The organism is Actinokineospora xionganensis (assembly GCF_014323725.1).
GTDB lineage: Bacteria > Actinomycetota > Actinomycetes > Mycobacteriales > Pseudonocardiaceae > Actinokineospora > Actinokineospora xionganensis.
This window is the reverse complement of sequence record NZ_JABVED010000002.1, coordinates 57,672-114,273: the sequence shown is the minus strand read 5'-3', so window position 1 is coordinate 114,273 and position 56,602 is coordinate 57,672. Positions and strand designations below refer to the sequence as shown.

General features: G+C 69.6%; 56 protein-coding genes (2 of these 56 only partly in view). 43 read left to right on the top strand and 13 right to left on the bottom strand.

The window, feature by feature from the left end; genetic code table 11:
- The 11 genes from secY to truA form a co-directional block, all read left to right on the top strand.
- Positions 1–629 carry the end of a preprotein translocase subunit SecY gene (secY, locus tag GPZ80_RS04030; protein WP_187218411.1) on the top strand. The gene continues 676 nt to the left of window position 1, outside the view, so 629 of the gene's 1,305 nt are visible here — the last part of the coding sequence; the start codon falls outside the window, past its left edge; it ends in the stop codon at positions 627–629.
- The gene (locus GPZ80_RS04025) at positions 626–1,180 is read left to right on the top strand and encodes an adenylate kinase (protein ID WP_187218410.1); all 555 of its coding nucleotides are present in this window, start codon (positions 626–628) and stop codon (positions 1,178–1,180) included. Before secY ends, GPZ80_RS04025 begins: the two co-directional genes overlap by 4 nt.
- A 56-nt stretch (positions 1,181–1,236) precedes the next feature.
- On the top strand, positions 1,237–2,007 hold the full coding sequence (map, locus tag GPZ80_RS04020; protein ID WP_187218953.1) for a type I methionyl aminopeptidase: 771 nt from the start codon (positions 1,237–1,239) through the stop codon (positions 2,005–2,007).
- Positions 2,008–2,176: 169 nt separating this feature from the next.
- Complete coding sequence (gene infA / locus GPZ80_RS04015; RefSeq protein WP_005166804.1) at positions 2,177–2,398, top strand: translation initiation factor IF-1; 222 nt, start codon at positions 2,177–2,179, stop codon at positions 2,396–2,398.
- Positions 2,399–2,481: 83 nt separating this feature from the next.
- The gene (gene rpmJ / locus GPZ80_RS32435; protein WP_018682809.1) at positions 2,482–2,595 is read left to right on the top strand and encodes a 50S ribosomal protein L36; all 114 of its coding nucleotides are present in this window, start codon (positions 2,482–2,484) and stop codon (positions 2,593–2,595) included.
- 176 nt (positions 2,596–2,771) lie between these two features.
- A complete protein-coding gene (gene rpsM / locus GPZ80_RS04005; RefSeq protein WP_091382611.1) occupies positions 2,772–3,152 on the top strand; it encodes a 30S ribosomal protein S13 in 381 nt (126 codons plus the stop codon).
- A 194-nt stretch (positions 3,153–3,346) separates the two neighbouring features.
- Positions 3,347–3,754: a 30S ribosomal protein S11 gene (gene rpsK / locus GPZ80_RS04000; protein WP_054052188.1), complete on the top strand. Its 408-nt coding sequence runs from the start codon at positions 3,347–3,349 to the stop codon at positions 3,752–3,754.
- 23 nt (positions 3,755–3,777) lie between these two features.
- Positions 3,778–4,383, top strand: coding sequence for a 30S ribosomal protein S4 (gene rpsD / locus GPZ80_RS03995; RefSeq protein ID WP_091382609.1), 606 nt, complete (start codon positions 3,778–3,780; stop codon positions 4,381–4,383).
- Positions 4,384–4,501: 118 nt separating this feature from the next.
- Complete coding sequence (locus GPZ80_RS03990; protein WP_091382607.1) at positions 4,502–5,551, top strand: DNA-directed RNA polymerase subunit alpha; 1,050 nt, start codon at positions 4,502–4,504, stop codon at positions 5,549–5,551.
- A 51-nt stretch (positions 5,552–5,602) separates the two neighbouring features.
- Positions 5,603–6,322, top strand: coding sequence for a 50S ribosomal protein L17, sunset domain variant (rplQ, locus tag GPZ80_RS03985; protein WP_187218409.1), 720 nt, complete (start codon positions 5,603–5,605; stop codon positions 6,320–6,322).
- A 59-nt stretch (positions 6,323–6,381) separates the two neighbouring features.
- Positions 6,382–7,167, top strand: a complete 786-nt coding sequence (gene truA, locus GPZ80_RS03980; RefSeq protein WP_312880146.1) for a tRNA pseudouridine(38-40) synthase TruA — start codon at positions 6,382–6,384, stop codon at positions 7,165–7,167.
- 1 nt (position 7,168) lies between these two features.
- On the opposite strand, the gene GPZ80_RS03975 is transcribed toward truA, so the two are convergent.
- From GPZ80_RS03975 to eccE, 4 genes are all read right to left on the bottom strand, one after another.
- Complete coding sequence (locus GPZ80_RS03975) at positions 7,169–8,686, bottom strand: S8 family peptidase (protein WP_187218408.1); 1,518 nt, start codon at positions 8,684–8,686, stop codon at positions 7,169–7,171.
- 266 nt (positions 8,687–8,952) lie between these two features.
- The gene (locus tag GPZ80_RS03970; protein ID WP_187218407.1) at positions 8,953–10,524 is read right to left on the bottom strand and encodes a S8 family peptidase; all 1,572 of its coding nucleotides are present in this window, start codon (positions 10,522–10,524) and stop codon (positions 8,953–8,955) included.
- A 664-nt stretch (positions 10,525–11,188) separates the two neighbouring features.
- A complete protein-coding gene (locus GPZ80_RS03965; protein WP_091382921.1) occupies positions 11,189–11,857 on the bottom strand; it encodes a hypothetical protein in 669 nt (222 codons plus the stop codon).
- Between the two features lie 133 nt (positions 11,858–11,990).
- Positions 11,991–13,175, bottom strand: a complete 1,185-nt coding sequence (gene eccE / locus GPZ80_RS03960; RefSeq protein WP_187218949.1) for a type VII secretion protein EccE — start codon at positions 13,173–13,175, stop codon at positions 11,991–11,993.
- A gap of 444 nt (positions 13,176–13,619) precedes the next feature.
- On the opposite strand from eccE, the gene eccB reads away from it, so the two are divergent.
- From eccB to GPZ80_RS33275, 3 genes are all read left to right on the top strand, one after another.
- Positions 13,620–15,182, top strand: coding sequence for a type VII secretion protein EccB (gene eccB, locus GPZ80_RS03955; protein ID WP_246476761.1), 1,563 nt, complete (start codon positions 13,620–13,622; stop codon positions 15,180–15,182).
- A 71-nt stretch (positions 15,183–15,253) separates the two neighbouring features.
- The gene (locus GPZ80_RS03950) at positions 15,254–15,568 is read left to right on the top strand and encodes a hypothetical protein (protein ID WP_187218405.1); all 315 of its coding nucleotides are present in this window, start codon (positions 15,254–15,256) and stop codon (positions 15,566–15,568) included.
- Positions 15,569–15,577: 9 nt separating this feature from the next.
- Positions 15,578–16,792 carry a WXG100 family type VII secretion target gene (locus GPZ80_RS33275; protein ID WP_281401157.1) on the top strand — a complete coding sequence of 405 codons (1,215 nt, stop codon included), beginning with the start codon at positions 15,578–15,580 and terminating at the stop codon, positions 16,790–16,792.
- 180 nt (positions 16,793–16,972) lie between these two features.
- Here the strand turns inward: GPZ80_RS33275 and mycP are convergent, their stop codons facing one another.
- Positions 16,973–18,397, bottom strand: a complete 1,425-nt coding sequence (gene mycP, locus GPZ80_RS03940) for a type VII secretion-associated serine protease mycosin (protein WP_246476760.1) — start codon at positions 18,395–18,397, stop codon at positions 16,973–16,975.
- Between the two features lie 8 nt (positions 18,398–18,405).
- Positions 18,406–19,797 carry a type VII secretion integral membrane protein EccD gene (eccD, locus tag GPZ80_RS03935; RefSeq protein WP_312880106.1) on the bottom strand — a complete coding sequence of 464 codons (1,392 nt, stop codon included), beginning with the start codon at positions 19,795–19,797 and terminating at the stop codon, positions 18,406–18,408.
- Between the two features lie 175 nt (positions 19,798–19,972).
- Between eccD and GPZ80_RS03930 the strand changes: the two genes are divergently transcribed.
- The 6 genes from GPZ80_RS03930 to GPZ80_RS03905 all read left to right on the top strand — a co-directional run bounded on the left by GPZ80_RS03930 (position 19,973) and on the right by GPZ80_RS03905 (position 28,002).
- Complete coding sequence (locus tag GPZ80_RS03930; protein WP_187218404.1) at positions 19,973–20,623, top strand: hypothetical protein; 651 nt, start codon at positions 19,973–19,975, stop codon at positions 20,621–20,623.
- Between the two features lie 58 nt (positions 20,624–20,681).
- Positions 20,682–24,674, top strand: coding sequence for a type VII secretion protein EccCa (gene eccCa, locus GPZ80_RS03925; protein ID WP_187218403.1), 3,993 nt, complete (start codon positions 20,682–20,684; stop codon positions 24,672–24,674).
- A gap of 217 nt (positions 24,675–24,891) precedes the next feature.
- Entirely contained in the window at positions 24,892–26,685 is a 1,794-nt protein-coding gene (locus GPZ80_RS03920) for a type VII secretion-associated protein (protein ID WP_187218402.1), read from the top strand.
- 7 nt (positions 26,686–26,692) lie between these two features.
- Complete coding sequence (locus GPZ80_RS03915; RefSeq protein WP_187218401.1) at positions 26,693–27,070, top strand: hypothetical protein; 378 nt, start codon at positions 26,693–26,695, stop codon at positions 27,068–27,070.
- 258 nt (positions 27,071–27,328) lie between these two features.
- Complete coding sequence (locus GPZ80_RS03910; RefSeq protein WP_281401156.1) at positions 27,329–27,640, top strand: WXG100 family type VII secretion target; 312 nt, start codon at positions 27,329–27,331, stop codon at positions 27,638–27,640.
- A gap of 68 nt (positions 27,641–27,708) precedes the next feature.
- Complete coding sequence (locus GPZ80_RS03905) at positions 27,709–28,002, top strand: WXG100 family type VII secretion target (protein ID WP_187218399.1); 294 nt, start codon at positions 27,709–27,711, stop codon at positions 28,000–28,002.
- A 76-nt stretch (positions 28,003–28,078) separates the two neighbouring features.
- Here the strand turns inward: GPZ80_RS03905 and GPZ80_RS03900 are convergent, their stop codons facing one another.
- Positions 28,079–31,126 carry an AfsR/SARP family transcriptional regulator gene (locus GPZ80_RS03900; RefSeq protein ID WP_187218398.1) on the bottom strand — a complete coding sequence of 1,016 codons (3,048 nt, stop codon included), beginning with the start codon at positions 31,124–31,126 and terminating at the stop codon, positions 28,079–28,081.
- A gap of 367 nt (positions 31,127–31,493) precedes the next feature.
- On the opposite strand from GPZ80_RS03900, the gene rplM reads away from it, so the two are divergent.
- The 10 genes from rplM (at position 31,494) to GPZ80_RS03850 (ending at position 39,838) form a co-directional block, all read left to right on the top strand.
- Entirely contained in the window at positions 31,494–31,937 is a 444-nt protein-coding gene (rplM, locus tag GPZ80_RS03895) for a 50S ribosomal protein L13 (protein ID WP_187218397.1), read from the top strand.
- 11 nt (positions 31,938–31,948) lie between these two features.
- On the top strand, positions 31,949–32,542 hold the full coding sequence (rpsI, locus tag GPZ80_RS03890; RefSeq protein ID WP_312880144.1) for a 30S ribosomal protein S9: 594 nt from the start codon (positions 31,949–31,951) through the stop codon (positions 32,540–32,542).
- A 113-nt stretch (positions 32,543–32,655) separates the two neighbouring features.
- Positions 32,656–33,990: a phosphoglucosamine mutase gene (glmM, locus tag GPZ80_RS03885; RefSeq protein WP_187218396.1), complete on the top strand. Its 1,335-nt coding sequence runs from the start codon at positions 32,656–32,658 to the stop codon at positions 33,988–33,990.
- Positions 33,991–34,110: 120 nt separating this feature from the next.
- Positions 34,111–34,401: a hypothetical protein gene (locus GPZ80_RS03880; RefSeq protein ID WP_187218395.1), complete on the top strand. Its 291-nt coding sequence runs from the start codon at positions 34,111–34,113 to the stop codon at positions 34,399–34,401.
- A 134-nt stretch (positions 34,402–34,535) separates the two neighbouring features.
- Positions 34,536–34,859, top strand: coding sequence for a hypothetical protein (locus GPZ80_RS03875; protein ID WP_187218394.1), 324 nt, complete (start codon positions 34,536–34,538; stop codon positions 34,857–34,859).
- A 1-nt stretch (position 34,860) separates the two neighbouring features.
- A complete protein-coding gene (locus tag GPZ80_RS03870) occupies positions 34,861–37,293 on the top strand; it encodes a hypothetical protein (protein WP_187218393.1) in 2,433 nt (810 codons plus the stop codon).
- A gap of 8 nt (positions 37,294–37,301) precedes the next feature.
- Positions 37,302–37,727 (top strand): hypothetical protein, encoded by a 426-nt coding sequence (locus tag GPZ80_RS03865; RefSeq protein WP_187218392.1) that lies wholly within the window; start codon positions 37,302–37,304, stop codon positions 37,725–37,727.
- 11 nt (positions 37,728–37,738) lie between these two features.
- Positions 37,739–38,062 (top strand): hypothetical protein, encoded by a 324-nt coding sequence (locus GPZ80_RS03860; protein ID WP_187218391.1) that lies wholly within the window; start codon positions 37,739–37,741, stop codon positions 38,060–38,062.
- Positions 38,059–39,483 carry a hypothetical protein gene (locus GPZ80_RS03855; protein ID WP_187219033.1) on the top strand — a complete coding sequence of 475 codons (1,425 nt, stop codon included), beginning with the start codon at positions 38,059–38,061 and terminating at the stop codon, positions 39,481–39,483. The genes GPZ80_RS03860 and GPZ80_RS03855 overlap by 4 nt, the downstream gene beginning before the upstream one ends.
- 10 nt (positions 39,484–39,493) lie before the next feature.
- Complete coding sequence (locus GPZ80_RS03850; RefSeq protein ID WP_187218390.1) at positions 39,494–39,838, top strand: hypothetical protein; 345 nt, start codon at positions 39,494–39,496, stop codon at positions 39,836–39,838.
- 561 nt (positions 39,839–40,399) lie between these two features.
- Here GPZ80_RS03850 and GPZ80_RS03845 read toward each other — a convergent pair.
- The 3 genes from GPZ80_RS03845 to GPZ80_RS03835 form a co-directional block, all read right to left on the bottom strand.
- Complete coding sequence (locus tag GPZ80_RS03845) at positions 40,400–40,825, bottom strand: hypothetical protein (RefSeq protein WP_187218389.1); 426 nt, start codon at positions 40,823–40,825, stop codon at positions 40,400–40,402.
- Positions 40,826–41,041: 216 nt separating this feature from the next.
- A complete protein-coding gene (locus tag GPZ80_RS03840) occupies positions 41,042–41,401 on the bottom strand; it encodes a hypothetical protein (RefSeq protein ID WP_187218388.1) in 360 nt (119 codons plus the stop codon).
- Positions 41,376–42,194 carry a dienelactone hydrolase family protein gene (locus GPZ80_RS03835; RefSeq protein ID WP_187218387.1) on the bottom strand — a complete coding sequence of 273 codons (819 nt, stop codon included), beginning with the start codon at positions 42,192–42,194 and terminating at the stop codon, positions 41,376–41,378. Before GPZ80_RS03835 ends, GPZ80_RS03840 begins: the two co-directional genes overlap by 26 nt.
- Before the next feature lie 60 nt (positions 42,195–42,254).
- Between GPZ80_RS03835 and glmS the strand changes: the two genes are divergently transcribed.
- From glmS to GPZ80_RS03795, 8 genes are all read left to right on the top strand, one after another.
- On the top strand, positions 42,255–44,114 hold the full coding sequence (glmS, locus tag GPZ80_RS03830) for a glutamine--fructose-6-phosphate transaminase (isomerizing) (protein ID WP_187218386.1): 1,860 nt from the start codon (positions 42,255–42,257) through the stop codon (positions 44,112–44,114).
- 2 nt (positions 44,115–44,116) lie between these two features.
- Positions 44,117–45,553, top strand: coding sequence for an NAD(P)H-hydrate dehydratase (locus GPZ80_RS03825; RefSeq protein ID WP_187218385.1), 1,437 nt, complete (start codon positions 44,117–44,119; stop codon positions 45,551–45,553).
- Positions 45,546–46,622, top strand: a complete 1,077-nt coding sequence (gene alr, locus GPZ80_RS03820; protein ID WP_187218384.1) for an alanine racemase — start codon at positions 45,546–45,548, stop codon at positions 46,620–46,622. Before GPZ80_RS03825 ends, alr begins: the two co-directional genes overlap by 8 nt.
- A gap of 32 nt (positions 46,623–46,654) precedes the next feature.
- The gene (locus GPZ80_RS03815; protein ID WP_187218941.1) at positions 46,655–47,695 is read left to right on the top strand and encodes an alpha/beta fold hydrolase; all 1,041 of its coding nucleotides are present in this window, start codon (positions 46,655–46,657) and stop codon (positions 47,693–47,695) included.
- On the top strand, positions 47,688–48,143 hold the full coding sequence (gene tsaE, locus GPZ80_RS03810) for a tRNA (adenosine(37)-N6)-threonylcarbamoyltransferase complex ATPase subunit type 1 TsaE (protein WP_187218383.1): 456 nt from the start codon (positions 47,688–47,690) through the stop codon (positions 48,141–48,143). The genes GPZ80_RS03815 and tsaE overlap by 8 nt, the downstream gene beginning before the upstream one ends.
- A 5-nt stretch (positions 48,144–48,148) precedes the next feature.
- On the top strand, positions 48,149–48,847 hold the full coding sequence (locus tag GPZ80_RS03805) for an HAD family hydrolase (protein WP_187218382.1): 699 nt from the start codon (positions 48,149–48,151) through the stop codon (positions 48,845–48,847).
- 62 nt (positions 48,848–48,909) lie between these two features.
- Entirely contained in the window at positions 48,910–49,158 is a 249-nt protein-coding gene (locus tag GPZ80_RS03800; RefSeq protein WP_312880103.1) for a type II toxin-antitoxin system prevent-host-death family antitoxin, read from the top strand.
- Complete coding sequence (locus GPZ80_RS03795; protein WP_187218380.1) at positions 49,155–49,418, top strand: type II toxin-antitoxin system RelE family toxin; 264 nt, start codon at positions 49,155–49,157, stop codon at positions 49,416–49,418. Before GPZ80_RS03800 ends, GPZ80_RS03795 begins: the two co-directional genes overlap by 4 nt.
- On the opposite strand, the gene GPZ80_RS03790 is transcribed toward GPZ80_RS03795, so the two are convergent.
- Both GPZ80_RS03790 and GPZ80_RS03785 read right to left on the bottom strand, forming a co-directional pair.
- Positions 49,415–50,731, bottom strand: a complete 1,317-nt coding sequence (locus tag GPZ80_RS03790) for a carboxyl transferase domain-containing protein (protein WP_187218938.1) — start codon at positions 50,729–50,731, stop codon at positions 49,415–49,417. The two genes, GPZ80_RS03795 and GPZ80_RS03790, sit on opposite strands and share 4 nt — an antisense overlap.
- Positions 50,724–52,103 carry an acyl-CoA synthetase gene (locus tag GPZ80_RS03785; RefSeq protein ID WP_187218935.1) on the bottom strand — a complete coding sequence of 460 codons (1,380 nt, stop codon included), beginning with the start codon at positions 52,101–52,103 and terminating at the stop codon, positions 50,724–50,726. Before GPZ80_RS03785 ends, GPZ80_RS03790 begins: the two co-directional genes overlap by 8 nt.
- A 116-nt stretch (positions 52,104–52,219) precedes the next feature.
- On the opposite strand from GPZ80_RS03785, the gene tsaB reads away from it, so the two are divergent.
- The 3 genes from tsaB to tsaD are packed head-to-tail and all read left to right on the top strand — an operon-like array spanning position 52,220 to position 54,395.
- Entirely contained in the window at positions 52,220–52,876 is a 657-nt protein-coding gene (tsaB, locus tag GPZ80_RS03780; protein ID WP_187218379.1) for a tRNA (adenosine(37)-N6)-threonylcarbamoyltransferase complex dimerization subunit type 1 TsaB, read from the top strand.
- A 2-nt stretch (positions 52,877–52,878) separates the two neighbouring features.
- On the top strand, positions 52,879–53,355 hold the full coding sequence (gene rimI / locus GPZ80_RS03775) for a ribosomal protein S18-alanine N-acetyltransferase (protein ID WP_187218932.1): 477 nt from the start codon (positions 52,879–52,881) through the stop codon (positions 53,353–53,355).
- Positions 53,352–54,395: a tRNA (adenosine(37)-N6)-threonylcarbamoyltransferase complex transferase subunit TsaD gene (gene tsaD, locus GPZ80_RS03770; RefSeq protein ID WP_187218378.1), complete on the top strand. Its 1,044-nt coding sequence runs from the start codon at positions 53,352–53,354 to the stop codon at positions 54,393–54,395. The genes rimI and tsaD overlap by 4 nt, the downstream gene beginning before the upstream one ends.
- Positions 54,396–54,704: 309 nt before the next feature.
- Here the strand turns inward: tsaD and GPZ80_RS03765 are convergent, their stop codons facing one another.
- Complete coding sequence (locus GPZ80_RS03765; protein WP_312880102.1) at positions 54,705–55,190, bottom strand: GNAT family N-acetyltransferase; 486 nt, start codon at positions 55,188–55,190, stop codon at positions 54,705–54,707.
- Positions 55,191–55,514: 324 nt separating this feature from the next.
- Here GPZ80_RS03765 and GPZ80_RS03760 point away from each other — a divergent pair, with 324 nt between their 5' ends.
- Positions 55,515–56,225 (top strand): hypothetical protein, encoded by a 711-nt coding sequence (locus GPZ80_RS03760; RefSeq protein WP_187218377.1) that lies wholly within the window; start codon positions 55,515–55,517, stop codon positions 56,223–56,225.
- Positions 56,201–56,602, top strand: partial view of a hypothetical protein gene (locus GPZ80_RS03755; protein WP_187218376.1) — the 5' portion only. Its footprint extends 621 nt past the window's final position; the window shows 402 of its 1,023 coding nt (coding positions 1–402); the start codon lies at positions 56,201–56,203; its stop codon lies beyond the right edge, outside the window. Before GPZ80_RS03760 ends, GPZ80_RS03755 begins: the two co-directional genes overlap by 25 nt.

The window sequence follows — 56,602 nt, the reverse complement described above, 5'->3', positions numbered from 1 at the left end:
TCGCCAGCGTCGTGTTCGTCGAGCAGGGCCAGCGCCGGATCCCGGTCCAGTACGCCAAGCGCATGATCGGTCGCCGCATGTACGGCGGCACCTCGACCTACCTGCCGCTGAAGGTCAACCAGGCGGGCGTCATCCCGGTCATCTTCGCCTCGTCGCTGCTGTACCTGCCGGACCTGATCACCAAGCTCGTCGGCACCGACAGCGCCAGCTGGTGGAACCAGTTCGTCGCCAACCACCTGACGAAGCAGTCCAGCTGGGTGCACATCGGCGTGTACTTCGGCCTGATCATCTTCTTCACGTACTTCTACATCACGATCACGTTCAACGTGACCGAGCGTGCGGACGAGATGAAGAAGTTCGGCGGCTTCATTCCGGGTATCCGCCCGGGCCGCTCCACCTCCGACTACCTGAGCTTCGTGCTGAGCCGGATCACCCTGCCCGGCTCGCTCTACCTCGGCACCATCGCCGTTCTGCCGAACTTCTTCCTCGACATCACCGCCGAGGGGCAGAACCAGAACTTCCCGTTCGGCGGCACCGCGGTGCTGATCATGGTCGGCGTCGGTCTGGACACGGTGAAGCAGATCGAGAGCCAGCTCATGCAGCGAAACTACGAAGGGTTCCTCAAGTGACTCGTGTTGTTCTCGTTGGCCCGCCCGGAGCGGGAAAAGGCACCCAGGCGACCGCTTTGAGCCACAAGCTCGGCGTACCGCACATCTCCACCGGTGACCTCTTCCGGGCGCACATCGCGAACAACACCGAACTCGGCCAGGACGTCAAGCGGTACCTCGACTCGGGACAGCTCGTGCCCGATGAGGTCACCAACGAGATGGTCCGCGAGCGGCTCGCCCAGCCGGACGCCACTGACGGCTTCCTGCTCGACGGGTTCCCGCGCAATGTCGGTCAGGCCGCGGTGCTGGGAGAGATCCTCAGCGCCTCGGACACCAAGATCGACGCTGTGGTCGAGTTCCGGATCGACGAAGAGGTCGTGGTCGAGCGTCTGCTCGCCCGCGGCCGCGACGACGACAACGAGGCCGTCATCCGGCACCGCCAGCAGGTGTACCGCTCGGAGACGGCCCCGCTGCTCGACTACTACGCCGACGTGCTGATCACGATCGACGCGGTCGGCGATGTCGACGAGATCACCGGCCGCGTGCTGGACTCGCTGCGCGCTCGGACGTGACCGGCGGTGGCATGTTCGGCGGTCTCCGCATGGCTCTCGCGACCTGGCGTTCCCGCATGATCGAGATCAAGTCGCCGGGCGAGCTCGACGCGATGCGCGCCGCGGGCCTGGTGGTGGCCAAGTCGTTGGCCGCCGTCGCGGCCGCGGCGCGCGCGGGCGTCAGCACCGCGGAGCTCGACGAGATCGCCGAGCAGACCATCCGCGACGCCGGGGCCGTGCCGTCCTTCAAGGGCTACCACGGCTTCCCGGCGAGCATCTGCGCCTCGGTCAACGAGCAGATCGTCCACGGCATCCCCAGCAAGTCCCAGGTGCTCGCCGACGGCGACCTCATCTCGGTCGACTGCGGTGCCATCCTCGACGACTGGCACGGCGACTCGGCCGTGACCCTGTTCGTCGGCACCATCAGCGACGCCGACCAGGCGCTCTCCGACGCCACGAAGGCGTCCATGCTGGCGGGCATCGAAGCCATCCGCCCCGGCAACCGGCTGACCGACATCTCCCACGCCGTGGAGACCTCGGTCCACTCCTCGGAGCGCGCCGACGGCCGCACGTACGGCATCGTCCGCGAATACGGCGGCCACGGCATCGGCAGCTCCATGCACATGGACCCGTTCCTGCCGAACTACGGCAAGCCCGGCAAGGGCCCGCGCCTGCGTGTCGGCATGGCCATCGCCATCGAGCCGATGCTCACCCTCGGCGCCGAGGAGACGGTGGAACTGGAGGACGGCTGGACCGTCGTCACCGCCGACGGCTCCCGTGCCGCCCACTGGGAGCACACTGTCGCCGTGACCGACGACGGCCCCTGGGTCCTGACCGCCCCGGAGTAGTTCACCCGCTGGTGGACCCCGATTTGGGCGTCAAGTGACCGGCGCGTACACTTGACCGCTGGCACTATTCGAGTGCCGGTTTCGCCGTGCGTGTCACTCAGTGGTGCAGGTCGTCGCCGTGTGGCATGCCCGTCGTTGCAAAGTCAACACGTCACGAAACGCGGAGGACATGGGCAAGAAGGACGGGGCCATCGAGGTCGAAGGCCGCGTGGTCGAGCCACTCCCCAACGCGATGTTCCGCGTCGAGTTGGAGAACGGCCACAAGGTTCTCGCGCACATCAGCGGCAAGATGCGGCAGCACTACATCCGCATTCTGCCTGAGGACCGGGTCGTCGTAGAGCTTTCGCCCTACGACCTGTCCCGCGGCCGCATCGTCTACCGCTACAAGTGACTCCCCAGTCGCTCTGACTGGGATGCCACTATCGGTGCCCTCGGCTTCTCGGGGGCACGCGGCCGAAGCAGGAGAAAGCAGACGTGAAGGTCAACCCGAGCGTCAAGAAGATCTGCGACAAGTGCAAGGTGATCCGCCGTCACGGCCGGGTCATGGTGATCTGCGAGAACCTGCGCCACAAGCAGCGTCAGGGCTGAGCAGTTCCCAGTCGTAGTTCGGACGACGACAGCTACACAGACGAACTTCCCGCACCTGCCAGGTCAGACGGACCTGGTTCACGCCCGGACTTCAGGCCGGGTCTTGAGACCATCGAGTCGGTCTCAGGGCGGTAGGGGAGCAGACCTGAAGACGAAACAGAGGAGACACCGCCGACATGGCACGACTCGCCGGCGTAGACCTCCCCCGCGAAAAGCGGATGGAGATCGCGCTGACCTACATCTTCGGTATCGGCCGGACCCGCTCCAAGGAGCTCCTGGTCGCCACCGAGATCAGCCCGGACCTGCGCGTCAAGGACTTGTCCGACGACGAGCTCGTCAAACTTCGTGAGTACATCGAAGAGAACTTCAAGGTCGAGGGTGACCTGCGCCGTGAGGTTCAGGCCGACATCCGCCGGAAGATCGAAATCGGCTGCTACGAGGGCCTGCGGTGGCGCCGCGGTCTGCCCGTCCGCGGTCAGCGGACCAAGACCAACGCCCGTACCCGCAAGGGCCCGAAGAAGACGGTCGCCGGCAAGAAGAAGGCCGGAAAGAAGTGAGCAAGAGCTGCGAGACCGTGGTCGCCGTTGTTCCACAGAGGCGACGCAACAGGCCATTCGTGGCCCTCATGGTCGCGCCCAAGTGCGCCCGTCCGGCTGCACTGCGCGACCTCTACACGGACGCCGGAACTCGAATCCGGCACGCAGCTCCAGTCATCACCACCTCGCGAAGCAGCTAGGAGAAACCCAGAGACATGCCACCGAAGTCGCGTACCGGCGCCGGAGTCAAAAAGGTCCGGCGCAAGGAAAAGAAGAACATCACGCACGGCCACGCTCACATCAAGAGCACCTTCAACAACACCATCGTGTCCATCACGGACCCGACCGGTGCTGTCATCGCGTGGGCCTCGTCCGGCCACGTCGGTTTCAAGGGCTCTCGTAAGTCGACGCCGTTCGCCGCCCAGATGGCCGCCGAGAACGCTGCCCGCAAGGCTGCCGAGCACGGCGTCAAGAAGGTCGACGTGTTCGTCAAGGGCCCCGGCTCCGGCCGGGAGACCGCGATCCGCTCGCTGCAGGCGGCGGGCCTCGAGGTCGGCACCATTCAGGACGTGACCCCGCAGCCTCACAACGGCTGCCGCCCGCCCAAGCGGCGCCGGGTCTGAGGAACGGGGAGGAGTAAGAAGAGATGGCACGCTACACCGGCCCCGCGACCCGCATCTCGCGTCGGCTCAAGGTCGACCTTGTCGGCGGAGACCAGGCATTCGAGCGTCGTCCTTACCCGCCCGGCCAGCACGGCCGCGGTCGGATCAAGGAGAGCGAGTACCTGCTCCAGCTGCAGGAGAAGCAGAAGGCGCGCTACACCTACGGCGTCCTCGAGCGTCAGTTCCGCAAGTACTACGAAGAGGCGGTTCGCCGCGAGGGCAAGACCGGTGAGGTCCTGCTCCAGCTGCTCGAATCGCGTCTGGACAACGTGGTCTACCGTGCGGGCCTCGCCCGCACGCGCCGCCAGGCCCGCCAGCTCGTGAGCCACGCTCACTTCCTGGTGAACGGCAAGAAGGTGAACATCCCCAGCTACCAGGTGTCGAAGTTCGACATCATCGACGTCAAGCCGAAGTCGCTGGGCACCCTCCCGTTCGTGGCCGCCAAGGAGTCCTTCGGTGACCGCCCGATCCCGGGTTGGCTGCAGGTCGTGCAGTCCAACCTCCGGATCCTGGTGCACCAGCTCCCCGAGCGCGCGCAGATCGACGTTCCGGTGACCGAACAGCTCATCGTCGAGTACTACTCGAAGTAATCGTGACCGGGCCGGCGGCCTGTTGAAATTCAAGAGGTCGCCGGCACTGTCGCTATACCTGTCATCCCATTTCAGTGACGTCAAATAGCGGGCGTCCTCGGGAAGGAAGAACCAAGAAGTGCTCATCTCACAGCGACCCACCCTGGCTGAGGAGCCGGTCAACGAGACCCGCTCCCGCTTCGTCATCGAGCCCCTCGAGCCTGGCTTCGGCTACACGCTCGGCAACTCGATCCGGCGCACGCTGCTCTCCTCGATCCCCGGCGCCTCGGTGACCAGCATCCGCATCGACGGTGTGCTGCACGAGTTCACCACGGTTCCGGGCGTCAAAGAGGACGTCACCGACGTCATCCTCAACCTCAAGGAGCTTGTCGTCTCCTCGGAGGAGGACGAGCCGGTGACGATGTACCTGCGCAAGCAGGGACCCGGTGAGGTCACCGCGGGGGACATCGTTCCTCCCGCCGGTGTCACGGTGCACAACCCCGACCTGCACATCGCCACGCTGAACGGCAAGGGCAAGCTGGAGATCGAGCTCGTTGTCGAGCGCGGTCGCGGCTACGTCCCGGCCGTGCAGAACAAGCAGGCAGGCGCCGAGATCGGCCGGATTCCGGTCGACTCGATCTACTCGCCGGTCCTCAAGGTGACGTACAAGGTCGAGGCCACCCGTGTCGAGCAGCGGACCGACTTCGACAAGCTCGTTCTCGACGTCGAGACCAAGCCGTCGATCACCCCGCGCGACGCCGTGGCGTCCGCGGGCAAGACGCTGGTCGAGCTGTTCGGTCTCGCCCGCGAGCTGAACATCGACGCCGAGGGCATCGAGATCGGCCCGTCGCCGCAGGAGGCCGACACCATCGCCGCCTACGCGATGCCGATCGAGGACCTCGACCTGACGGTGCGTTCCTACAACTGCCTCAAGCGCGAGGGCATCCACACCGTGGGTGAGCTTGTCTCGCGCAGCGAGGCGGACCTGCTGGACATCCGCAACTTCGGTGCGAAGTCGATCGACGAGGTCAAGATGAAGCTCGTCGGCCTCGGTCTCGCGCTCAAGGACAGCCCCCCCGGGTTCGACCCGACGGCTGCCGCGGCGGACTACGCCTCCGACGGCTGGTCGGAAGGCGCGGACACCGGCAACGACGACGGCCAGGACTACGCAGAGACGGAGCAGCTCTGATCCAGTCCATTCCGGACTGGCTGAGCAGCGGAATTCCACAAGGAGCAAGGAATGCCCACCCCAACCAAGGGCGCCCGTCTCGGCGGGGGCCCGGCCCACGAGCGGCTGATTCTGGCCAACCTGGCCACCGCGCTGTTCCAGCACGGCCGGATCAAGACCACTGAGGCCAAGGCTCGTCGGCTGCGTCCGTTCGCGGAGAAGCTGATCACCAAGGCCAAGCGCGGTGACCTGCACAACCGTCGCGAGATCATGAAGGTGATCCGCGACAAGGACGTCGTGCAGCGTCTCTGTGTCGAGATCGGCCCGTTCTTCAGCGACCGCGCGGGTGGCTACCTGCGCATCACGAAGACCATGCCGCGCAAGGGCGACAACGCCAGCATGGCGGTCATCGAGCTGATCAGCGAGAAGACGGTCACCGCGGAGGCCGAGGCCGCCCGCAAGACCAAGTTCGCTGACAAGCCGAAGAAGGCCGACAAGGCCGCTGACGTCGAGGCCACTGAGTCGGCCGAGGCGTCGGAGGCGTCGGAGGAGACCAAGTCGTACGGCGAGGGCAGCCACCTGCCGCTCGAGGACGGTTCGCAGCCGGAGGGTTTCCCGATCAAGGGCAACGCCGACTCGATGCTGTACCACGTGCCGGACAGCGCCTTCTACGACCGCACGGTCGCCGAGGTGTGGTTCGCCACCGCCGAGGCCGCGGAGGCCGCTGGTTTCCAGCTGCCCCCGTCGCAGCGGGAAGAGGAGTCGGACGAGTCCGCCAAGGACGAGTCCTGACCCCGCAGAACACCACGGACGAGCCCGTCACCCCCGCTGGGGGCGGCGGGCTCGTCCGCATTCGCCTGGACATCGCCTACGACGGCACCGACTTCTCGGGCTGGGCCCGCCAACCCGAGCGGCGAACGGTGTGCGGTGTCCTGGAGGACACGCTGTCCCTGGTCCTGCGCCACGACGTCCGCCTCACGGTCGCGGGCCGCACCGACGCAGGCGTCCACGCCACCGGCCAGGTAGCCCACGCCGACCTGCCTGCGGAAACCGACCCGGACGCCTTGGTCCTGAGGCTTGCCCGGGCGTTGCCCGCCGACGTCCGCGTCACCGCGATGCGCCGCGTCCCCGCGGAGTTCGACGCCCGCTTCGGCGCCCTCCGCAGGCACTACGTCTACCGAATCTGCGACGCGGCCTGGTCGGCTGACCCGCTGCGCCGAGGCCATGTGGTCGCCTGGCCGCGAAAGCTGGACCTGGACGCCCTCAACGAGGCTTCCCGCAAACTCCTGGGCGAACACAACTTCGTCGCCTTCTGCAAACGCCGCGAAGGCGCCACGACCATCCGCGAATTGCAGCGGCTCGACTGGACCCGCGAATCCGACGGCCTGCTGGCCGCCCGGGTGTCCGCGGACGCCTTCTGCCATTCGATGGTCCGCAGCCTCGTCGGCGCGCTTCTCGCGGTCGGTGAGGGCCGCAAGCCGGCTGACTGGCCCGCCTCCATGCTCAGCGCCACCGAACGCCCCAGCGCCATCACAGTGGCCCCCGCGCACGGCTTGGCCCTCATCGGCGTCGACTATCCCGCCGATGAGGACCTGGCCACGCGCGCGACGCTGACCCGCAACGTCCGCACCCTCTGAGCTAGAGAGTCAGGCTCCAGCTGTTCAGCGTCCCGACATCAGCCCGGTAGATGTCCTGCACCTTGAGCTTCCAAACACCGTTGCGGGCTTCCGACGAGACATTCACGGTGAACGTCTGCACCACGTTGTCCCCGGAATCATTCGACGCGGCCTTGAGCCGGTAGTTGCCGCCGTCCGGCGCCACCAGGTCGATGACCAGGTCGCCGCGGTACGGGTGGGTGATGTCGACGGCGATCTTGCTGGTCGACGACGCCGTCCCCGAGCAACCGGACACGGTGATCGGGCTGGTCACCGCCGCTCCGGCGTCCGGGATGGCGAGATCGTCGGAATTGGTGACCGTCGCGCAGCCGGTGGGCGGCGGAGTGGTCCCGCCAGACCCGACGTAGAGCAGCTTGTTCGGCGACCCAGTCCCGATCGAGCTCAACGCGTTGGGCGTAGTGGCCCCGACCAACGCATCCCGAACCTGCTGGTTCGTCGCCGAAGGGTTCGCACTCAGATGCAGCGCCGCCGCGCCCGCGACCTGCGGGGCGGCCATGGAAGTTCCGCTGGTCGAGAACGAACCGCTGGTCGTGCCGAATTTCGCCGACACGATGTCCTGCCCAGGTGCGAACAGGTCCAGGCAGGTGCCCCAGTTCGAGTGCTGCCACCGCGCGTCGTTGATGTTGGAGGCGCCGACGGTGATGGCGGTCGCCAGGCTGGCGGGGGAGTTTCCGCAGGCGTCCTCGTTGGAGTTACCCGCCGACACGACCGCTGTCACCCCGGAATCGATGAGCCGCTGCACGGCGTCGTTCATGGCCTGCGACTTGGGTCCGCCGAGGCTCAGGTTCGCCACCGCGGGCTTGACCGCGTTCGCCGTCACCCAGTCGATCCCGGCGATGATGGCGGAGTTCGTGCTCCCCGAATCGCAGCCGAACACCTTCACGCCGACCAGTTTCACGCCCTTGGCGATGCCGTACTTGGCGCCGCCGACGGTCCCGGCGACGTGCGTGCCGTGGCCGTTGCAGTCGCTGGAGTCGTTGTCGTTGTCCACCGTGTCGCGGCCGTGGACGGCCCGGCCGCCGAAGTCGGAGTGGGTGATGGTGATGCCGGTGTCGAGCACGTACGCGGTCACGTTCGACGCGGTGGTCGAGTAGGTGTACTTCGAGTCCAGCGGCAGGGCCCGCTGGTCGACCCGGTCGGTGCCCCACGAGGGCGGGTTGAGCTGGTCGGTCGTCACGTGCACGACCTGGTCGGCCTCGACGTAGGCGACCGCGGGGTCGGCGGCGAGCCGTCGGGCCTGCTGGTCGGTCATCGCCGCGGCGAACCCGCGCAGGGCCGCGGAGTAGGTGCGTTCGACCTTTCCGCCGTGCCGGGCGGTCAGCGCCGCCGCGGCGGCGGACGACTGGCGGGCGCCGTCGGCCTTGAGGACGACGATGTAGTGGCCGTCGATGGCCGGTTCGGCCTGCGCGGTCAAGGCCGCGGCCGAGGCGGCGATGGCGGTGCAGGCCGCCACCGCCCCCATCTTCACGAGCAGGTTCATGAAAGCTCCCTCACTGGTGCGCCTGCTTTGCAGGGGACAGGCGTCGAGCGCGGACGCTAGAGCCGTGTTCAGCGAGGGGTAACCGACGATCGTCCGGGGCCATTCAGGGTGACCGGGTGTGACCTGGAGGGATGGTCACTGGCTGGGAAAGGGTAAAAACCGGGCGCGGCTGATTGCCGCGCCCGGCGTGTGAAACTGGCCGAACCGGACTCAGGCCCCCGGTCGGCCCCCAGCAGGGAGGAGCCGACCGGAGCCCGTCGCCGGGTTTAGAGGTCGAGCGTCCAGCTGTTGATGTAGCCGGTGTCGTAGGTGTAGACGTCCTGCACCCGCAGGTTCCAGGTGCCGTTCGCCACCTCCGACGACAGGTTGGCGGTGTAGGTGGTGATCACGTTGTCGGCCGAGTCGCTCGAGCTCGAGTTCTTCAGCCGGTACGCGGTGCCGTCCGGGGCGACGAGGTCGATGACCAGGTCACCGCGCCAGGTGTGCCGGATGTCGACCGCGATGGTGGACGCCGTGGACGGGGTGCTGCTGCAGCCCGAGATGGTGATCGGGCTGCTCACCGTCGAGTTGTCCCGGATGGTGACGTCGGTTCCGTTGGTGACGGCCGCGCAACCGGTGGGCGGCGGGGGCTCGGTGGTGCCGGAGCCGGTGTACAGCAGCTTGTTCGGCGATCCGGTGCCGGGGTTGGTGATCTTGTTCGCGGTGGCCGCGTTCACGATGGCGCTGTGCACGGTCGCCGGGCTGGCCGACGGGTTGGCCGCCAGGTACAGCGCGATGGCGCCCGCGACGTGCGGGGAGGCCATCGAGGTGCCGCTGATCGTGTTGGTGGCCGTGCTGCCGCCGATCCACGCCGACTTGATGTTCACGCCGGGCGCGAACAGGTCGGTGCAGGTGCCGTAGTTGGAGAACGAGGCGCGCGCGTCGTTGATGTCGCTCGCGTTGACCGACAGGGCCTCGGCGACCCGGGCGGGCGAGTAGTTGCACGCGTTCGCGTTGGAGTTGCCCGACGCGACCGCGTAGCTGACACCCGCGGCGACCGAGCGGCGCACCGCGTCGTCGAGGGTGGTGGACGCGCCGCCGCCGAGGCTCATGTTGGCGACGGCGGGCTTGACGTGGTTGGCCGTGACCCAGTCGATGCCCGCGATGACGCCCGCGTTGGTGCCGGAGCCCTGGCAGTTCAGCACCCGCACGGCGATCAGCTTGACGCCCTTGGCCAGGCCGTAGGCACTACCGCCGACGGTGCCCGCCACGTGCGTGCCGTGGCCCTGACAGTCGGTGGCGTCGGCGTCGTTGTCGACCGTGTCCCGGCCGCTGACCGCGCGGCCGCCGAAGTCGGTGTGCGTCAGGTTGATGCCGGTGTCGATGATGTACGCGTTGACGTTCGAGGCCGTGGTCGCGTACGAGTACTTCTGGTTCAGCGGCAGCGACTGCTGGTCGACCCGGTCCAGGCCCCACGACGGCGGGTTGAGCTGGTCCACCGCGATGCTCATGGTCTGGTCGGCCTCGACGTAGGCGACCTGATCGTCGGCCGCCACGCGTTTGGCCTGCTGCTCGGTCATCGTCGCGGCGTAGCCGGAGATGGCGGCCGAGTACCGGTGGTTGACCTTGCCGCCGTATCGGGCGGACAGGCTGTCGGCGGTGGCGCCGCGAGCCTGCGCTCCGTCCTTCAACACGACGATGTAGCTGTCCTTGACCACGTTTGCCGCGTCGGCGCCCAGGATCTGGGCCTCGGCCGCTACCGCGGGGGTCGCCAGCGTGATCGCGGTCGCCATGCCGGCGACGGTCGCGATGCCCGCGGCGGTCAGCCGCCGCAGCGCTTTGGCGCGAGACATACCCATTGCACGTTCTCCTTCGGGCAGGGGCACTTCGGCCTGCCTCACAACAGGCCGTGTGCTGCTTGAGAGGTGCTGAACGTGTTCGCGCGAACGCTGATAACATTGGGACAGCGGCAATCAGTCACGCAAGGCAATTGCAGCGTTTATGAATCAGGTCTTTTCGCCAGTTGAGCAGCCCTGGCAATGAGTTGGGCCATCCGGCGGATTTACTGCTGCCGAACAGCCCCATCTGAAGTCTCCAACAGGGGTGTTGTGACCCCCTTGGCGAGCCCGTGCGGGTTACCCCGCATGTGTCCATTCAGTGCCAGAATCCATTCACACGTCGATTCCGCTCATTCTTCGGACAGTGGAATGAGATTTCGCGGGGCGGTTACCGAATTCGAACGAACGGGTAAAACCCTTGGGGTGGGCCGCTATCGGACCGGATGTGCGGTCGCGGTCGCTTGGCGCGGTACCCCGCGACGACTCCTGAGTAGATATCGCGTTTCAGGTTGTTTGTTGTGCTGTCCGGCCGTAGGCACTGGGCCGAAATGTCCAGCGTGTCCGCCACCGAACGGCCCACATATGCCGGAATGGCGGAGCGCCCAATCCGGACAGCGCACCCCGCGGACGACTCCGCCCCCGACGTCGCGCGGTGTCAGGGGCGGAAAGTCGTGCCGTGGGGGTGTCAGTCGCCGCGGCGGACCGGACCCAGGATCTGCTGTTCCTTCGCCGTGGTGACCAGTCGCAGCGGCCGCCAGAGGTTGCGGCCCAGCGCGACGACCTGATCGTCGGCCAGCGTCGTCAGCTGCTGCACCATCGGCGGCGGCAGCCGCCAGATCCGGGCCGCGAGCTGCGCCTGGCCAACGGGGAGCCGCTGCAGCAGCACGAGGTCGGCGGCGTTGGCCGTCGCCCCGGCCTGCGGGTGCATGTAGGGCAGCACGTACACCGTGGTCTGCCAGGGCGAGCGCGGCGGGAAGAGCTCCTGCGGCGTCGGACCGCCATCGTGCACGACGAGCAGCGGACCGTCCTCCGACGGCCGCGGCAGCTCGACCGGGCTGAGCCTGCGGATCTGCACCAGCGGGGCCGGGCGTCCGTCCGGACCGTTGCCCGCCGCCTTCTGCAGCACCTGCCATGCGCCGGGGCGACCGGTGGCCACGACCACCCACGCGCCGACCGCCATCGCCCGCAGCGCCACCTGGCGGGCCAGGTAGAGCCCGCCGACGAGCACGATCCTCGTCGGCGCCGGACGCAGCGCCGAGATGGTCAGCGGCTCGCCCTGCAGGCCGGAGCCCAGGACCATGCCGCCGCGGTCGCCGGATGGGCTGACCGCGTCGAGCATCTCGGGCGAGACCATGAACTCCGGCGCGATCCCGCCCGCGCCGCCCTGCGTGTCGAGAAGCCTGCTGGACCCACTCACGACGCCCCCTCGCAGGCTCGGTGCCGCCGCTCGCGGTCGCCCTGTGTCGATGATTCGCTCGCAAGCTCGCTCATGCCTGTCCCCCCAGCGGCAGTGTGGCGGCCAGCCCGGCGACCTGGAGCCCGCGCAGCGGGGTCAGGGTGATGCCGAGCCGGTCGGAGATCGCCGACAGCCGGTCGTCGGCGTCGCTGAGCTCGTCGGGGTTGCGGGCGCTGACCCGGACCAGGCCGCGCAGGCCCACCTTGCCCTCGTCGCTGCCGGGCGAGATCGACATCGCGACCGTCGCCGACATGGCGCGCACACCGGTGAGCGAGTTCAGGCTCGTCGCCAGCTTGCCCTGTGGCCAGCCGGTGATCGCGTAGCTGGCGTGGCCGATGCCCGCCGCCGTGACGCCGGTCCACCGCTCGCGCAGCGACACCCGGGTGTTGGAGCCCGCGACGGAGGTGAGTTCGGCCGCGGAGATGCCTGCCTTGAGCAACTCGTCCGGGTCCAGCGGCCGGGTCGGCACACCGCGCGACTCGAGGGCGTTGCGCACCCGGGACAACGCGCCGATGAGCGCGCGGTGGGCGCCGACGACGCCGCCGCCACGCTCGCGGACCGCGGCCGGGCAGCGGCGCGGGTCGAGCCGGACCGCGACCCACGTGGTGCGCCGGGCCGCCGCGGGCAGCGGGCCGAGCACCTCCAGGTAGGACGCCAGCGCGGGCGAACTCGGTGGCAGCGCGACACTTCCGGGGTAGCAGTGCCAGATGACCTGGATGGCGTCGAGCACCACACCGCGGTCTTCCAGGCAGGGCGCCAGCGCGCCCAGCGGCAGGCTCGGGGTGGACCCGACCTGGCTGACCAGCGCGGGGGCCGGGTCGACCAGCAGGACCGCGGTCCAGGTGCCCTCGTGCCAGGCCAGGCCCAGCGGGCGCTGCTCGTGGTCGACCGCGTGTGCCACGACCAGGTCGGGCACCGCCAGCCGCAGCAGGTTGACCCGCGGGTCGTCCGGACCGGTCACCGCGGCTTCGTCCTGCGCCGCGACCGCCTCCATGGTCACCGGGCTCGGCGGCTTCGTGACCCGTGCGTGCGACCGCACGGAATAGCGCGCGGTCAGGCCGATCCACTGGGTGAACCAGCGGCCGCGCCAGCGCAGGAACGCGAGAACCAGCGCGGCCACGGCGATGCCGATCGACACGTAGACGAGGCCGAGGTCGATGGCGAGCAGGACAAGGCCGAGGGCCAGGCCGACTTCGAGCACGACAAGGTTGGACACCGGCAGGCTGCCGAGGCTCGACCCGCGGTGGCGCCTGCGCGCCGACACGCGGACCCGCGGTCCGGCAGGCGGCTGCGCCGCGGCGGCGGGTCCCGGTCCCGCGGGCGGGGGTCCGCCAGGTCCGCCAGGACCTCCTGGGCCGCCAGGTCCCCCTGGTCCGGGAGGTCCGCCGGGGCCACCGGGTCCGCCTGGTCTGCCGGGTCCGCCTGGGCCGGGAGGTCGACCCGGGCCACCGGGAGGTGGCGTCCGGCCCTGTCGCGGAGGAGTGGTCACGGACATCCGCTAGATCTCTTCCCCTCGGTTGGTGGAGAACCCCACATACGGCGACGGCCGTACGGCTATCCTCCGGAACCGTACCGCGACGGGGAGAGCAGCAGGCCGAGAATGCCATCAACACCGACTACCAAGTCTCAGGTTCAGGCATACCGCTTCGTACTGCGCAGAATGCAGTCGGCGTTGGTCCGCAAGGACGCGGTGATGCTCCATGACCCGATGCGCACGCACTCCAGAGCCACGATCGTGGGTGTGTGCATCGCCGCCATCGGCATGATCGGCGTGCTGATCTTCGGGCTGCTCAAGCCCGCGCCGAAGGCCCCGGGCCAAGACGGCATCGTCATCGCCCAGCCGTCGGGGGCGATCTATGTGCTGTTGACGAACACGGATCGGGGCAAGGTCCTAGTCCCGACGTTCAACCTGGCCTCCGCGAGGCTGTTGCTGCTGGCCCGCAGCAACAACGGCGGTGATCAGCCCGGCAGCCAGACCGACGACGGCAGCGGCGCCGCGGGCGGTCCCGCCAAGGTCGAGGTCGTTCCGGACTCGAAGCTCGTCGACATCACCCGCGAGCGGCTGACCGGCATCCCGGACGGGCCGCAGATGCTGCCCGGCGACGACCAGCGGATCAACAGCGACTGGGCGGTGTGCGACGAGTACCAACTCGACCGCAGCCTGAACAAGCCCGCGAGCGAGAACAAGATCGAGACCACGGTCGCGGCGGGCCACACCGACTTCGGACCCGAACTCGCGGTCAACGAGGCTCTGCTGGTCCAGGCCGAAAACAAGAAGGTCTACCTCGTCTATCGCACGCCTGAGACGGCGGTCAAGAAGAACGCCAACACGGTCCGCGCCGAGGTGGATATGGCCGACAGTCGAGTGACGACCGCGCTGAACCTGCGGACCGAGAACATCCGACAGATCACCACGGGACTGCTCAACGCGATTCCCGAGGCGCCGAAGCTTGAGTCGCCGCCGATCCCGGGCCTTGGCGGCGCCAGCCAGGTCGACATCAAAGGTCTGCCGGTGGGCTCGATCGTGTCCATCCAGCGTGCGGGCGCATCGGCGATCGAGAACGACTACTACGTGATCCTGCGCGACGGTGTGCAGAAGATCAAGAAGACCACCGCCGACCTCATCCGGTTCAAGTCCACCGCGGGCGGCGACAAGATCACGGAGGTGCGCCCGGACCAGATCCCCGGCGCGTCGCCGTCGAACGAGATCGACGAGAGCACCTTCCCGAAGGTCGTGCCGGAAGCACTCGATCCGGTGAACTTCCCGGTCGCCTGCCTGCGTTGGTACGTGGTGGGCGAGGGCCCGGACGCCGACGAGCACACGCAGGTCCACGTCGGCACCCAGCTGCCGCTGCCGCGCACCCCGCGTGGCGAGCCCGCCACGGTGCCGATCAGCACCCCGAGCGCCGACGGCCAGCGTCTCGACCACTTCTACATGCCGCCGGGCCGCGCCGCGGTCGTGCGCGGCGCGACATCCAAGGTGGACTTCGCGACCGGCCCGATCTACCTGGTCTCCGACCGGGGCGTGAAGTTCGGTGTGCCGGACGCGAAGACCGCGACGGCACTCGGCCTGGCGAACCAGCGCCCGGCGCCGGACGCGATCATGCGGCTGCTGCCCAACGGGGCGTCGCTCAACACCCGCGACGTCCGGCAGACCTTCGACTCGGTGGCCGTGCAACCGGGGCAGTTCCCGTCCACGGCCCCGAAAGCTCCAGGCGGCTGAGCACTTCGGGAACCGGCTCGCGCGCATTACCGTCAGAAGGTGACAAGGGCGTGCGAGGAGGTCGGTAGTCGATGACTGCCATCAAGGTCGATCCCGACTGGGTCAGTGGTTACGCGAAGAAGGTCGCCGAGAACGCGGAAGCGCTCGGCGCGGGAGCCGAGGTGCTCAACACCGCGCCGCTGGCCGCGGAGGCCTTCGGCTCGCTGGGCCGGACGGTGCGCATCGCCGAGTCGTACGGGCGCGCCGCCGAGGTGCTGCGCGGTCAGCTCACGCGGGCCGTCGAGGCGTTGGAGTCGGCGGCGGACAGCCTCGGGCAGGTCGCCGAGCACTACGCCGTCTCCGAGGGCGACAGCGTGCGCGAGATCAACCGCAGCGGCCAGGCGTAGGGGGCTGGGATGGACAAGCGCGGCGCGGCCGAACGACCGGAGCGGGTCGACCAGGACGGGGTCGCCGCCGAGCGGCCGGTCGCCGACCGGTTGGTGGCGGAGCGGTCCGGTGTCGAGCGGTTCGACCAGGACCGGCCCGGCAGGCCGGTGGCCGAGCCGGACCACCTGGTGGACCCGGCCGGACCCGAGCGGGGCGGCCCGAACGGCGCCGACATCGAGGCCGACGTCAGCGGCTACCTCGACTACCTGAGCAGGCTCTGCGGCGAACTCGGCGTGCCCGACCCGGTCGAGGAGTACTTCGCGCCGGTCGTCGGCCGCTGGAGCGACATGCACGACGAGGCGGTGCGCTGGCGCATGGTCGGCCTGCGGGCGGACAAGGTCGCCGACAACCTCACCAAACCCCTGGGCGGGCTCGACGCCGCATGGGAAGGCGCCGACGCGGACTCCTTCATCGAGTACATGAATGGCATCGGGCTCGCGGGCCACGACATGTCCGACGCGATGGTCGGGATGTCGGAGATCCTCGACGACACGGCCGACGGCCTGCGCCAGATCGTCACGGACATGGCGGGCCTGCTTGCCGACGTGGCCGATACCGCGTCCACGGCCATGGCGATGCCGATGCAGGGCGAGGACCGCACCCGGCTCTACCTCGACCACATGAAGCGCCCCACCAAGGAGCTGTTCGAGTCGGTCCGCCAGGTCCTTGAGGCGCTCGTGGGCCTGTGCGAGGGGATCGACGGCTCCCAGGTCTTCGACAAGATCACCATGGCGCACCCGATGCCCGCCGACAACTGGGCGTTCACCCAGGAACTGCCCGCCATCCCGGCGCAGGCGGGCGCGGCAGAAGAGCCCGCGCCCGCGCAGGTGGACGCGATCAAGGGCGGCGGAGGTGGCGGTGGCGGTGCCGCGATCAGTGGTGGCGGTGGTGGCGGTGGCGCCGCGACTCCGCCCACCCCACAGCCAGGCGGCTATGTCACGGCGGGCGAGGCACTCCCGGGCCCCGCGGCAGGCACGCCGTTGGCCGCGGCGGCAAGCGCGGGCGGCGGCGGTGACGGCCGCACGGGCGGCGGCATGATGGGCGGCATGCCGATGATGGGCGGAATGGGCGGCCAGCAGGGCGGCGACTCCGAACACAAGACCCGAAACCGCGTGATGGCCGACCCGGTCGACATCTTCGGCAAGCCCACCAAGACCTCCCCCTCCGTAATCGGCGAGGACTAACCGCCCCGTCGACATCTTCGGCTTTGCAGTCGAAGAACTGACGGCACCTCAAACCGCCGCCTAAGGGGACCGCGACGCAACCCGACCCCGGTGCCCCTTGAACCGCCGGATACCCCTGATCAGGACCACACGTAAGAATTCCGGGGAGGCGGACTGGCAAATTCCTGGGAGGCGGGCCAGCTAGGCGGAGCCGCGGGGTTCTGGGGTGTCGCCGTTGTTGCGGCGCACGGTTCGGACGATGAACAGCGTCAGGAGCAGTGCCACCACGCCCGCGCTCGACCCGATCACCGCGACCCGCATCGGCAGCCAGTTCGTCTCGACGGCGGGCGGCAGGTCGAGTTGCACGTCCAGCGGCGAGTCCGCCGCGATGCCGTGCTCGCTGGGAATGGTCGCGGTCAGCGCGCCGATCGGGTTGATCACACCGTGTCCGACGAGGTTGTCCCGCCCACCCGGGGCCGCCGGGTGCGACGCCGTGATCTTGATCCGGTCCATCACCTGCTGGGCGTTCAGGGTCTTGTGACGTTCGCGGATCAGCGCCGCCAGCCCGGCCACATAGGGCGCCGCGAAGCTGGTGCCCTGGATCGGGACCTTGTTGCCGTCCTTGAGGACCTGCAGGTTGGCCAGGCCGTCGCTGCCCGCGGCGGGGTCGAGCGAGATGATCTCCGTGCCGGGTGCGGCGACCGAGACCCATGGCCCCTGCACCGAGAACGGAGCCGGATCGCCGTTGCGGTCGGTGGCGCCCACCGAGAGCACGTACTCGGAGAACCACGGCGGGGTCACCAGGTGCGTCGGGTTGTTCGGGTCGCTGCCGTTCGTGGCGTCCGGGCAGGAGTTCTCGCCGGAGTTGCCCGCCGAGGCGACCAGCACGACGTCCTTGTCCTTGAAGGCGTACCGGAGGGCGGCCTGAAGGTTCTTCTCCGCCGCGGTGATGCCTCCGTTGGACACCGGCCTGCAGCTGTCCACGGACATGTTCAGGACGCGGACGCCCTGGTTGGCCGCGTGGACGACAGCCTGGGCGAGGCTTTCGACCGACCCGGCCCCGTGGTCCTGGGTCGCGTTCGGGCGCCTGCCCTGGTAGTTCGTGCTTGTCTGGCGAATGGAGAGGATCCGCGCGTCCGGCGCGATTCCCTTGAACCCGATGCCGTTCTCCACGGGCGGCTTGGCCGCGATGATGCCCGCGACCTCCGTGCCGTGGCCGTCGCAGTCCTCCAGGCCGTCACCGCCCTTGACGAGGTCGCCGCCGCCCTTGATCCGGTCTTGGAAGTACGGGTGCGGCTTCACCCCGGTGTCGATGACGCCGACGAGGATGTCCGTGCCCGTGGAGAACTTGTGCAGCTCGTCGAACCGGAGCTGCTGCTGTCCCCACGGCTTGTTCTTGAGGTCGACACCCTTGTCGAGCGAGGAGATGCACTGGGTCTTGATCTCGTAATTCGTGTCCGGCGCGATCCCGGTGGGCAGGGGCCAGTTCGGCTCCAACGGTGGCGGGGTCGCCATCGACGTCGGCTCCTGCTTCTCCTGCTGCGCCGCCGCCCCGGGGGCCGCGGCCACGGTCACCATCAGGGCGACCGTGAGCGCGGCTGTTCCCCGCATCTTTCCCACTCGCATGCTCTCCCCTAGAACGAGATGTGGCGCAGCGTGCTGTACAGGTCCATGACGCCCAGGGCGATGGGCAGCACCGACGCGATGCAGATGGCCTCGATGATCTCGACCGTGCGGCGCAGCGGCGGCGAGAAGCGCTGGTTCGGGAAGATCACGCCGAGCACCAGTGCCGCGGCGCCGAGGATCACCAGAACGCCGAAGACCCACAGCAGGCGCGCGAACGGGTCGGCTGTCATCAGCCAGCCCAGCAGGATGCCTGCCGCGCTGACCATGCCCGACGCCAGCAGCGCCACCGCCTGGCTGCCGTTGGCGTAAGTGCGGGCACGCAGCAGCAGCACCACGGTCGCCACGACGCCGAGGATCACACCCCAGATGTCCGGGGAGGTCGCCGCCACCACGGCGCCGATGGCCGTGGCGAGACCGCAGCCGATGATCATGCCGGTCATGTACTCGTGCGCCAGGCCCGCGCGCCGCTCGATGGAGCGGTAGTCCGGGAACCCGGTGTCTTCCTTGAGGTCCTCGGCACTGCCCGGAACGGTGGGCAGCGGCAGCCGGGCGAGCTGGATCGTCAGCCGCGGCAGCACCGACAGCGCGCCCAGCGCGACGGCGACCGTGCCCGCGGCGATGCCGGGCGCGGGGTGCGCGATCAGGGTCGCGACACCGAACGCGACGATGCCCAGGGTGGCCGCGCTGCCCGCGGCGACGAAGGTCGTGATGCCCGCCCCGATGAGCATGATCGAGGCCGAGGCGACGATCAGCACCAGGGTGCAGGCGAGCAGCAGGCTCGCCCGGCCGGGCTGGCCCGGCACGATCGACAGGCCGCTCGCGAACGCCATCGGCAGTCCGCCCGCCGCCGCGATCAGCACACCGGTCGACTGCGCCTGGTAGGCCCGCGCGATGGTCGCGCCGAGTGCGACCGCGACGATCGCCGCCACACCCGCGGTGATCGCCGGGCCGAGGTTGCCGCCACCCCACATCGGGCCCGCCATGAACACCGCGAGGGCGCCCGCGATCAGCGCGAGCGAGCCCGCGATGTGCCCGATCCGGTTGGCCGTCTCCTTGGTCCACGGCCGGTAGCTGTCCGGCGTGGACTCCGCGATCGCGTCGACGACGTCGTCGTAGAGCGGGGGCGGCGGGTTCTCGGCGCGCTTGCGCAGCTGCAGCATGTCGCCGTCGACGATGCCGAGGGAGCCGAGCGTGCGGCTCGGGTCGAGCGGGTTGTCGCCGAGTTTGGCCAGACACCACCCGCCGTGGCGCGCGCCGCCGTCGGGAGTGGTCTCCTTGGCCATCTCCAACAACATGGGCAGCAGGTCCGCGACGGACACGTCCGCCGGCAGCGCCACGTCGATGCGCGTTCTGGGCGCCACCACCGTCACCCGGCTGAACACGGTCGTCCCGGTTGCCACGCCTGCCCCCTTTGAGTTATCCACAGGTATGCGCGAAGGGTCCCGGCCGTGCCGGAACCGCCCCTAGTATGGCCGCACCGGGATCGGCGAGTACGGCGGTTCCGAGAATGCGTGTCGACTTGGGGGATGGACTTCGGTGAGCGATGGTTCGGGCGTGCCTCGAAGCGGCGTGATGATGTTGCTTTCTGCCCTCGTGTGCGCGGGCGGCCTCGGCATCGCCGTGTTCACCTTCGTGATGGCGGGCAGACACCCCGCCGCGGTGCTGCCCGGTCTGGTGATTTTCGCCGCCACGGCCGCGATGACCTGGACGCCGATGGGTGAGAGCAGGGTGGGCAGAGTCGGCCTGGGCCTGCTCGTCGTCGGGGCGGCGCTCGCGGTCATGGGGTTGTTGTTCTTCGTCGGTGGGCGCAACCCGAGTTCCCTGATGCTCGGCGCGATCTTCCTGGCGGCCGCCGTCGCGCTGACGTTCGGCGTTCCCGTGTCCGATACCCGGATCGGCTATGTGGGCATCCTGGCCTGGGTGTGCATCACCGCGGCCATGGCGGCCATGGGTGTGCTGTTCGTGAGATTCGGGCCCGGCTTCCTGGTCATCGGCAGCTACTTGCTGATCATCTCCATCGGTGTGCTGGTCGGTCACACCACGACCGGCCAGGTGAAGTTCGCACTCGGCATCGGGCTCGCCGTAGTCGTGATCATGCTGACGTACCTGTACGCCATCGGGTCGTCCCCGGCCGGCATCCTCTTCGGGGCCATGTCGTTGGCGGCGCTGTGGTCCGCGTTGAAGGTGGACGAAGTCTGGGCTTTAGCCCGATCCGGCCGTCGGTGACCACGCGGTTCGGTAGGTTCTCCCCAGCAGCTGTCGAGATAAAAGAGGTGTCTGTCCGGTGAGCACGCTGCAGTTCAAGCGTTCGCCCCGCCTTGCCGCGCCCCGCCAGCCTGGCGGTGAGGTTCACCTGGAGCCGCCACCCGAGGTGCCCAGGGTCATTCCCGGCAGCATCGTGATGAAGATGCTGCCCGCGGTCATGATCCTGGCCTCCGTCGGAATGATGGTCTTCATGTTCACGACGGGCGGGCGCAATCCCACCTCGTTGATGTTCGGCGGCATGATGGTGATGTCGACCGTGGGCATGATGGCAGGCGGCATGGGCGGCAAGGGGGGCGGCCAGAAGAAGGCCGAGATGAACGAGGACCGCAAGGACTACCTGCGCTACCTCGGCCAGATGCGCGACCGGGCCCGCGAGGCCTCGCTCGACCAGCGCGCCTCCCTGGAGTGGACCCACCCCGACCCGCAGGCCCTGTGGTCGATCGCGACCAGCAGGCGGATGTGGGAGCGCCGCCAGGCTGACCCCGACTTCTGCCACCTGCGCGCGGGCCGCGGCTCGCAGCGCCTGGCCACCCGGCTCGTCCCGCCGCAGACCGGACCGGTCGACGAGCTGGAGCCGATCGCCACGCTCGCGCTGCGCCGGTTCGTGCGCGCGCACTCGATCGTCCCCGAACTGCCCATCCAGGTCGCCATCCGCGGGTTCGCCGCCGTCGGCCTGACCGGCGACCGCGAGCTGACCCGCGGCCTGGCCAGGGCGCTCATCGCCCAGCTGGTCACCTTCCACACCCCTGAGGACGTGCTCGTCGCGGTCGTCACCGCGGGCAAGGCCAAGCAGGAGTGGGAATGGGCGAAATGGCTGCCGCACGCGCAGCACCCGACCATGGCCGACGGCATCGGCCAGCTGCGGATGATGGCGGGGTCGCTCGCCCAGATCGAGGAGTGGCTCGACGAGGAACTGCGCGACCGGCAGCGGTTCACCCGCAACGCCCCGCCGCAGCCCGACCAGCCGCACATCGTGATCGTCATCGACGACGGCGAGGTCACCCGCGAGGAGCAGATCATCCTTGAGGAGGGGCTGGTCGGCGTCACGCTGATGGACCTCTCCGACAGTCTCGGCAACCTCACCGCCCGGCGTGGTCTGCGCCTGGTCGTGGAGGAAGAGCGGCTCGGCGCGCGCAGCGCCAGCGGCGTCGAGTGGTTCGCCAACCCGGACACGCTCAGCGTGGCCGAGGCCGAGGCGCTGGCCCGCAAGCTCTCGCCGTACCGGCTCGGGGTCGGCGCGTCCGACTCCGGCGACGACGAGCCGTTGAACGCCAACCCGACCCTGCTCGAACTGCTCGGCATCCCGGGCGACCCGATGACGTTCGACGTCCAGCAGGCGTGGCGGCCGCGGCCGGTCCGCGACCGCTACCGGGTGCCGTTCGGCATCGGCGAGTTCGGCCAGTTCGTCGAACTCGACATCAAGGAATCGGCCATGGAGGGCATGGGCCCGCACGGCCTGTGCATCGGCGCGACCGGTTCCGGCAAGTCCGAGTTCCTCCGCACCCTGGTGCTCGGCATGCTGGCGACGCACTCGTCGACGACGCTGAACTTCATCCTCGTCGACTTCAAGGGTGGCGCGACCTTCCTCGGTCTGGACGACGCGCCGCACGTCGCCGCGACGATCACCAACCTGCAGGGCGACCTGACCCTGGTCGACCGCATGAAGGACGCCCTCGCGGGCGAGATGAACCGCCGCCAGGAAGCGCTCAAGAACGGCGGCAACTTCAAGAACGTGTGGGAGTACGAGAAGGCCCGGGAGAACGGCGCCGACCTCGACCCGCTGCCCGCCCTGTTCATCGTCGTCGACGAGTTCTCCGAACTCCTCGCCGCCAAGCCCGACTTCATCGACCTGTTCGTCGCCGTCGGCCGACTGGGCCGGTCGCTGCAGATGCACATGCTGCTCGCCTCGCAGCGGCTCGAAGAGGGCAAGCTGCGCGGACTCGACTCGCACCTGTCCTACCGGATCGGTCTCAAGACGTTCTCCGCCGCCGAGTCGCGCGCCGCGATCGGTGTGCCGGACGCGTTCGAACTCCCGTCGATCCCGGGCTCCGGCTACCTGAAGTTCGACACCAGCACGATGGTCCGGTTCAAGGCCGCCTACGTCTCCGGGCCCTACCGCCCGGCGGGTATGCAGGCCGCGGGCCCCACCGCGGCGGTGTCCGGCGACCGGCGCGCGAAGCTCTTCGTGCCCGACTACGTCGAGATCCCCAAGGAGCCCGAGAAGCCCCTGGTGCCGGTCGTCGAGGAGAAGAAGCCCGAGGGCGGCACCGAGGCCAGCGAACTCGACGTCATCGTCGGCAGGCTGATCGGGCAGGGCCCGCCCGCGCACGAGGTGTGGCTGCCCCCGCTCAACGAGCCCAACTCGCTCGACACCCTGTTCCCCCCGCTGCAACCCACCGAGGACCGCGGCCTGTCCCCGGTCGGCTTCTACGGCAACGGCAGGCTCCAGGTTCCCCTGGGCATCATCGACAAGCCGTTCGAGCAACGCCGAGACCTGCTCTGGGCCGACTTCTCCGGCGCCGCGGGCCATGCGGCGATCGCGGGCGGCCCGCAGTCGGGCAAGTCGATGATGCTGCGAACGCTCATCATGTCGATGGCGCTGACGCACACCGCCGAGGAAGTCCAGTTCTACGTGCTCGACCTCGGTGGCGGCACGATGGGCACGCTCGAAGGGCTGCCGCACGTCGGTGGTGTCGCGGGCCGTATCGACCCGGACAAGGCCCGCCGCATGGTCGCCGAGGTCAGCAGCCTGATCGGCGAGCGGGAGCAGCGCTTCCGCGACCTCGGCATCGACTCGATGACCGACTTCCGCAACCGCAAGCGGCGCGGGGAGATCCAGGAGGACCCGTTCGGCGACGTCTTCCTGATCGTCGACGGCTGGCTCAACTTCCGCCAGGAGTTCGAGTCACTGGAGTCGCAGGTCGTCAACCTCGCCGCGCAGGGTCTGTCCTACGGCATCCACGTCATCGTGGCGGCCAACCGCTGGGCGGAGATCCGGCCCGCGCTCAAGGATCTGCTCGGCACCCGGTTCGAACTGCGCCTCGGTGACCCGAGCGAGTCCGATGTGGACCGTCGGGTTGCGGTCAACATCCCCGCCGGCCGACCGGGTCGCGGCCTTTCCCGCGACAAGCTGCACTTCCTGACCGGCCTGCCCCGCATCGACGGCTCCAGCAACGCCGACGACGTCGCGACCGGCGTCCAGGACGCGGTCGCCAAGATCAAGGGCGCCTGGCGCGGCCGCGGTGCCCCCAAGGTGCGCCTGCTGCCCGAGCTCATCAGCTACGAGGACCTGCTCACCCAGGACACCCGCCGCGACTCGAAGCTGGTGCCGATCGGCATCGACGAGAACGATCTGGCCCCGGTGTACCTCGACTTCGACGCCGAGCCGCACTTCATGGCCTTCGCCGAAGGCGAGTCGGGCAAGACGAACCTGATCCGCACGATCGTGCGCGGCATCATGGACCGCTACACCCCGCAGGAAGCGGTCATCCTGCTGGTCGACTACCGGCGCACGATGCTGGGGTTCATCGACACCAACCACCTGCTGGGCTACGCGGTCTCGTCCAACCAGCTCGGCGACATGGTCAAGGATGTCCGCGGGTCGATGCTCAAGCGGCTGCCGGGACCGGATGTCACGCAGGACCAGCTGCGGAACCGGTCGTGGTGGAAGGGCCCCGAGCTGTTCGTCATCGTCGACGACTACGACCTCGTGGCCCCGCAGGGCAACAACCCGCTGCAGCCGATCGCGGAATTCCTGCCGCAGGCCAAGGACGTCGGCCTGCACGTGATCGCCGCCCGCCGCTCCGGCGGCGCCAGCCGGGCCATGTTCGACCCGATCCTCGGCAAGCTGCGTGAGATCGCCAGCCCTGGTGTCGTGATGAGCGGCAACAAGGATGAGGGTGCGTTGCTTGGCACGGTGAAGCCGTCGGCGATGCCGCCGGGTCGTGGCACGCTGGTCAGTCGCAAGGTCGGCCAGGCCTTGATGCATGTGGCCTGGATTCCGCCGGAGTAGTTCTCGGGGTGATCTTCCCGGTTGGTGGTGCTTCGGCATCGCCAACCGGGTTTTTCTTTGTGGGGTGCGTTTGCTGGGCCGTTGGGTTCTGCCCGTCGCCTGTGCGGGGGCTGCACGTCGCTTCCAAAGTGGTGGATTCATCCGCGTTGGCGATCACGTAGGGTGACTCGGGGCAGCAACAGGCGGGTCGAGATCAGGCGGGTCGAGGGGCGAAGAAGTGGCACTGCGCGTCGCGGTCGACTTTGGGACGTCGAGTACGTGTGTCGCGGTGTCCGTACACGGTCGGGAGCCCCAGGTCGTCGTGGTCGATGGGCAGCCCTTGCTGTCGTCATCCGTCTACGCCGCGCCGGATGGCACTCTCTTCGTCGGGCAGGAAGCCGATCGCCAGGCCGCGCTTGATCCCTCGCGCTACGAGCCGCATCCCAAGCGGCGGATCGATGAGAGGGAACTGTTGCTCGGCGACACCGTTCTTCCTGTCGTCGCCGTGTTCCGGGCCGTGCTCGGCCGGGCGGTGAACGAGGCCCGCCGGGTCGCGGGCGGCGTCCAGGTCGCGCAGCTCGTCCTCACCCACCCCGCCGACTGGGGTGGCGTCCGCACCCAGGTCCTCCGCCAGGCCGCCGCCGGTCTCGCCCAGCGGATCGTGCTGGTGCCCGAACCGGTCGCGGCCGCGGTCTTCCACTCGGCGAGCTACCCGGCGCCCACCGGTCCGCAGGGCCGCACCCTCGCCGTCCTCGACCTCGGGGGCGGCACCGTCGACGTCAGTGTCGTGCGCACCAGCCCGCCTGCCCGGCCGGGGCTGCCGCCCGCGTACACGGTCCTCGCCACCCGCGGCGACCCGCACTTCGGCGGGGCCGACATCGACGAGCTACTCCTCGGCTACGTCGGCGACCTGGTCTCCAGCGGCGACCCGGACTCCTGGCGGGCCCTCGTCGAAGGCCGCGACCTGGCCGACCGCAGGCGCAGGCGCGTCCTGCGCCAGGACATCCGCGGCGCGAAGGAAACCCTGTCGCGCCACCCGTACACCGACGTCCCGCTGCCGTCGCCGTTCCCCGACGCGCACGTCACCCGGACCGACCTTGAACGGCTGATCGGTGTCCCGGTCGGCCGGGCGGTGGACCTGACGCTGGCCACCATCCACGAGGCTGGCCTGGCGCCCCAACAGCTCGCGGGGATCTTCCTCGTGGGCGGATCCAGCCGGATCCCGCTGGTCGCACGGCTCGTCGCCGAGCGGACCGGCATGGTCCCGGTGACACTCGACCAGCCCGAGACGGTGGTCGCCCGCGGCGCGCTGCGGGCGGCCGCGGTCGAACCGGACCACACCGGCGCCATGGCCGCGCGGCCCGGCCGATCCGGGCCCGCCGGTGTCCTCGCCGCGGAGTCGACCATGCCGGTCGACCACCGCCCACCGCTCCCGCCCCGGCCGATGGGCCCGCACTCCGGGCCGTTGCCCGTGCCGCGCCCGGCCAAGCCGAGGCGCACCGCACTGCTCGTCGGCGCCGCGGTCGTCGTGGTCGCCGCCGTCGCGGTGACCATGGTGGTGCTGCTCGGCCGTGAGACCCCGCCTGCCGAAGCGGGCCCGGTCATCGCGCAGTACGAGTACCGCTTCACCCGCCCTGACGGCTGGACCCAGACCGGCGGCAACCCCGGTCTGCTGCGCACCGAGATCAAACCGGTGGGCGCCGAGAAGGGCGACGACCTCGTGCTCGTCGAGGAGAAGCGACTTGTCTTCGACAGCGATGCCGACCGCGCCCGAGCCGTCGACAAACTCCGCAGCGACTACGAGTCCGGTGGCGACGAGTTCACGGATTTCAGCGAGAAGGTGACCTTCGGCGGCCGGGAGGTCGTCAGCTACCGGGAGCGGCTCGACCGGAAAGACGCGACTGTCGACTGGTACGTCTTGTTCCAGGGCAAGTCGCAAGTCAGCGTCGGCTGCCAGTACACCGAGAGCGGCCGCGACAAGGTGCGCCAGGCCTGCGAATCGGTGGTCCGCACGATGGCCATCGAGGGATGAGGTGGAGATGACCGGTCAGAACCAGGGATTCGCCGAGGCGGTCGCCCGGTACCGGGCGGAGCTCGCGGCGGCGGTCACTCGCTCCCGGCGCGCCGTCGCCGAGGCCCGCGACCAGTCGGCGAACTTCCGCGCCGAGAACGACGAACTGGCGAAGCGGATCGGCAAGTCCAAGGTGGACCCGGCCGAGTTGACCGACGAGCAGCGCCGCGCGGCCGCCGAGGAGTGGCGCCGCGCCCAGGGGCTCCCGGTCACCGAGTTCCCTCCTGCCGCCGACCTCGTCACCGAACCGGCCGAGCCCGCCAAGGAGGAGCCCGCGAAGCGCGCGCCCCGCCCGGACGACGATGACGAGGACTTCTCCCAGCACTCCGTGCTTTTCCGCGGCTGACCTCGCCTCGAAACCCTCGCTGAAAGCCCCACCGGCCCGCCGAATCGCGCCCGAATTCGCCATTGTGAACCACGTTCGGGTGCGTTCGCGTTGGCGAAACATGCTGTGACCTGCGAGTTTCCTGAAATAGCGTTCACTAGAGCAACTACCTGCCGGATAGCGGCACCGAGTCGGAACCGAACCTGGCAGGGTTCCGTCGTAAGGGTTGTACGAACGAAGAACGCGTACGACCAACTACTAACCAGGGGGTTACTCCCAATGTCCGGTTACGGAATTACGCCCGAAGAGATGGCCAAGGCCGCGGTCGACGTCGACAACGTGAACGAGGAGTCGCGCGGCGTGCTGTCCAGCCTCCGCAGCGCCCTCGACCCGCTGCGCGACAACTGGGCCGGCCAGGCGGCGACCGCCTTCCAGACGCTGATGCAGCGCTTCGACGACGACGCCGCGAAGCTCGCCGACGCGCTTCAGGGCATCTCGGAGCAGCTCAAGTCCTCGAACGAGGCCTACATCCGCCAGGAAGAAGAGTCCGCGCAGTCGATGTCGAACATCGCCAACGTGCTCGGTGGCTGATCTGCCCCGCTCTTCGTCTTTCAGCTTCGCTCCGTTAAACCAAGACTTGATTCCAAGGGAGAACCGCAATGCCTAACGACATGATCAAGGTCAACTTCGCGGAGGTGGCGAACGCCTCCCAGGCCCTGTCCTCGTCCGCCGGGAAGCTCGAGACCCTGCTCGGCGAGCTCAAGCAGCGCCTCGCGCCGCTCGAGGCGGGCTACGAAGGTGCCGCCAAGGAGGCCTGGCACGCCAAGCAGCAGGAGTGGAACCGCGCGCAGGACGACCTGCGTCAGGTTCTCGCCTCGATCGGTATGGCCGTGCAGCAGTCCGGTGACAACTACGAGGCCACCGAGAAGGCCAACGCCGCCAAGTGGGGCTGATCCCGCTTCGCTGAGCTAGTGCTACACCACCCGAGTGGGGCCCGGAGGAAACTCCTGGGCCCCACTCGGGTTTGTGCTATCCGGGCTCGGGCACGTATCCGGTGAGCCGCTGGATCGAGCGCGACTCCCGGTGGTGCGCCGACGCCTCGGCGAGCCTGCCGAGCCGCTCGTTCACCTGGGCGAGAACGCTGTGAGCGCGGCACCGCACGATCGTGAGTTCCAGTTCTCGTGCCACCTTGAGCGCCGACTCGGCCTCGTCTCCCGCGGCCGCGGCGTCGCCGAGGTGGAGCATCGCCCTGGCCAGGCTGGTCCGTGCGTCGGCGCCATACCCGTGTTGTTTTGATTCCGCCGCCAGCTGGACGGCTTGTTCGTGGTGCGCCATCGCGTCCCGGACCTGCCCGCGCAGCACCAGGACATCCCCCAGCGTCGCCCGCGAAATGATCATCTCGCGCGGATCGGCGAGCTTCTCGCTGAGCCGCACCGCCTGTTCCGCATGGCGCAGTGCCAGGTCGAGCGCGCCGGTCGCCGCGTGGCAGCGGGCCGACTCGAACTCCCCGCGAGGTCCATACCGGACGCTCACCAGCGCGCTTCCCGCGTGCAGATCCGCGAACGCGGCGTCGTACTCGCCAAGCAGCCGGTAGGCCCCGCCGCGGCTGATCATCGCCGCGCCCCGGATGTCGGCCGCCGCGTCCGGTCCGTCCATCGCGATGCATTCGCTCGCGCAGCTCACGGCTTCGGCCAGTTCGCCGAGATTGGCGTGCGCCGTGCTGAGGTTCGCCAGCGTCTTGCCCACGAGGACCGTCATCCCGTGCTTGCGCGCCAGCGCGAGCCCTTGATGCAGGGACCGTGCGGCCTTCCGTGGCTGCCCGAGATCGTCATAGGTGACACCGATGTTGCTCAGCGCGCTCGCCGCCCCGACGCCGAAACCGCACTCCTCGAAACATTCGAGCGCGGCGAGTTGGTCCGCCATGCAGGCTTCGCTCTCACCGAGGTAGCCGTGGAGGCTGCCCTGGCTCTGCAGCATCACACCCTCGGCCCGGCGGTCGCCCGCCTTCACCGCGGCGCGTCTGCCCGCCTCGACCACCGTGGTCCACTGTGGATAGTGAAGGTTCCGGCTGAGGTGGAGCCGGATCGCGTCGGCCGCGCACCAGGCGAACTCCTCAGGCCCCGTCTCGCTCGCGCGGACGACCGCGGCGGTGACATTGCGGTACTCCTGGTCCAGCCACGTCTTCGCCTCTCGGGCACTGGCGAACCGGATCGGCCCGCCGCCCGCCGAAAGCCGAAACCGCGGCACCTCGAACGCCGTGGCGGCGTCGAGGTTGTGCTGATACCAGGCGCACAACCGCAGCCACGCCGCGCCGTGGTCCGGCTGTCGCGCCGCGAGATCGGCCGCATAGGCGCCGAGCAGGTCGTGGAAGGTGTAGCGGCTGTCGGTCTTGCGCCTGGTCAGGTGCGCGGCCGCGAGTTCGTCGAGTGCCCGCGCGCTCGCGTCGGTCGTCGTGTCCGCGAGCGCGGCGGCGGCCGCCGCGGTGAAGTCGTTGCCCGGGACCAGGCCGAGCAGCGCGAACTGGCGCTTGGCCTGCTCGGACAGCGCGGCGTAGGACAGGTCGAACGCCGCCCGGACGGCGGTGTCCTCGTCGCCGTCGATGCGCAGCGCGCTCACGACGTTCCCGGCGCGGAGTTCCGTGACGTAGTCCGCGATGCCGCGGTCGGGGTCGCCCGCGAGCGAGGCGCCCGCGATCCGCAGCGCGAGGGGCAGGTACGCGCACAGCCGTGCGAGTTCTTCGGCCGCCGCCGATTCCGCCTCGACTCTCGGGCGGGTCAGCATGCCCTCAAGCAGGACCCGTGCGTCGTCGCGCTCCAGCACGTCGAGCCCGACGGCGTACGCGCCCTCGCGCGCCACCAAGCCGCCCAGCCGGTTGCGGCTCGTGATCAGCACCAGCGTCCCGGGGTCGCCCGGGAGCAGTCTGCGCACCTGGTCGGCGTCCGCCGCGTTGTCGAGCACCACGATCGTCCGGGTGCCCGCGAGCATGCTGCGGAACAGCGACGACGCCTCGTCCAGCTCGGTGGGGATCTTGTCCGCCGCCACTCCCAGCGCCCGGAGGAACTGCGACAGCGCGTCGCGCGGCGCCACCGGTGGCGCCTGTGCGTGGCCGCGCAGGTCGATGAACAGCTGTCCGTCCGGGTAGTCGTCGCGGATCCGGTGGGCCCAGTGCACCGCCAGAGCGGTCTTGCCGATGCCCGCGGACCCGGTGATCACCGCGATCGCGACCGCGGTCGGCGAGACGGCGCCGCGGACTGCGTCGAGCCGGCGGAGGTCGGACTTCCGACCGCTGAACGCGCTCACGTCGCCGGGCAGTTGCGCCACCCGGCCCCCGCCGCGGGGGCGGGAGCCCACCGGTCCGGTCAATGCCGGGTCGAGTCGGAGGATGCGGAGGTGGAGCTCGCGCAGGGGCGCGCCCGGGTCGACCCCCAGTTCGTCGGCCAGCCGCTGCCGCATGCCCTCGTAGTGCGTCAGCGCCTCGGCCTGCCTGCCCAGGCGGTACAGCACGAGCATCAGCTGGGCGCACGCTCGCTCGTCCAAGGGGTCCGCGGCGGCGCGGTCGAGCATCCCGGGGAGCAGGTCGTGGTGCCGTCCGAGGTCGAGCAGAAGTTCCGCGCGATCGAGGTCGGCTCCCCGTCGCCGCCGTTCGAGCGACTCCCGGAGTGCGACCAGCCAGGGGGCGTCGAATCCGGCGAAGGGAGTTCCTCGCCAAAGTCGCGCCGCCTCGTCCAACAGGGCGACCGCCGCCTCGCCCTTGGCGCGGCCCGCGTCGGTGAGCAGATCCTCATACCGGTGGACGTCCACCTCAGTGGAGGAGGCATCGATCACATATCCGCCCCGCTCGCGCGTGATCGCGGCGCCGAGGATTGAGCGCAGTCGGGACACATAGCTATAGAGCCTGGACGTCGCCCGCAGCGGGGGTTGATCTCCCCATACCCGCTCGACCAGCGTGTCCGCCGAGACCGGCGTGCCGGTGTCCACCAGGAGCGCCACCAGGACGAGTTGTTGCCGCGTGTGTCCGACGTCGAGGCGCCGTCCATCCGACCAGGCCTCGACGGGACCGAACAGCCTGAATTCCAATCAACCCTCCGACCAGCGGATTCAAGGTTTGTCCAAGACGCCCGCAGGGATGGTCGCAGATGCTTGCGGTCAAGGGCACTTCGTGCCCGGCTCCGGCCGCCGCTCGCCCTGGGGGTGCGAGCGGTGGTCGGAATCGTGCGCGGGTGATCGCTGAGCGTGGCGATCCGCATGCCAGGGACACCCTGGGGGACCCGTTTTGACCCTGCGGTGTGCCACCCGGTATCTTCTTACTTTGTTGTGCGGCGCGGGGCGCATTGCTCGACTGGTCGAACGCGAGTCGAGCCGCGTTGCGCGCCTCTGGGTGACCCCATCCAGAGGTGAGGCCCGCACGCACACCCATGACGCAAGTTGACGATGAGGTAGACCCGTGCCCACGTACAGCCCTAAGCCCGGCGAGGTCGACCGCGCCTGGCACGTGATCGATGCCGAGGACGTGGTGCTCGGCCGTCTCGCGACGCATGTTGCCACGCTCCTGCGAGGCAAGCACAAGCCCACGTTCGCCCCCCACATGGACACTGGCGACTTCGTCGTCATCGTGAACGCCGAGAAGGTCCTCCTGACCGGCAACAAGCGGGACCAGGCGTTCGCCTACCGACACAGCGGTTACCCGGGCGGTCTGCGCAAGCAGTCGTTCGGTGAACTGATCGACTCTCGCCCCGACCGGCTGCTGGAAAAGGTCGTCAAGGGCATGCTGCCGAAGACCAAGCTCGGCCGCGCCCAGGGTAAGAAGCTCAAGGTCTACGCAGGCCCTGATCACCCGCACGCCGCCCAGCTCCCCAAGCCGTTCGAGATTGCGAAGGTCGTCAAGTGAGTGAGGACGCCGTGACCCCCGAGACCGACGAGGCCGTCGCCGCCGTCGAGACCGACGAAGCCCCCGCGGCCGTCGAGACCGAGGCAGCGGAGACCGAGGCCGTCGAGGCCGACGCTCCCGTCGCTGACGAGGCCGTCGCCGAGGAAGCCCCCGTCGTCGCCGACGAGGCTCCCGTCGCCGAAGAGGCCGCGGACGCTCCGGCGATCCCGCACCTGACCCCGGAGACCGCGCAAACGGTCGGCCGCCGCAAGCAGGCCATCGTCCGCGTCCGGTTCACCCCGGGCACCGGCAAGTTCCTCCTCAACGGCAAGTCCCTTGAGGAGTACTTCCCGAACAAGGTCCACCAGCAGCTCATCCGTGAGCCCCTGGTGCTGGTCGAGAAGCCCGAGTCCTTCGACATCCGCGCCAACCTGCACGGCGGCGGCATCACCGGCCAGGCCGGTGCGCTGCGCCTGGCGATCGCCCGCGCGCTGATCGAGCTGGACAGCGAGGACCGCCCGCCCCTGAAGAAGGCCGGCTTCCTGACCCGTGACCCGCGGGCCAAGGAGCGTAAGAAGTACGGTCTGAAGAAGGCCCGCAAGGCGCCTCAGTACAGCAAGCGCTGACCCTGCGCGTCAGCCACACGCACGACCCGGCGGGAGCAGCACGTTCGATGCTGCTCCCGCCGGTCTTTTCACCGCTTTCTCCCTCTCCCCAGCGCAGCGGAGGTTCTCCGACGATGGCACGGCTGTTCGGTACCGATGGAGTGCGTGGCCTCGCGAACTCCGACCTGAGCCCGGAGCTGGCACTCGCCATCGCCGCCTCCGCGGCGCGGGTCCTCGCGGAACACGACCGCTCCCACCGACCCGTAGCCGTTGTGGGACGCGATCCGCGCGCCAGCGGTGAGATGCTGCAGGCCGCCGTGTGCGCGGGACTCGCCTCCGCGGGCGCCGATGTCATGCAGGTCGGCGTGCTGCCCACCCCGGGCGTCGCCCACCTGGTCGCCGAACTCGGCGCCGACCTGGGCGTGATGATCTCCGCCTCGCACAACCCCATGCCGGACAACGGCATCAAGCTTTTCGCCGCGGGCGGGCACAAGCTCGCCGACGCCATCGAGGACGAGATCGAAGCGGGCCTCAACAGCACCGCTCCCCGTCCGACCGGCGCGGGCGTCGGCCGCGTCTACGACATCGCCGACGCGCACGACCGCTACGTGGCGCACCTGCTCAAGTCCATCCCGAATCGTCTCGACGGCCTGCGGGTCGTCGTCGACTGCGCGAACGGCGCGGCCTGGGCCGCTGCCCCGCAGGCCTACCGCGAGGCGGGCGCCGAGGTCATCGCCATCCACGCCCTGCCCGACGGCGAGAACATCAACGACGGCTGCGGTTCCACCCACCTCGACCAGCTCCGCGAGGCCGTCCTCGCCGAAGGCGCCGACCTGGGCATCGCCCACGACGGCGACGCCGACCGCTGCCTCGCCGTGGACAGCGCGGGCAACGTCATCGACGGCGACCACATCATGGCCGTCCTCGCGCTGGCCATGAAGGACGCGGGCGAACTCGTCGAGGACACCCTTGTGGTGACCGTCATGAGCAACCTCGGCCTGCACCTGGCCATGCGCGACGCGGGCATCGCCCTGCGCACCACCGCCGTCGGCGACCGCTACGTCCTGGAGGAAATCCGCAACGGCGGCTACTCCCTCGGCGGCGAGCAGTCCGGCCACGTCCTGCTCCCCGGCTACGCCACGACCGGCGACGGCCTCCTGACCGCCATGCGGCTGATGGCCAGGGTCGCCGCCACCGGCAAGTCCCTGGCCGAGTTGGCGGGCGTGATGACCCAGCTGCCCCAGGTCCTGATCAACGTCAAGGTCGCAGACAAGGCAACGGTCGCCGCGTCTTCGCAGGTCAGCGAGGCAGTCGCGGCGGTGGAAGCCGAACTCGGCGACACCGGCCGCGTCCTCCTGCGCCCGTCGGGCACCGAACAACTCGTTCGGGTGATGGTCGAAGCCCCCACCCACGAGACCGCCCAGTCCGCGGCCGAGCGCCTGTCCAAGGTTGTCGCCGACGTAGTGTGAGCCCATGAGCCTGGGCCTGAGCGAAGCGCTGATCCTGATCGTGCTCGGGATCTTCATCATCGGCGGCATAATCGCCGCCCGCCGCGCCTCTCGCCGCTGACCGACTGCGAAACTGGGCGCATGTCCGCGCTCACCCTGATCATCCTCCTGGTCGTCGCAGCGATCGTGGTGCCGATCGTCATCACGTCGAACAACAAGACGAAGGCCAGGCAGCCGCCCGGCCACCCGCCGCCGGGATACCCGCAGCAGCCGTACCCGCGGCCGCCGGGGTATCCCGCGCAGCAGCATCCGCCGTCGGGTGGTCTCTCGCAGCAGCCGTATCCGCAGCCGGGCTATCCGTCGCAGCCGCCACCGGGATTTCCGCCGCCGCCGCACCCGGGTCCGCCACCGCTGCCACCCCCGGGCCTTTAGGCGTTCCGCCTTCGGGATTTGCGGTCTCTCGATACAGTTCCGCATAGCGGTAGGGGTCTTTGCGTACGCGACGGCACCGATTGGTGGTGCCGTACGTCGAACCGGGGACAGTCGAGCAGGAGGTAGGGGGAGCAGTGGCGCGCGACGAAGTATTGGACATGGACCACGATGGCGTGGCTGCCGTGGCCGCGGACATGAACAGTCTTGCTCTGGCACTGGCCGAGGTGCAGAAGTACGCCAGTGGCGACGGGCTTAAGGCTGAGCATTTCGGCGGCACTCCGGACGGAGCGCGCGCATTCACCTCGTTCGACGCCGCTGTCAAGGCGCTTGCCACGTCGGTCGGGAAGGCGCAGAAATTCTGCGCCGACGCCTCCAGTCTGCTGACCAGTTCCTCGAAGGCGACCAAGGAAACCGATATCGACAACACGTGGAACCTGAACAAGGCCGGGGGCAAGTGAGATGGCGCCAAGCCCAGTAGTCGCTGACATCCTGAACGCGCTCAGCACCCCGACCGCGCACCCGGACGACACCTCCGAGGCCAAGCTGCGCAGGCTCGAGCGGTTCGCGGGCATGATGGACAAGACGAAACTCGGCTTTCTCTACGACCGGTGGCGCAATCACCCGGCCTGCCAGGGCAAGTGGAGCGAAAAGGCCTGGGGTGACGGTGAGGAAGAGCGCACCGAGCCCGGCGGCGGCCTCTACAAGCTCAAGATCATCAGCTGGGGCATGATGACCGGGGCCCGTGGTCGGCTGGACCAGCTCACCAAGGCCGCGCACGGCATCGACGCGGCCATCGCCGACGCCACCACCAAGCTCGCCGTGGCGTGGGACAGCAAGGCGGGCGAGAACGCGGTCACCAAGATCAACGAGATGAAGGCCGCGACCGCCAGTTACAACACGATGCTCACACAATTGCGTGACCACCTCGCGGGCGCCAGCACCGCGACCAACGAGGTGATCGAGAAGCTTGCGAACTTCGCCGATCAGAGCGACGGCGGCAAGCCTTTGGTGGAGAAATACGCCGGGCTTGGCGGCAATAGCGACGGTGACACCGACTCGGTCAGCCGTGCGCAGTACAGCACCTATATGGACGAGATGTGGAAGATCGTCAACACCGGTGACGACATGGGCGTGTATCGGAACTCGCCGTCGAAATACGAGAAGGCCGAGGACCACGACTACGAGTGGGATCACATCTCGCCGTCGGACTTGCGCACACCGGGTCGAGTCGAACTCGAAGAGGGTGACGACCGGTGGTCAAACGAGATCTGCAACGACCTCGACGACTTGTGCAACCTCTACCAGTCGACCATTCGCAATTTCCGGCAGCGGGTGACCCAGACCGTCGACGCGGTGATCGCGGCGTGGACGCAGTTGTCGACCAACACGTTCGGAGATCACGACCCGTACGCGAAGCTGTCGGTTCTGATCCCGGGCGACACGGGCGGCAAGGACCCGGGCGGCAAAGATCCCGGTGGTAAGGACCCTGGCGGTAAGGACCCGGGCGGCAAGAACCCGGGCGGCGGCAGCCAGCCCGGTGGAAACGCCGGCTACCAGCCGCCGCCCATGCCCAAGCCCGGCGACCTGGACGGCGACGGCAAGCCCGACAACCCCGGCGACGCGAACATGGATGGGAAGCCGGATAACCCCGGCGACCTCAACATGGACGGCAAGCCCGACAACCCTGGGGACAAGGACGGCGACGGCAAGCCAGACAACCCGGCGGACAAGGACGGCGACGGCAAGCCAGACGACCCGAGCGACCTCGACGGCGACGGCAAGCCGGACTCGCTGGTTCAGGGCCCCGGCACGCCGGAGACGGTCAAGATCACCGAAGGCGACCGGACCATCGAGGTCGCCAGCCCGGACGGGCAGGGCCACGTCAAGGTCACCGTCGACGATGGCACCGGCAACCCGAAGACCTACGACCTGGATTTCGCCACCGCGGCCGGGCTCGCGGACGGCTCCACCGCGATCGGTCCGGACGGACGTCCGGTCACCGCCGACGGTCAGCCCGCCGCGTTCGGCCCGAGTGGACCCGGATCCACGGTGGGTCCCGATGGCAAGCCGCTGTCGGCCGAAGCAGGCGTGGAGCACGTACAGGCTGGTCCTGACGGCAAGGCCGTGATCCAGGACGGTCCGCTGACGATCACCGCGGAGCGCGACCCGGGTGCGCCCGACACCGTCATCGTGACCGTGGACGACGGGTCCGGGAAGTCCACCACCTACACCCTCGACTACGCGGAATCGGCGGCAGGCGCTCAGCCGGTGACGGGTTCCTCGACTCCCGGCGTCAACGGCGGACCGGCCGACCTGGGCGCGCCCGTGGGCGCCTCGGCAGCGGGCGCTCCGGCATCGGCGGGCGTGGCAGGCGGTCCGGCGTCGATGGGCGCGCCGGGCGATTCGGGCGGCAACGGCCCGGCGTCGGCGGGTTCACCCGGTGGATCCAGCGGCCAGGGCGCGGCCTTCACGGGTTCCCCGGTCGGTTCGCCAGACAGCGGTTTCCAGGCGGGCGGCCACGGTCCGGTGGAGGGGGCGACCTACGCGGCGAGCGTCGACAGTGGTGTCTCCCAGGCTTGGGGCGCGGCGGGCAACGTGTTCGACGGCGGCGCCGAGGATCCGTCCTCGACAGACTCGTCCGCAGCCGGTCCCGGCGAGGCCGGGCTTTCCAGCGCCCAGTCGACTCCCGGTGGCGACCATGCGAGCCAGCCTGGCTCCGCAGTGGGCGGCGGGATGCCGATGGGCGGCGGTATGGCGGGTGGCGGCGGTGGCGGTGGTGGTGGTGGTGACCAAGAGCGCAGCGGCTCGCAGTGGCGGACCACCGGCACTCTCTTCGATGACGACTACCTGGAAACGCAGACGAGCATGAGCAGCATCGACGGCGGGAACTGAGGGACGCCATGGATGACATGACCATCGAGAGCAGGCTCATCCTCGCCAAGTACGAGGACATCGCCAACGAGTACCACGCCAGGGTCAACAACATCGGCGAGGACTTCGCGCAGGAGGTCAAGGCCCGTGAGGCCGAAGCCGCTGAGCGCGATCGGATCCAGGCGGAGATGAAGCCCGCCATCGTGGCGGAGAAGGTGGCATCCGAGCAGGCATACCTGCGTGAGCAGGCGGAGAAGGAGAAGAACAGCACTTGGGAGCCACGCGAGGCCAAACCCAAGGTGCTGTCCTTCGGGGGTGAGGAACTCGACGACGAGTCCGCCCCGCCGCCGCCTCCGGCGCCGCAGGCGCGCAGGCCGCGGCCCGCGCCCAGTCGTCCGGTCGCGGTGGAGGAAGAGGAAGAAGACGACTGGTCGGGCCGTAGCTGGGTGAGGTGAGCGGGGGAGCTATGACATCCGGGGAACTCCGGGTCGACCACGAATCGGTCGATCTTGTGGTCCGTGAGTTGGCCGACCTCAAGACCGCCTTGGTCGCTGTGGTGGCTTACGTGCGGGAGGAGGACCTCACGCCGTCGTCATTCGGGGTCTTGGGCGAACAGATGGCAGCTGGTGCGGCGTTCGTTCAGGTGCGGGATGCCCTCGTGGCGTCGATGGAGAAGGCTTTGCCGTTGTTGGCGGACCTCAGCGATTCCGTGGAGGAGTCGGCCCTGCGGGTGCGGGCGGTCGACGAGGAGTCGGCCGCGCTGATCACCAGGGCGGGTGAAATGCGGTGAGCCGCACACTGGAGGCGGTGGCTGAGGCGCTGCAACCGGTGCCCGCCGCGGATTCCGCGAACACCTCGACGGCGCTGATCGACGGGCTCAAGGGTTTGTGCGACGTGCTCGCCGAGGGCGGCCCCCTGTTCACCCGGTGGCGGACGCATCCGGCGGCTCGTGGTGGCTGGCAGGAAACCCCGTGGGGCAACGACCTCGACCTGCGGATGTTGGCCGAGCTTCGGGGCACCGAGTTTGGGCGGCTCGACGCGGGACAACAGCGGCTGGCGTCACTGGCTGCGGCGGCCGCCGAACTCGGCCAGGTGCACTTGGGCGCCGAGGGTGCGGCCCAATTGGTGCGGACCAAGCTCGACAAGTTCGCTACGAACGCGCGGACCTGGCAGGAGGCGCTCACGATGCTCGCCACCGTCGTCGACGGGGCGGGCAAGGTCGCCGCGACTGGGTTGCGTGCGTTGGTCGACGAGCTGAAGTCGGTCTCGCTCAAGGACCTCACGGTCGACGACCAGGCTAAGCGGACAATGCAGATCGCGCGTGTCGACGACGCGATGAACAGCGGAACCCTTTGGGGCAGAACGTTTCCAGTGGACGCTCTGCGCACACCGGGTGTGTGTGACCTCAATCTTGTGCCCGGACAGCTGGGCGAGTCGTGGCCCAGCAACGAGGTGATCAACTACCTCGACGACTTCTGCGCGCGCTACGACGCCATTGTCGGCAAGTTCCGGCGCAACCTTCGCGATGTGCACGAAGCCACCGCGCGGGCTTGGCTGGCGTTGGGGGACATGGCGCGGGGTGTTGACGCGGATCCGTTCGCGCGTCTGGGAAGTGTGGGGAGTGGGGCCACCGGCGAGAGTGTGACGATCCGCCAGGGCGGCCACGCGATCAAGGTGACCGAGCCGGATGCCGACGGCCGTGTCGCGCTGAATGTCGATGGCAAGCAGTACGTGCTGGGGATGCAGCCAGAGCCCGGAGCGCAGCCTGCGCCTGAGGCGGTCAAAGGTGGCGGGCCCGCGGGCGAGTCGGGCACCGGGAGTGCGGGTGCGGGCGGCGGCGCGGGTTCCGGTGGCGGTGGAGGCGGCGGCGGTGCCGAGGCGCTGGGTGGTGGCGGCGGTGGCGGTGGCGCCGCCGGCACGGCGACTCCGCCTGCTGAAGGGATTTCGGCGGGCGCGCAGGCTCCGAACGATGACTCTGAGAAGCCTCGCTCCGGTGCCGCGGCTGCCGGCGGGGCCCCTGTGGGCGGGGCCGCGCCCGTCGGTGGGGCGCCGATGGGGGGCATGGGTGGCGCCGGTGGTGGGCAGGGCGGTGGCGACTCCGAGCGCAAGGCGAGCAAGTGGCGGTTGGCGGGCACCCTGTTCGACGACCGCGACCCGATGGCGAGCTTCGACGGCGTCGTCGGCGAAGACCCGGCAGCACGCGCGAAGTAGGGAGGCGACCGTGATCGACGAGACGGACCCGGCGGTCCGCGCGGCCCGCGCGGCGTTCCAGCAGATCCGCGCCGACCTGGGCGACCGCCTCGACGCCTCCCGCGTCGCGTACCAGGCGAAGCTGGCGGCGCACGAGAAGTACGTCGCCGAGCGCGCGGCGAAGGAAGAGGCTCAGCGGGCCGAGCAGGCCCCACCGCGCCAGGAGCGGAAGAAGGCGGTTCCCAGGGACCGCAAGGGCAAGCCGCCCGTCCAGGAGAAGCCCGTTCGGGCCGTGCCGCCGAAGCAGGCCCGGCCCGAGCCCGTCGACCCGTCGGACACCGGGGTGTTCTCCGTGAGCTGGATGACCAAGAACTAGTTCCAGCGCGGCGGCGGTGCGAACCCGGCGCCAGGTCCCGTACCGGCGCGGCGAGCGCGGATCACTTCGGCCGCCGTAGGCATCGCCGACAACACAACCACCGGCCACGCCGAACACCCCGAAGAAAGCCGTGGTCAACCCGCGCACACCCATCACGATGCCGAACGCCCGGCCGCGGAACCGCAGGACCGTCACGGAGGCGAATGCGGTCAGGATCCCGACGATGAACCTCACCGCGATGGGGAGCGCGTACCGCCAGTCCATGCCAAGGAAAACCTGAAGTGCTCGTCATCCACGCTCGATTTGTACTTGGGCGACAAGGAAACGGCCAGACCGAGCTGCGACACCGCTTGCAGGATCAGCAGGACACCCGCGGCGACGACAAGGCCGTGCCCGGGCGCAGGCGGCGGACCCGGCCTGGGCACGTCTCCCGGCGGCGGCCGCCAGTGCTGCTGGGCCGGGGGCGTGGCGGTACTCCCTGCCGCGGTATGGCTGTCGCGGCTGACCTGGCCCGAAAGGCATGTCCCGAACCCTGTCCAGGGTCCGGGGAACGCCCCATGGTCAAAACCCGCGGTGACCTGGCGGCGGCAGCTGAGGGGGCGCCACGATCAGCGCGGCGTTCACGATCGGGCGCATCACAAGGATCACCAACACCACCGCGCCGATGAATCCGCTGATCGGGATGGCGATCCAGTAGGCGTCGTCCCAGCCTTTGCGCCACGCGCGGGGGAGTTGGAGGGCGACCTGGAGTCCGAGGATCGCCAGGAGGCCGATCCCGCCGCTCAGGACCAGGGAGCGGCCTGCGGCGCGGCGCTGCCGTAGTTGGATCCCGCCCGCGATCAGCAGACCGGCGCAGATGATGTACCCGCCAAGGAACAGCACGCCCGTCCGGCCGAGGATCGACATCGGCAGGGCGACGACCGCCATGACGAGCGCGAACGCCCCGGTCGACTTGGCCGCGGCCACCGGGTCCTGGGGTGCCCGCATCGGATATGGCTGCCCCGGCATGGGCTGTCCGTACCCCGGAGCCCCGTATCCCGGAGGCGGTCCATATCCGGCAGGTGGTCCATAGCCGGGCTGTTGGCCGTACCCAGGGCCGTTGCCCGGTGGCGGGCCGAACCCGGGTGGACCCGGCTGCTGAGGCGGACCGTAGTTCATACCGCCAAGGTTAGAGGTACGCCCCGATCCCCGTTCGCGGTTCCGTCAGTCGTTCGCCGCGATGTGTTCGGTGAAGACGAGGATCACCAGCACCAGTAGTGCGGCCACCGTCATGGCGTTGAACGCGAACACCAGCCGAACGGTGGTTTGGAGGGCGGGCACCAGCATGGTCAGCGTCGCCAGCACCAGCGCGATCGGGGCGCAGACCAGACACAGCACCCGCCCGGCCCGCCGTCCTTTGAGGACGAGCACGCCGCCCGCGATCATCCCGAGGTCGCACAGCAGCGTCACGATGCCCGTGAGCCTCAGGTACACCGACAGCAGCCAGGTCAACCCGATCACGATCGAGAGCACGCCGATGGTCGTCGCGCGGTGGGACCTAGGCGGTGGTGGCCAGATCGTCATCACCGTCGAAGGTGATCTCGGCGCCCTTGATGTCTTCCTCGACCAGCGGGAGGTATTCGGCCTCACCGGTGAGGTGAACCAGGAAGAACGCGGTGAGCAGCGCCCGGGACACGCGCTGGGTGGCGTGCTGGGCCTTGCCGTCGACGAGCAGCCCGCTCCAGTGCCTGCCCTCGGTGAACCCGAGGTGGGTCGCCTTGGGCAGCGTCCGCACCTGCACCGGCCCCGCCCACATCCGGGCGATCAGCTCTGAGTTGCCCACCGGCGGCGCGACCCGGTCGGCACCCGCGGCCAGGTGCAGACCCGGCATGCCGCAGGAACGGGCCGCCTCGGACGCGAACGGCTTCGTCTGGGTGGCGGCCATGGTCGCCACCGCGCGGACCCGGTTGTCGTCCGCCGCGGCGAGGACGGCGCAGCCGCCGCCGGTGGAGTGGCCCGCGAGGCCGAGCTTGTCGCCGTCGACGCTGATCGCGCCCTCGCCCAGGCGGACGCCGACGCAGACGTCGAGGGCGGTGCGCAGGTCGGAGGCGAGCAGCCGGTGTGAGCCCAGCGGCCCGGTGTGGGTACCGGGCGCGGCGACGACGATGCCCCAGGACGCCAGGTGGCGGAACAATCCGCGATACCGGTCGGGGGGCTGGAGCCAGCCGTGGCCGAACGCGACAGCGGGCAGCCCGAGGCCCGATTTCGGCGTGAAGACCAGCCCGGGCATCCCGATCAGCGCGAGGTCGCCGCGAAGGACCTCGTTGGGACCGGGACGCGAAAGCTCGTCGAGCAGGTGCTTGGCCTTGCGTGCCATGTGGTCAGCCTATCGGTGGCCGCGCATCGGGGTGTGGCGGTGCCGGCTACCCTGGTGCGCGTGTGCGGAATCGTGGGATATGTGGGCCACCGGCAGGCACTGGACGTCGTGCTCGGCGGGCTTCGCCGCCTTGAGTACCGCGGGTACGACTCGGCCGGAATCGCCGTCCTGACCGGCGCGGACCTGGCTGTGGAGCGCAAGGCGGGCAGGCTCGCCAACCTGGAGGCCAGGCTCGACGAGGTCGGCCGCGAGGGCTTCGGCGGCACCGCGGGCATGGGCCACACCCGCTGGGCCACCCACGGCGCCCCGATCGACCGCAACTCCCACCCGCACCGCGACACGACCGGCCGGGTCGCGGTCGTGCACAACGGCATCATCGAGAACTTCGTCGCCCTGCGCGGCGAGTTGGAGTCCGCGGGTATCGAGTTCAGCAGCGACACCGACTCCGAGACGGCCGCGCACCTGGTCGCCCGCGCCTACGCCGACGGCGAGACCGCCGGTGACCTGCCCGCCAGCGTCCGGGCCGTCTGCGCCCGCCTGGAGGGCGCGTTCACGCTGGTCGTGACCCATGTCGACGAGCCGGATCTGATCGTCGCCGCGCGCCGGTCCTCGCCGCTCGTGGTCGGCATCGGCGACGGTGAGACGTTCGTCGCCTCCGACGTCGCCGCGTTCATCGAGTACACCCGCGAGGCCGTCGAGCTGGGTCAAGACCAGCTCGTCGTGATCACCCGCGAGGGCTACGAGGTCCTCGACTTCCACGGCGAGCCCGCCCCGGCCAAGCCGTTCACCGTCGACTGGGACCTCTCCGCCGCCGAGAAGGGCGGCCACGAGTACTTCATGCTCAAGGAGATCGAGGAGCAGCCCGAGGCGCTGGCGAACACGCTGCGCGGGCACTTCGTCGACGGCCGGATCGTGCTCGACGAACAGCGGCTCGCCGAGCAGGACCTGCGCGACGTGGACAAGGTCTTCGTCGTGGCCTGCGGCTCGGCCTACCACTCCGGCCTGGTCGCCAAGTACGCCATCGAGCACTGGACCCGGCTGCCCGTCGAGGTCGAGCTGGCCTCGGAGTTCCGCTACCGCGACCCGGTGCTCGACCGCGACACGCTCGTCGTGGCGGTCTCCCAGTCCGGTGAGACAGCCGACACCCTGGAGGCCGTGCGCCACGCGCGTGAGCAGAAGGCGCGCGTCCTCGCGGTGTGCAACACCAACGGCGCCCAGATCCCCCGCGAGTCCGACGCGGTCCTCTACACCCACGCGGGCCCGGAGATCGGGGTCGCGTCCACCAAGGCGTTCCTCGCGCAGATCGCGGCGAACTACCTGGTCGGTCTGGCCCTCGCGCAGGCCCGCGGCACCAAGTACCCCGACGAGATCGCCCGCGAGTTCCACGAGCTGGAGGCGATGCCCGAGGCCGTCCGCCGGGTCCTCGGCACGGTCGACCAGGTCCGCGCGCTCGGCCGCGACCTGTCCGACTCCAAGGCCGTGCTCTTCCTCGGCCGCCACGTCGGCTACCCGGTGGCCCTCGAAGGCGCGCTCAAGCTCAAGGAACTGGCGTACATGCACGCCGAGGGCTTCGCCGCGGGCGAACTCAAGCACGGCCCGATCGCGCTGATCGAGGAAGGCCTGCCGGTCGTCGTGGTCATGCCGTCGCCGAAGGGCCGCGCGGTGCTGCACTCGAAGCTGGTGTCCAACATCAGTGAGATCCAGGCGCGCGGCGCGCGCACGATCGTCATCGCCGAGGAGGGCGACGAGACGGTCCGCCCGTTCGCCGACGAGCTGATCGAGATCCCCGCGGTGCCGACGCTGCTGCAGCCGCTGGTGTCGACCGTCCCGTTGCAGGTGCTCGCCGCCGAGATCGCCCGCTCGCGCGGGTACGACGTCGACAAGCCGCGCAACCTGGCGAAGTCCGTTACGGTCGAATAGCCGTGAAGGGCGTCTGGACCACGGCGCGCGTCCGGGAGGCCGAGGACAAGGTACTCGCCCGGACGCCGGAGGGCGCCCTGATGCGCCGCGCCGCCCACGGTGTCGCGCTCCACACGATCCGGCTCCTCCGCTCGACGACCGGCGCGGTGGCCGGTCGGCGGGTCGTCCTGCTGGTCGGCGCGGGCAACAACGGCGGCGACGCGCTGTGGGCGGGCGCCATGCTGCGCAAGCGTTCCGTGGCGGTCACGGCCGTCCTCCTGCAGCCCGACCGCGCCCACGCCGGAGGACTCGAAGCGCTGCTGTGGGCGGGCGGACGGGTCGGCATGGCAGAGGACGTCGACAACGCCCACGTGGTGATCGACGGGATCGTCGGGCTGTCCGCGCGCGGTTCGCTGCGGCCGGACGCCGCCGCGCTGGTCTCACGGGTGCGGGCGCCGATCGTCGCGGTGGACCTGCCCAGCGGTGTCGACCCGGACACCGGAGCCGTCGACGGCCCCGCGGTCGACGCCAAGGTCACGGTCACTTTCGGCGCGCTCAAGCCGGTCCACTTCCTGAGCCCACGCTGCGGCGAGGTGCACCTGGTGGATCTCGGCCTCGACCTGGCCGACCCGGACTTCGAGGTGTTCGACGCCGAGGATGTCGGTCGGGCGTGGCCGTTGCCCGGTCCGTCGGACGACAAGTTCACCCAGGGTGTGGTCGGCATCGCGGCCGGGTCGGCGACCTACCCGGGCGCGGCCGTGCTCTCGGTCGGCGCCGCGGTGCGGGCCACCTCGGGCATGACCCGCTACGCCGGGTCCGCCGCCGACGAGGTCCGCCAGCGCTGGCCCGAGGTGGTCGCGACCGGGTCCGTGGAGGACGCGGGCCGGGTGCAGGCCTGGGTCGTCGGACCGGGTCTGGGCACCGGCAAGGCCTCGCGTGACGTGGTGGCCACGGTCTTGGCCGCGGGCGTTCCGGCCGTCGTGGACGCCGACGGCATCACCCTGCTCGCCGAACACTCCTCCCTCTGGGACTCCCGCGACCCCGATGTCCCGGTGCTGCTCACCCCGCACGACCGCGAGTTCGCCCGCATCGCCGGACCGCTCGGGGTCGACCTGGGCGCCGACCGGGTCGCCGCCGCCCGCGGGCTGGCGGCGAAGCTGAACGCGACCGTGCTGCTCAAGGGCCACGCGACCGTCATCGCCGCCCCGGACGGGCGCGTGGCCGTGAACGCCGCCCGCTCGTACTGGCTGGCCACCGCGGGGTCGGGCGATGTCCTTTCCGGACTCTGCGGCGCACTGCTCGCCGCGGGGCTCGAACCGCTGCTCGCCGGTGCGTGCGCGGCATTCGTGCATGTCCGCGCGGGTGAGCTGGCCGCGTCCGGTTCGCCCACCTCCGCGTCGGCCATCGTGGACGCGCTGCCCGACGCCATCCGCGGTGTGTCACGATTCCGTCATGCCTGACCAGCCGCGCGCCGAGGTGACGGTCGATCTCGACCACATCCGGCACAACGTCGCGCTGCTGTCCGCGCGCGCCGCCGGCGCGGAGACGATGGCCGTGGTGAAGGCCGACGGCTACGGCCACGGCGCTGTGCCGGTGGCCCGTGCCGCCCTTTCCGCGGGCGCGACCTGGCTCGGTGTGGCCTCCGTGCACGAGGCCGCGGTGTTGCGCGCGGCCGGCATCACCGCGCCGATCCTGGCCTGGCTCGACGTCCCCGGCGCGCAGGGCCCGTCCGACATCGATCTGTCGGTGTCCTCTGTGGAGCAGCTGGCCCGCCTGTCCGGCAGGCGAATCCATCTCAAGATCGACACTGGGTTGAGCCGCAACGGGTGCCCGCGCTCGGCGTGGCCCGAGTTGGTCGCCGCGGCGGCCGCGTCGGACAACGAGGTGTACGCGGTGTGGTCGCATCTCGCGTGCGCCGACGAACCGGGTCACCCGTCGGTCGACCAGCAGGCCGCGCGGTTCGCCGAGGCGTACCAAGTCGCGCTGGACGCCGGTCTGACGCCGCGCAGGCACCTGGCGAACTCCGCGGCCACGCTCGACCGCAAGGACCTGCACTTCGACCTGGTGCGCGTGGGTATCGCCATGTACGGGCTGAACCCCTTGCCCTATCACGAAGACCTGCGCCCGGCGATGACGTTCCGGTCCTCGGTCGTGCTCACCAAGCGGATCGACGCGGGCGAGTCCGTCTCCTATGGACACACGTGGACCGCTGACCGGGCAACGAGTCTGGCTCTGGTGCCGGTGGGCTACGCCGACGGTGTCTCGCGATCATTGTCCGGCCGGTTCGAGGTGTTCCTCGGCGGGAAGCGTCGTCCGGTGCGCGGCCGGGTCTGCATGGACCAGATCATGGTCGACTGCGGCGACGACGAAGTCCTGGTGGGGGACGAAGTCGTGCTGTTCGGCACCGGCGAGCGCGGCGAGCCCACCGCCCGTGAGTGGGCCGACACCATCGGGACGATCGACTACGAGATCGTGACCGGCATGTACCGCTCGCGCGTGGCGCGCTCGTACCTTGGCGAGTCCTCGTGAGCGTGGCCAACCGGGTCCTCGCGGGTATCGGCATGGCCATCGCAGGCGGCGCCGTGGTCGCGGGCGTCATCCGGGCCCGGAGGCCGGACGAGCTCTACCCGGGTGTGGCGCTGGGCGAGTTGCCGCCCGACCGGGTCAGCACGGTCGCCGCGGCGGACGGCGGCGCGTTGTCCGTCGAGGAGGTCGACCCGGCCGACGGCGGCAAGCCGGAGCTCACCGTCATTCTGGTGCACGGGTTCGCGCTTTCCCGCCGCTGCTGGCACTTCCAGCGCGAGATGCTCGCCGCCATGACCGAACCCCGTGTGCGGCAGGTGCTCTACGACCACCGCAGCCACGGCCGCTCCGCGCTGACCGACGAGGAGTCGAGCACGATCGAGCAGCTCGCCCGCGACCTCGACGACGTCATCCGGGCCATGGCGCCGGACGGTCCGCTGGTGCTCGTCGGGCACTCGATGGGCGGCATGGCGATCATGGAGCTGGCCGAGCAGAACCCGGGCCTGTTCGCCGAACGGGTCGAAGGCGTCGCGCTCATCGGCACGTCCGCGGGCGAGGTCGGCAAGAGCGGCCTCTCCCGTCCGCTGCTCTCGAAGTACAACCCGGTCACCCGCTACGTCGGCCGGTTCGCAGACTGGCAGCCAGGTCTGGTCGAACTCGTGCGGGCGAGCGGCGGCCACCTCACGCGGCAGGCGGTGCGCAGGCTCGCCTTCGGGTCGCGCAGCGTCAGCCCGAGCCTGGTGGACTTCCTGATGGACATGCTCAACGTGACCCCGGTGCGGGTGCTGGCGGACTTCATCGAGACTCTGGGCAGCCACAACAGGTACGCGGCTCTGGCTGGTTTGAAATACTGCCGGGTGTTGGTGATCGGCGCCGACGAGGACCGGATGACGCCGTTCGAGCACACCGAACGCATCGCCTTAGAACTGCCCGACGCCGTGCTGGTCCGAGCCCGCGGCGCTGGGCACATGGTCATGTTGGAACAACCCGATTTCGTGAACGATCACCTGGCCGACCTCCTCCGCGAGTGCGCGCGGAGCGCTGGGGCCGGGCGGAAGAAGTGGTGGCGTCGTGGCTGAGACGATCGAACTGCGCCAGGTCGAGGACACCCTCGACTTCGGCCGCAAACTTGGCGAGATGGTGCGCCCCGGCGACCTGATCCTGCTCGCCGGCCCGCTGGGCGCGGGCAAAACCGTTGTCGCCAAAGGCATAGCCGCCGGGCTCGGGGTGCACGGCCGGGTCAGCAGCCCCACCTTCATCATCGCCCGCGAACACCGGGCGGGCGATCGAGGCATCCCGCTGGTCCACGTCGACGCCTACCGGCTCGGCGGTGACCTCACCGAGTTGGACGATCTGGACCTGGACACGGAGTTGGTGGACGCCGTCGTGGTCATCGAATGGGGCGAGGGCGCGGCCGAGCGCCTGTCGGAGGATCACCTGCTGATTCGCCTGGATCGCCGCCCCGACGACAGCCGTGTCGCCACCCTTGAACCACATGGAAACTGGGCCGACCGCCGGATAGGCTGACCCGCATGAAAGCCGTGATCTTCGACTGGGGCGGCACCCTCACCCCCTGGGTGACGATGGACATGCGCGCCGGCTGGCAGATCTACGCCGACATCGTCCACGCCGACGACCCCGAGCAGGCGAAGGTCATCGCCGAAGCCCTCCTCGCCGCCGACAACGCGGCTTGGTCACGCTGCCGCGCGGAGGCCACGGCCTTCTCGTTGAGCCACGTCCTGACCGAGGTGGGCGTGCCGGAGCACGAGGCGGCCTGGGCGGCGTACCGGGCTTTTTGGGACCAGGCCACGTACACGGACCCCGAAGTCACCCCCCTGATGACCGAACTCCGCGCCCGCGGCCTGCGCACCGGCGTCCTGTCGTCGACGTCCTGGCCCGGCACCTGGCACGAAGAGATCCTGATCCGCGACAACGTCCGCCACCTCTTCGACGCGTGTGTGTGGAGCAGCGACCTCGAGTACACGAAGCCGCACCCGAAGTCCTTCGAAGCCGCCATGCACGCGATCGGCATCGACGACCCGGCGGACTGCGTGTACGTGGGCGACCGCCCCCATGACGACATCAACGGGGCGAAGTCGGCGGGGATGAAGGCGATCTTGATTCCGCACAGCGACATCCCGGAGGACCAACTGGTCCCGGTGGACGTCGAACCAGACGCGATCCTGCACCGCCTTTCGGACCTCCCGGAGATCCTCGACAGCTGGAGCTAGCGGACAAGACGTACAACATGTACATTTGATACATGACGGCTGCCCGCGACCACGAAGTAAGCGTGACTGATGCGCGCGCCCAGCTTCCCGAGCTGCTGGACACGCATGTCCGCGATGGCGATGTTGTCTACCTGACCCGATACGGCCGAAGGGTCGGCGCCGTCGTCCCCGCCGAGGTCGCGGAGCGACTCGAAGAGCTTGAGGACGCGTACTGGTCGCAGCGCGCCTCCGATGTGCTGGCCAAGGGCGAGACGACTGTCCCGTGGGATGAGGCTGTGGCACTGCTGGAAGCCGGAGACCTCGACCGGTGACCTGTCGGATCGAAATCGCCCGAGAGGCGATCCGAGCGCTTGCGAAGCTCGACAAGCCGATCCGCCGTCGGCTGCAGACCGCGATCACCAAGCTGGGCGACGATCCTCGCCCACATGGCGCCATCGCCCTCCAGGGCTTGAGCGGCGCGTATCGCGTCCGCGTGGGCGACTACCGCGTTGTCTATACCGTTGATGACGGTCGGCTCGTGGTTCTGGTCGTCGATCTTGGCCACCGGCGCGAAATCTATCGAGATCTCTAGTCTGCGATTCCTCGAACAACACCCAACTCGACAAGATCCGCTGGTCGCAACCGCAACTGCTCGGCGGTGGCAGGAACCTCGTCAGGCGACCGCTTCAAGATCGCGGCGCACAACTCCGGTGCGATGACCGAGAAGTAGGCATCCGGTGTGATCCAAGTCCGGTCCGGCGCGGCCAACGCCAAAGCGCCACCAGACCCACCTTCCCCGATCACCAACGTCGTGACCGGCACCCGAGCCGCCGCCACCGTCGCGAACAGCTCCGCGATAGCCGGCCCAACGCCCGCCCGCTCAGCGGCAGCGTCATTCGCCGCCCCCGGTGTGTCGACCAAGGTCAGCACCGAAATTCCCAACCGCTCAGCCAACCGAATCAGCCGAGCCGCAGTCCGAAACCCGGCAGGCGTCGTAGCGGTCCCAGTCTGGGCCGCATATGCGATGGAATGCCGCCCCCGCATTCCGATCCCGCACATCATCCCGGCATCCACGCCACCGCAACGATCCCCGGAGATCGACCGCCGCACATCGAAGTAATCGTCCAAATAGGACTCGGCATGCGGCCGAACTGCCGACCGAGCGTGCTGCACCGCCGACCATGCATCGGAAGCGGGCTCGACAGAACCCAGCGCTCGCGGCACCTCGGCAGGCTCAGGCGTGCCAGAACTCAGCAACAGTAACCATTCCGCCAAAACGGAACCGACATCCTCGAGAGCGCACACCTCGTCGATGTGTCCATGAGCAAGCTGTCCTTCAGCCGTATAGGCCGGGTCATCAGCCACCGGCCGCACCCGCCGTCCGGCGAACCCGACCTGCGCCTCCTCGACCCCGATGACCACATCCGCACCCGCGCCGAGCGAAGCCCACAGCCCGCCGGTCGTCGGGTCGCGGAGCACCGAGATCTGCGGAACCCCAGCCTGGTGCAGCAGCGTCGACTGCCGCGCGACGCGTTGAAGTTGGTGTAGGGAAACCATTCCCTCATGCATCCGGCTGCCGCCGGTGGCGATCAGCGAGACCAGCGGCGTCCTGGTCTCTCGGGCCCGAGCGAACGCGTACTCGATCCGATCGCCGGTCGCACTGCCGACCGATCCGCCCAGGAATCGGAAGTCGAACACCACGAGCACGGCCGCAACACCACCCACGCGACCTTCGCCGCACACCACGGACTCGGTTTCACCCGAGGCCCGGGACGCCCGCTCCCGTGCTTCCCCATACCCGTCCCAGTCCAGTGGTCCGTCCCCGGACGCCAACGCTTTCGTGGGAAACTCGGTGAAGTCGGTGCTGATGGCGGCGATCAGGTGCCGCGCTCCCTCGTCAGGCATGCAGGGCTCGCTTGGTGACCTTGCCCATTTCGTTGCGCGGCAACGCTTCCAAGTAGTGGACCACCCGCGGACGCTTGTGCGGTGACAGCAGTGCGGCCACATGGTCGGCCAGTTCCTTGACCGGCGGCGGCTCGCCCGACGGCACCACCCACGCCACGATCCGCTCACCCAAGTCCTCGTCCGGCTCACCCGTCACCGCGACCTCCGCGACCCCCGGGTGTTCCAGCAGCGCGTTCTCGATCTCGCCCGCGCCGATCTTGTAGCCGCCGCTCTTGATCAGGTCCGTGGCCCGCCGCCCGACGATCCGCACATACCCGTCCGCCGACCGCACCGCCATGTCCCCGGTCCGGAACCACCCGTCCCGCAACGCTTCCGCGGTCGCGTCCGGGCGATTCAGGTACCCCAGGAACAGGTTCGGCCCGCGCACCTCGATCTCACCGATCTCGCCGTCGGGCACCAAGGCGCCGTTGTCCACCAGCCGCAGTTCCACGCCGTCCACCGCGGGCCCCACGAATCCGGGCCGTCGGTCGCCGGACGCGCGCACGGCGCAGTTCATCAGGGTCTCGGTCATCCCATAGCGCTCGACAACCCCCTGGCCCGTCGCCTTGGCGATCCGCGCGTGGTCGGTCGCGGGCAGCGCCGCCGAGCCCGACACCAGCAGTCGCGCCCCGCCGACAGCCGCGGCCAACTCGGCGTCGGCCTCGCAGTCGGCGGCGAGCCGGTGGTACATCGTCGGAACCCCGAACATGACCGTCGCCGACCCGGACAGTGCCTCGGCGATGGCGCGCGTGTCGAACTTCCCGAGGTGGTGTACCGCGCCACCGCGGCGCAGCGGGCCGAGCACACCCAGGATCAACCCGTGCACGTGGAACAGCGGCAGCGCATGTACGACGGTGTCCGCCGCTGTCCACTCCCACGCCTCCGCGAGCGCGTCGAGATTCGAGGCGATGGCGCGGCGGGGCAGCAGCACACCCTTCGGCGGCCCGGTGGTGCCCGAGGTGTAGACGACGAACGCAGGCGATTCCGGGTCGGCCTCGGGAGGCAGCGGCCCGTCGAGGCGGGCCGTCACGTCGATCGTCACCCCATCGGGGCCGCCGATCACCAGGTCGGGTGAGCTGTCGCCCAGGATGTGCGCCAGTTCGCGCTCGCCGGTCTTCGGGTTGATCGGCACCACGGCCGCCCCAGCGATGAGCGCGCCGACGACCGCGACACAGGTCCGCAAGCTCGGGGTGGCCCAGACGGCGACCCGGCGGGCCCCGCCGACCTGGGCCGCGACCGCCTTGGCCGCGGCGGCGAGTTCGGCGTGGGTGAGGACGTCGGCCCCGAATCGCAGCGCTTCACGCTCGTCCGGATCAGCCAGGGTGGGCAGCAGCACGAGGCCAACCCTAGTGCGGCCGGGCGCTCACGGGCAGTTATGACGGTCACGCGCGCAAGCGTTTGCGACCGCGCCCCACGTGCCCGAAGGCACGCCTCGTACTCTTGACAACCGTGCTGGTACTCGCTGTGGACACCGCTACACCCGCGGTCACCGCCGGTGTCGTCGAACTGACCGACGGGCGCGCCCGCGTGTTGGCCGAGTGCGTCACGGTCGACGCCAAGGCGCACGGGGAACTGCTCACCCCGCACGTGCGCGACGCCCTCGCCGCCGCGGGCCGGACCCTGGCCGACCTCGACGCGATCGTCTGCGGAATCGGCCCGGGCCCGTTCACCGGTCTACGCGCGGGCATGGTCACCGCCGCCGCCCTCGGCCACAGCCTCGACCTGCCGGTCCACCCGGTCTGCTCGCTCGACGCGATCGCCGCCGACGCGCCGGGGGAGCCACTGCTCGTGGTCACCGACGCGCGCCGCCGCGAGGTCTACTGGGCCGCCTACGACGGCGCCCGGACCACCGAGCCCGCCGTCACCCCGCCCGCCGAACTCGCCGAGCGGGTCGCCGAACTCGGCGTCGTCCGCGCCGCGGGCTATGGCGCCAAGCTCTACGCCGACGTCCTGGGTCTGCCCGTCGTCGGCCCGGACCACCCGAGCCCGGCGGGCCTGGTCGCCGCCGCCGACTTGACCACCGACCCCGGTCCGCTCACCCCGCTCTACCTGCGCAGGCCCGACGCGGTCGAGCCCGGCGCGCGCAAGCGGGTGAGTCCGAGGTGAGCGTGCGCCTCGAACCGCTGCGGCGCGAGGACCTGCGCCGCTGCGCCGAACTGGAGAAGATCCTGTTCTCCGGCGAAGACCCGTGGAGTGAGTCCGCGTTCGCCTCCGAGCTGGACTGGGGTCACTACTACCTCGGCGCCTACCTCGACGACCAACTCGTCGGCTACGCCGGGCTCTCCGTGGCCGGAGCGCCCGGAGACATGGAAGCCAGCGTGCACACCCTCGGTGTCGACCCGAAGTTCCAGCGCCAGGGCATCGGCGAACTGCTGCTGTGCGCCCTGCTCGCCCGGGCCGACGAGGAGTCCGCCGCGGTGTTCCTCGAAGTGCGCACGGACAACAAGTCCGCCATCGCGCTCTATGAGAAGCACGGCTTCACCACCATCGGCCTGCGCCGCCGCTACTACCAGCCCTCGGGCGCCGACGCCTACACGATGGCACGGCCCGAGAACGCCGGAGTCCCCGTGGAGGAGACCACGTGACGATCATCCTGGGCATTGAGAGCTCGTGCGACGAGACCGGCGTCGGCATCGTCCGTCTCGGCCGCGACGGCGGCGTCGAGCTGCTCGCCGACGAGGTCGCGTCCAGCGTCGACCAGCACGTCCGCTTCGGTGGCGTGGTCCCCGAGATCGCCAGCCGGGCGCACCTGGAGGCGATGGTCCCGACCATGCGTCGCGCGTTCGAGACCGCCGGTCTCGGACTGTCCGATGTGGACGCGATCACCGTCACCTGCGGGCCCGGCCTGTCCGGCGCCCTGCTGGTCGGCGTCTCGGCCGCGAAGGCGTACGCGATGTCGCTGGGCGTTCCCCTCTACGGCGCCAACCACCTCGCGGGCCACGTTGCCGCGGACACGCTCGACCACGGTCCGCTGCCCTCTCCGTGCCTGGCCCTGCTGGTCTCCGGCGGCCACAGTCAGCTCCTGCGCGTGGACGACCTGTCCGGCAAGATCACCGAAATCGGCTCGACTATCGACGACGCCGCGGGCGAGGCCTACGACAAGGTCGCCAGGGTCATCGGCCTGCCCTACCCCGGCGGCCCGCCGATCGACAAGGCCGCGCAGCGCGGCAACCCCAGGGCGATCGCCTTCCCCCGCGGCCTCACTGGCCCGCGCGACGCGAAGTACGACTTCTCCTTCTCCGGGCTCAAGACCTCCGTCGCCCGCTGGGTCGAGGCCCGCGAACGCGACGGCGAGGAGATCCCGGTCGACGACGTCTGCGCGTCGTTCCAGGAGGCCGTCGCCGACGTCCTGACCGCGAAGGCCGTGCGCGCCGCGACGGAACTCGGTATCGGCACCATGGTCATCTCCGGCGGTGTCGCCGCGAACTCGCGCCTGAAGGTCCTGGCCGCCGAACGCTGCGCCGCCGCGGGCATCGAACTGCGCGTGCCCCGACCCCGGCTGTGCACCGACAACGGCGCCATGATGGCCGCCCTCGGCGCCCACTTGGTGGCGGCGGGCGTCCAGCCGTCCTCTTTGGACCTCTCGGCGAACCCGGCCCTTCCGGTCTCGACGGTCTCGGTCTAAATCGCGTTGCCCTCCGCGGGCGTGTCGGACATAGTTCCGTTCGACAGCAACCGATCCCGGAGGTGAGTGTGCCCAGCAAGTCCGAAGCCAATCGGCTGCCGGAGTGCGCCCACCGCCGGGGTTCCCCATGATCACCTGATCGTGAGGAGCCGCCGTTCGGAGTCTCGAATGGCGGCTTTTTTGTTGTCAGCGCCCGGCTTCCTGGGGGAGCCGGGGGCGTCCCGCGCACGGGCGGTCCCATCCCATCAACCATTCGGTCCGGTGCACCGGGCGGAAGTGCTTCCGTGCGAGCACTTCCGCCCGAACCAGTCACCGCCGCATACACACCCTGATCGCCGGGTCCAACCCAAGCTTCGCCTCGTGCGCCACCAACTCGGCCAACCCCGGTGTTGGCTCCACGACCTCGAACCCGATTTTCGCGTAGTAGACCCCGTTCCACGGCAGGTCCCGGTAGGTCGTCAGCGTCAGCCCAGCCAGCCCCCGCTCGCGCGCCCACGGGTCAAGGTGATCGATCAGCCCGGCCCCGAGCCGCCGCCCCCGAAACCATGGATCAACACTCACCTGTGCGATATGCGCGCACCCGTCGACCACCTCGGCGAGCAGATACCCACCGACCACCCCGTCCTCGACGACCACCCAGCATCGCCCAGCCCCGGCGAACTCCGCGAGCACCTCGACGGGCGGCGGCGGCATGTCGGCGATGAAGTCCATCCCGACCGTCCGGAACACCTCGCCCGCGAGCACCTCGATCTCCCGCAGCCGCTCGAAGTCACCCTCAACCGCTTCGCGGATCACTTGCCTACCCCCTGGTGCGCGTCGGCACTGACCATGCGCGCCCCGTCCCGATTGACCACTCGCCGACGTTACTCGGCGACGACCGACGCTTCCGAGTAATGAGCAGGCGCCGATGTTCTCACCGACTCGCCTGCGTGATCGACCGGGCCCCAGCGGGAAGGTGGTTCGCGCCACTCTCTCAATAGGGCTGAGTGGCCGCCGGAGGCTCCTCCGAACGGATGTATACACAGCGGCCTCCGTCAGGCATCGTTCCCTCTGGCAAACCGGGTCGCATGCCGTCGGGGACGTGCGAAGACCTGACTGGGGAAATGATGTCGCGTCGTCATGTCGGCGCGCGCTCGTACTGGCGCGCGCCTGTTCACTGTTGCCCTCTTGGCCGGTGCCCTCGTTGGGCCGCTCATCTCGACGGTGCTCGAAGATCAAGTTAATGCGCCCGCCGATGTGGTCACCGAGGCACCTGACGCGGCCGCGGCCATGTTCGCGGCTGAGAGACAGGGCTCTCGAGTGGCCGTGGCGAGCGAACGGACACCCTCCAAGGAGGTCTTCGCGAATCCTGGCGGCACCATGACGGCCGAGTACACCGCGGTGCCGACGAAGGTTCGCAGGGGAAACACCTGGGTCCCGATCAATACCGCTATGGCCAAACGCGCCGACGGCTCCGTGGGGCCGGTCGCCGCCATCGGTGATCTCTCGGTAAGCGGTGGCGGCACGGAAGCGCCCTTGCTGCGCATCGTCAAAGATCGCCGGTCGTTCGCCCTGCACTGGTCAGGTCAGTTGCCCACGCCGGTCATGTCCGGCGACAAGGCCACGTACCCGGATGTCATGCCCGGTGTGGACCTTGTGGTCGTGGCACAGCGCAGTGGTTATCAGCAGCACCTCGTGGTCAAGACAGCCGATGCCGCGCGCAACCCGGCACTGGCCAAGATCACTTCCCTGTCGTCGCCCCCGGACTGCGACTGGAGACCGACGAAGCCGGTGTCCTGCGGGCGCTCGACGAGAACGGTGCGGTGGTGTTCCTCGCCCCGCCCTCGATGATGTGGGACTCCAGCGGATTCGCCCCCAGCAACACCGCGAACTCTCGAGCCGCCCGGGTAGGCGTCGAGGTCACCGCCGATTCGGTGACATTGCGGCCCGACCAGGCGTTCTTGGCCGACCGGAACTTGGTCTATCCAGTCGTCATCGACCCAGGTCTGCATCCTGAGGAGAAGACGAACTGGGCGACTGCCCTCTCGGGCAAGCCGACGTCGTCCTACTGGTGGACCAGCGGTGCGGGCAGCTCGGTCGCCCAGGTCGGCCAGTGCTACGACAACGGGTACTGCAACGACATCCACGAAGCGTGGGCGTACTTCCAGTTCGACTCCAGCGACCTCGGCGGCAAGGTTCTGCACAACGCCACTTTCAAGACCGTGGCG

Excerpts from the sequence above, each read along its gene's own strand:
- GPZ80_RS03870 (WP_187218393.1), top strand. The coding sequence starts at position 34,861 with ATGGCGCCAAGCCCAGTAGTCGCTGACATCCTGAACGCGCTCAGCACC.
- GPZ80_RS03880 (WP_187218395.1), top strand. The coding sequence starts at position 34,111 with ATGTCCGCGCTCACCCTGATCATCCTCCTGGTCGTCGCAGCGATCGTG.
- alr (WP_187218384.1), top strand. The coding sequence starts at position 45,546 with ATGCCTGACCAGCCGCGCGCCGAGGTGACGGTCGATCTCGACCACATC.
- GPZ80_RS03910 (WP_281401156.1), top strand. The coding sequence starts at position 27,329 with ATGTCCGGTTACGGAATTACGCCCGAAGAGATGGCCAAGGCCGCGGTC.
- GPZ80_RS03915 (WP_187218401.1), top strand. The coding sequence starts at position 26,693 with ATGACCGGTCAGAACCAGGGATTCGCCGAGGCGGTCGCCCGGTACCGG.
- rpsD (WP_091382609.1), top strand. The coding sequence starts at position 3,778 with ATGGCACGCTACACCGGCCCCGCGACCCGCATCTCGCGTCGGCTCAAG.
- rpsM (WP_091382611.1), top strand. The coding sequence starts at position 2,772 with ATGGCACGACTCGCCGGCGTAGACCTCCCCCGCGAAAAGCGGATGGAG.
- glmM (WP_187218396.1), top strand. The coding sequence starts at position 32,656 with ATGGCACGGCTGTTCGGTACCGATGGAGTGCGTGGCCTCGCGAACTCC.
- GPZ80_RS03790 (WP_187218938.1), bottom strand. The coding sequence starts at position 50,731 with ATGCCTGACGAGGGAGCGCGGCACCTGATCGCCGCCATCAGCACCGAC.
- mycP (WP_246476760.1), bottom strand. The coding sequence starts at position 18,397 with ATGCGAGTGGGAAAGATGCGGGGAACAGCCGCGCTCACGGTCGCCCTG.
- rplQ (WP_187218409.1), top strand. The coding sequence starts at position 5,603 with ATGCCCACCCCAACCAAGGGCGCCCGTCTCGGCGGGGGCCCGGCCCAC.
- GPZ80_RS03975 (WP_187218408.1), bottom strand. The coding sequence starts at position 8,686 with ATGAACCTGCTCGTGAAGATGGGGGCGGTGGCGGCCTGCACCGCCATC.
- GPZ80_RS03805 (WP_187218382.1), top strand. The coding sequence starts at position 48,149 with ATGAAAGCCGTGATCTTCGACTGGGGCGGCACCCTCACCCCCTGGGTG.
- GPZ80_RS03835 (WP_187218387.1), bottom strand. The coding sequence starts at position 42,194 with ATGGCACGCAAGGCCAAGCACCTGCTCGACGAGCTTTCGCGTCCCGGT.
- GPZ80_RS03845 (WP_187218389.1), bottom strand. The coding sequence starts at position 40,825 with ATGCGGGCACCCCAGGACCCGGTGGCCGCGGCCAAGTCGACCGGGGCG.
- GPZ80_RS03930 (WP_187218404.1), top strand. The coding sequence starts at position 19,973 with ATGTTGCTTTCTGCCCTCGTGTGCGCGGGCGGCCTCGGCATCGCCGTG.
- GPZ80_RS03950 (WP_187218405.1), top strand. The coding sequence starts at position 15,254 with ATGACTGCCATCAAGGTCGATCCCGACTGGGTCAGTGGTTACGCGAAG.
- GPZ80_RS03840 (WP_187218388.1), bottom strand. The coding sequence starts at position 41,401 with ATGACGATCTGGCCACCACCGCCTAGGTCCCACCGCGCGACGACCATC.
- GPZ80_RS33275 (WP_281401157.1), top strand. The coding sequence starts at position 15,578 with ATGGACAAGCGCGGCGCGGCCGAACGACCGGAGCGGGTCGACCAGGAC.
- eccB (WP_246476761.1), top strand. The coding sequence starts at position 13,620 with ATGCAGTCGGCGTTGGTCCGCAAGGACGCGGTGATGCTCCATGACCCG.
- GPZ80_RS03905 (WP_187218399.1), top strand. The coding sequence starts at position 27,709 with ATGCCTAACGACATGATCAAGGTCAACTTCGCGGAGGTGGCGAACGCC.
- GPZ80_RS03760 (WP_187218377.1), top strand. The coding sequence starts at position 55,515 with ATGTCGGCGCGCGCTCGTACTGGCGCGCGCCTGTTCACTGTTGCCCTC.
- GPZ80_RS03965 (WP_091382921.1), bottom strand. The coding sequence starts at position 11,857 with ATGGTCTCGCCCGAGATGCTCGACGCGGTCAGCCCATCCGGCGACCGC.
- infA (WP_005166804.1), top strand. The coding sequence starts at position 2,177 with ATGGGCAAGAAGGACGGGGCCATCGAGGTCGAAGGCCGCGTGGTCGAG.
- GPZ80_RS03860 (WP_187218391.1), top strand. The coding sequence starts at position 37,739 with ATGACATCCGGGGAACTCCGGGTCGACCACGAATCGGTCGATCTTGTG.
- GPZ80_RS03815 (WP_187218941.1), top strand. The coding sequence starts at position 46,655 with ATGGCCATCGCAGGCGGCGCCGTGGTCGCGGGCGTCATCCGGGCCCGG.
- rpsK (WP_054052188.1), top strand. The coding sequence starts at position 3,347 with ATGCCACCGAAGTCGCGTACCGGCGCCGGAGTCAAAAAGGTCCGGCGC.
- map (WP_187218953.1), top strand. The coding sequence starts at position 1,237 with ATGATCGAGATCAAGTCGCCGGGCGAGCTCGACGCGATGCGCGCCGCG.
- GPZ80_RS03865 (WP_187218392.1), top strand. The coding sequence starts at position 37,302 with ATGGATGACATGACCATCGAGAGCAGGCTCATCCTCGCCAAGTACGAG.
- GPZ80_RS03970 (WP_187218407.1), bottom strand. The coding sequence starts at position 10,524 with ATGGGTATGTCTCGCGCCAAAGCGCTGCGGCGGCTGACCGCCGCGGGC.